This window comes from Shewanella atlantica, from assembly GCF_003966265.1.
GTDB classification, from domain to species: Bacteria; Pseudomonadota; Gammaproteobacteria; order Enterobacterales; family Shewanellaceae; genus Shewanella; species Shewanella atlantica.
On sequence record NZ_RXNV01000005.1, the window covers coordinates 1 to 57,671 of the forward strand.

Below are 57,671 nucleotides of genomic sequence, written 5' to 3' on the forward strand. Positions count from 1 at the left end.
TAGCCTCCATTTGCAATATTGTATGGTCACAAATACAGTATGGCTCTGGTGCACAATTTAATTATTTTGGACTAACCCACGAACTTGGAGGCTAGCACCTCGTGGGGAGTCATTATGTCTATCACATACCAAATTACCATACTTTTTCTAATCAAAACCTTATGAGCTAGAGGCAAATCTCTAGCTCGTTTATGTCCAAAATCGTATTACAGCCAGAAGATCCTAAATCGAAGAAATAAATAATAAGGTGTAAACGCGGCAGTGACCTTCGACAGCAGGGAAGCTGTCGCAGAGCCCACAGGGACAGTGCTTGCGGCGTGTCACAGAAGTGTTTACACATCCCTCGCCGGGCAAGCGTTAGATAACAATGCTGCTATGGTACTTAGCAAATTACCCCAATTCGCATTCAGCCCAATGAAACCAAATAGAAATACTTAAAGGGCTTGTTATTCGACAAGCCCTCCCCACTTCTATTCACCAGGGAACTTCTAGCCACCAGTCAGCTTCTGCCACCAGGAGAGCGGGTCACCGCAGTTCTTTGCCGGGTGGTAACTGGACTCCAGCGCCGGCAGTGCTATCGAGTTCTCGCAGCCTGCCTGCTTGGCAACCCCGGTGGTGCGCTCGAAATGACCGTTAACGACGCCATTAATCGGCGTCCTTCTCAGACTGATAGGCGGCCTGTCACCGAGGAAGTCCTGATACACGGCCATGGCGCCGCTGCTGCCATAGAGTTTCGTCTTACCGTTGTCATCACGGCCAACCCAGATGGCAGCGACATTACGCTCATCGAAACCGGCAAACCAGGAGTCGCGGGAGTCATTACTGGTTCCGGTTTTACCAGCAAGCGTGGCTCTCGGAAAGGCTTTGCCGAGTCTTGAGGCTGTGCCTGAATCCACCACTTGCGTCATCGCATACTGCACCAGATAGTTAGTCGCAGGATCCAGTGCCTGAACCGGTGTTATGGGCGATGCCGGCAATGGGTTATTATCCATATCCAGTACCGAGGTAATTGAGCTTAGCTTGCGGTAACGACCGTTGTCCGCAATCGTCTGAAATACCTGAGCTACCATCAAGGGAGAACCATTGACCGCACCAAGTAACATAGAGGGGTACTCTGGGATCTTATCCCGCCAACCCGCCTTATCTAATGTGGTGGCCACACTGCCAACGCCGATAGTCATGCCTAAATTGACCGTAGGCACATTGATCGATTTCTTAAAAGCGGTTAACAGAGGAACCTCTCCCCTGAACTGCTTATCCACATTCTTAGGCGACCAACTTTTTCCCTGACCATTTTTCAGCGTGATAGGCTGATCTTTTATCGGCGTCGCCAGATTATACTTGTCGCCATGACTCAACGCCGTGGCATAGACGAAAGGCTTTATCAGAGAGCCAATTGGACGACGAATTTCAACCGCGCGATTAAAGCCTTTATAACCAGGCACTTTATCACCCACCATAGCGGCGATACCGGCAGAGTATTTGTCGGTAACAACCATACCTACCTGCAGAGATTTATCATTCTTGCTTAGGCGTCCCATGGTCTTCTTAACCGCTTTCTCCGCGGCCTCCTGAGCCATTGGATCGAGGGTGGTATAGACCTTTATTCCGGACTGTTTAAGCAGGGAGTCACCGAAGCGCCTGGCCAGCTCATGTTGCACCACGGCAAAAAATGCCGGCAATTTCTGGTGTACCGGCTTATCCGCCCTGCGCAGCCCCAGCGGAGATTCAACCGCCGCGGTATACTGAGCCACATTGAGTTGATCTGCTTCCATCAAGAGCCTTAAGACCAGATCTCTTCGCTGCTGTGCTCTTTCCGGGTAGCGCCATGGATTGTAATAGGAGGGGCCCTTAATCACCGCCACCAGAAAAGCCTGCTGCGGCAGGGTCAGCTCGGCAATGGGGCGACCGAAATAGAACTGAGAAGCCAGCCCCATACCATGTACACCACGAGCCTTATCCTGGCCCATATACACTTCATTAAGATAGGCCTCTAAGATCTCATTTTTGTCATAACGAAAATCGATGATCAACGCCATCAGGGCTTCACGAATTTTTCGGACCAGTGAGCGCTGACTGGAGAGGAAGAAGTTTTTAGCCAGCTGCTGGGTCAGGGTCGAGCCCCCCTGTACAGTTCTTCCGGCGCTGATGTTCACCATCAAGGCTCTGGCTATGGCAAACGGGTTGACACCATGATGTTCATAGAAGCTACGATCTTCCACCAAGATAAGGGCATCGATAATGGGCTTAGGGATCTTTTGCGCCGGCACAAATAATCTGTCTTCGCCGTCACCGGTAATAATACGGTCGAGCAGCACAGGTTCGAGATGAAATACGGCTAACTGACGCCCATCTTGATTTCTGGCTACCGAACTGACGCCCTGAGAATCGAAGGTGATCATCACCCTCTGCTCAATCTGAGAACCTTGTGGATGAAGGAAGGGTCTACGCCACAGATCAACCTTAGTTTTCGAGGCTGAAAACTCACCGACCTGTCTGGGATTAGCGACCTTGCGGTAACCGAGTAATTTAAGTTCGGCGATAAGCTGGTTATGACTCACAGCAGCACCCGGATAGAGTGCCATGGAGCGGCTGAATACCTGTGCAGGCAGATGCCACTTCTGCCCCTCAAATTTACGGGCGATGATCTGATCCAGATAGATACCATAGATAAAAACAGCCGCTATGACGATAAGCGCACATTTCCAGCTTATCGACCAGATGCGACGTCCCCAGCCCGAAGAGGATGGTTTCTTCGATGCCCTTTTTCTTTTAGGCTTAGCTTTAGCCGCACTTTTTTTAGGGGCTGGCTTCTTAGCCGCTCTCTTTGTTGTCTCTTTCTGTGTCATCTTTCTTCCGGTAAAACAATTTCAACGGCCAGATCCCAACCGCTAAGTAATTTGTAATGAGTAATGAGTAATGAGTAATGGGCATGCCAACCCTTTTTAGCTCTTTGTGCTTAATGTCTTTTTCTTGGTAAAACGAGTCGGTAAGGTATTGGCCGGGTCATCGGGCCAAAGGTGTTTGGGATACCTTCCCTTCATCTCTTTTTTTACCTCGACATAGGGCCCCTGCCAAAAGCTGGCAAGATCGGCCGTTAACGCCAAGGGTCTTCTGGCCGGAGATAGCAGTTCCATCGTCACTATGAGTCTGCCATTGGCCAGAACCGGGCTCTGCGCCATTCCCAACGCCTCTTGCAGTCTGACACTGAGCAGGGCTCTGCCGTCATCGTCATAGGTTATTTTTGCCTTAGTGCCTGTCGCCATCGGCCATTGGCAAGGAAACAGCGAGTCCAGCCTGCGCTGTTTATCCCACCCGAGGCGATTGAGCAGCAGAGTATAACAGTCGAGAGCCTTCAATTGTGACAAGCTTCTGACATCACTTAGATAGGGAGCGAGCCAATCATCCAGACTGGCCAGCAGGCTGACATCAGTAAATTCCGGCCAGCCATGTTCGCCGTCGAGTTTGGCAGCTAACTTCACCCTGTTTTGTAGCTGCACCAGCTTATCGTCCATATTGAGCAGACCCAGCCCTTTGCTGAGAAGCTGCTCGATAATGGCGGCTTTTATCTGCTCAGGCTCAGGTTTCTTCACTGCCGCCTTGCTTAGTACGATTTGACCGATACGCTTCTGAGTCTCGGCAAAGAAGCGTCCTTTAGACTCATCCCAACCACAGTAATCTTCTGTCGACACCAAGAATGAGAGCCGCTCTTTAAATGCCGCCTCATCAATCTCGGCAGCAAGGTAGACCCGACCAGCCGTTCTGCCTTCGCTCTCCTGAAAATCTGCAACCACCAGCCAATCTACATGAGAGAGAGGGTCGTTATCGGGTAAGATAACCCCGGTACCATTGGCCAGCTGATAACCTGATACCCCCCGACTTTTCGCGATACGATCGGGAAACGCTAATGCGAGTAGGAAAGCAATATCAGCACTACTGGCACAGGTATAGATCTCAGACAGAGGCATATTAACCTTAAGCTTCTTCATCCATGTACGTACCTGCTGACCAGACTCTCCCTGACCGGCTTCTCTTAAGTAATTACCAATATCTGTACCATGACGGGAGCGGGAGCGAGACTCTAACACACCAGCCAACAAGCAGGCTAAGCCCGCAAGCTCATTTGATCCGGTCTCAACCGATAGAGACTTGGCCCTGAGTAACATATGCGCCAACCTGGGGTGACAGCCCAACTCATAGGCTTGCTGCCCGTGAGACGTAATTTTTCTCTGCTCATCGACCACTTCCAGCATCTGTAATAGTTGCCAGGCTACCGACTCATTCGCCTGTGATGGCTGAGTTAACAGGGGAAGTTCACTGAGTGATTTTACTCCCCAGCAGGCTCCATCGTGCACCATAGAAATAAGGTCTGTATGTAAGATTTCGGGCTCGTCGGCCTTTAATAGCCTGCCCTGCTCCTCCTGACTCCACAGACGCAGACAATGCCCCGGAGCCAAACGCCCCGCACGACCGCTACGTTGGGCAGCAGAGGCTTGACTGATACGTTTGAGTGACAACTTGGTCACACCCGTTCTGGGGTTAAAGCTGGCCTGTCGCTTATACCCGGAGTCGACCACCATAGTGATCCCTTCGATGGTCAGACTCGATTCGGCCACATTGGTTGAGAGCACGACTTTACGTTTACCATCGTCTGCAGCGGCGATCGCTCTGTCCTGTACCTTAGCTGGCAGGCTGCCATAGAGTGGGCATAGGGAAAATTGATTCAGATCCAGTCGGCTAGCTAAGAAGTCATGCAGGCGCATGATCTCACCCTGACCGGGCAGAAATGCCAGCAGTGAGCCTTTAGATGTGTCATCACTCAAGGCATTATCGTCCTTAAGTAGATCCACGATGCTTCGTCCCATATGTTCTATCCACTGTGAGTGGGACTGATGTTGGGATCTGTTTTTCGAAGCTGAAACGGCGTTATAGGCGATGTCGACAGGAAAGCTGCGCCCCTCGCTCTTCAGGGAGATGGCCTCGGGCATGACTCTGTGTAGTGGCAGACCCGAAAGCGTCGCCGACATGGCTAAGATCTTAAGATCTTCCCGAAACGATCCCTGGATCTCAAGGGCTAAAGCCAGCCCGAGATCTGTAGTCAGATGGCGTTCATGGATCTCATCGAAGATGATCAGCCCAATCCCCTCTAACTCGGGATCTTGCTGGATCATTCGGGTCAAAATCCCCTCGGTGACGATCTCAAGCTTAGTTGTCGCCCTGCTGCGAGACTCGCCTCTGACCCTGAAACCTATCTCTTCACCGATAGCACAGCCTCGCTGGCTCGCGATATAGTGAGCCACACTCCGCGCCGCCACCCGTCTGGGCTCCAGCATCAATATCTTACCGTTTATCTCCGCCCAATCTAGCATAGCCAAAGGCAGTGCAGTCGATTTACCTGCACCGGTAGGAGCTTCGAGAATAACTTGATTATGCTGGCTGAAGGCCCTTCGCAGAGGGGAGAGCAGACTATGTACGGGTAACTGTTCCAAGGAGATGACATCTGAATTACACACTGCGAACAGTGTACTAGGATTGGGGCTTATACCCAAGTGTCTGAACGCTTCAATGCCTTACTAAGTGGTTTTCTGGGTCAAGGTATCGGTTAACCAATGTAACCCCTTTCCAGAAACCAGAGTATTGAGCTTTTTAGGTTTAGCAATGGCGTAGCCTTGGGCAAAGTCGACACCTAACCTCTTCAGACGGCGGCCGATTTCGATAGATTCAACAAATTCGGCGATGATCTCAAACTCCATATCACGGCCAAGCTGACAGATGGCGGTCACAATCGCCTGATCCGAGCGGTTTTCACATAAATGCCTGACAAATTGTCCATCAATCTTCACGAAATCAACATCGAGTAACTTAAGGTAGGCGAAACTCGAAAATCCCGAACCAAAGTCATCCAGAGCCAGCTTACAACCTAAAGGCTTAATCACATCTATCAAGGCCGTAGCGAGATCCAGTTGACTCACGGCTGCGGTTTCGGTGATCTCAAAGCATAGTTTCGACACTAGCTCAGGCTCTCCCATCAACCGCATCTCAAGCCAATTCATAAACTCAACGTCGCCTAAGGAGGTGGCCGAAAGGTTCACCGACACCATAGATAACTCATTCCATACTTTCAGATGAGTGCCTCCCCAATAAAGCAGATGATCCACCACCCACCTATCGACTCTGGATGCTAAGCTGTATCGTTCGGCTGCGGGCAGAAATACAGCCGGAGAGACGATCTCCCCCTGTTCGGTCAACATGCGAAGTAAAATCTCCATATGCAAACCATTGTCATCTTCGAGAAGCGGTTCTATAGGTTGAAAATAGAGCTCAAACCTGTCCAGTGCTAATGCCCCCACGACATCGACAGATGCATTCATATCGCTATAGAGTCGATCCATATGTGGATCTGTAGGTGAGTACATATGCCAACTGTTCCGTCCCTTCTCCTTTACCACACGACAAGCCGCATCGGCTCTGCTGAGTACCGCGGAGATCTCCTCATCTTCGCCGTTAAACGCCGCGAGCCCCATACTGACACTCACACTGTGTTTACGATTATCCCAAACGAATTCATGGTGACTGAGTTGTTCGCATATACGCTCTGCAATTCTGGACGCAACGTCAGAATCAATAGCATGCATTAATATGCCGAACTCATCTCCTCCCAGGCGAGCTACGATATCCCCTTTACGAACCAATTGTTTCAACCTTAATGCAATCTGACAGAGCAAACGATCGCCGGCTTTATGGCCACTGATATTGTTGATCACCTGAAATTGATCCAGATTGAGAAATGCCACAAATGCCGGTGCACGCTCGTCAGAGTTTCTTCCACAAGAGTAATATGACTCGAAATAGGCGCGATTCGGTAACCCGGTTAAGTTATCGAAGTTAGTTTGAAAACTCAGTTCATCCGCCAATTTATGACGGTCAGAGACATCTTCGGCAACCAATAAAAGGGTATCGGCTCCATTGGGCACCAAACTAAAGCTCAACTTTAACCAATTAAAGCTATTATCGACGCACATCACAGGTAACTCACACCAGGCCTGTTCTAATAACCCATCACGCACCAACTGTATAGTATCGAGAAGGATAAACTTCTCATCATCATGAACCAGAGAGGTCAATGACAGCCATTCTCTGTTACCCAATAGCTTCTGCGCGGCATGATTGTACTGGTTCAGCTTATTGTTCCCATTCACCTGAACACAAGCCAAAGGTAGGCGATCCAAGAGCTCATGATTACAGCACTCGGCCCCCCTTGACTTAGCTATCATATAATCACGGCTCTTTCTCATCACGATAAACGAGCAGGCCATCGAAAGTAGCTCAGAAGCATCGGCGGCCCAATGGCCGTCGACTAAGCTATTAATCGCACCAAATATATAGCGATGACCAAGATAATTGATGGAAGGTAACAGGATTAAATTTCTAATGTAAAGCGAACTCATCATCGCTTTTTCAACATCGAAAGAGCCGGGCATCTGTTCGATATCCGACATGATGAATTTGATATTTTTACGAATGAAATAATTAAAATAACGTGAGTAGTTAAGCGTGGTTTCAATCTTAGTGGTGTCGAGTTCAGCCATACTAAAACATGCCCCGGAACCGGGACCTGAACTTAGAATTTCATCGTTTGTACAACCAACTCTCTCTTGCTTGTCTCTTTTTCCCTCAGGCTTACGCCCATCACAACGTCGCTCATCTAAGTTTGTGGTAAAGGCTCTCGAGGTGAAGGAGGAAGGAGTATCTATGTGGGAGACATGAGATAACCTGACTTGTTCGGCTCCCATAGGAATACAGAGAATAAAGATACTCTCACATTGTATAATTTGCGCCAATGGTTTTAGAACATCATCAAGTTCGCACTCCGCCTCAGAGAGCGATAGCTCATTAAACAGGGCCTCTAACCTACTGAGTGCTTGGTTCAATGGAATAGCTGACATTAAGGTCCCACTTCCTTAAGGCATTGAGCGAATGAGATTTATTATAGGAGTAATTATGGCATTCACCCGAAAAGCCATATTATTTTGCTAAAATTAACAACAAAATAGTAATTAAGTCTTATATAAACTGATTAAACTTACTATATCGAGTGCTTTCAAATGGAGCGGCCAATATGAAAAGATTATTTTTAGGCGTATCACCTAATAAGGTGCAGCTCGAACAACTGTTCAAGATCCAAGATGCACTTTTCAAAGCTGAAGATAGAGCGAGTTTTCTTGAGAATCAAAGCATCGATAAAAACTCTGATAGCCATAATTACACTAGTGTCGGACGCAGGGTCAACAAACAGAATTTTCATATGACGCTCGCCTTTTTGGGAGCCGTCAGCGATGAGGTGCGAGCCCAGCTGGAGTCGACACTTGACAGCTTCTACGCCATCAACGCCAGTCAATGGCCCTCCTTCGATGTGACATTAGATACACTGACGCTGTGGCGCAAACCTCAGGTGCTCTGCTTATCGGGTAAGCCCGATGACCCGAATCTGCAAATCGCAGTAGACAGATGCAGATATGCAGCAAGAGAGGCCGGACTATTCAGCGGCAAAGCAGATAAACCGAATAAAAGCAGTGAGCTCAGCTTTACCCCACATATCACCCTATTTAGAAAAGCAAAGAAGATACCTGAGAGTCATCTGCCACAAACCGGGTTATTACGGGCCCAGTTAATAGAACGCTCACTCATCCCGATGACACTCTCGCCTGAGCAGATGCACCTCTATGAATCGGTCAGCAGCGCCGAAGGCGTCGAATACCGTATCTTACGCTCCTGGACACTGAGCGAAACCTAATCCACTAAAAAACCAGATATCAATCAATTGACAATAAAAAAGCCGCTAGCTTTTCAGCTAACGGCTTTATGATGTCGTTAAAGATCACCGCTCACTCTAAAGCTTTAGTTAATCCTGCAGTAAAGCAGCAATCGTCAACACGCCGTGTGTCGTTCCACCGGCAGCCCATAGTGAATTGGAGGTATCGGCGAAAGCCGAAGCCAGATCCATATGCAGCCAGTTAGCCTCTGGTGTAACAAAATGCCAAAGGAAGCCCGCAGCATTAGAGGCACCACCGGCACCGCCCCCTTTCATAGGTCGGCTGTTAGCGGTATCGGCATATGCAGATGGACACATCTCACGGTGCCATGGGTCCAGTGGTAGCGGCCAAACTCGTTCACCCACTTCGGCTGCTTTGGCTTGAGCCATCGCCAACACCTCGCTCTTTGGTGAGAAGATAGCGTTATAGTTAGTTCCCACTGCCATCAAGGCCGCACCGGTTAAGGTGGCCGCATCGATAATTAAAGAGGCACCCGTTTCAGAAGCCGCTTGCAAGCCATCGGCTAATACCAGACGGCCTTCGGCGTCAGTATTGACCACTTCGACAGAGACGCCATTCTTGTAAGTTAAGATGTCACCCAACTTATAAGCATGACCACTAATCAGGTTTTCGGCACAACAAAGGAACAATTTAACCCGCTTGTTCAACCCTTGCTTCATCGCAAGACCCAATGCCGCTGTCACGGTAGACGCGCCACCCATGTCGCATTTCATGCCCAGCATACCTTCAGAGGCTTTGATGCTATAACCGCCGGAGTCAAAGGTGATCCCTTTACCTACCAAGGCGACAGATACCGGAGCATCATCTCCTAAAGGGTTATAATCAAGCTCTAGCATAGCCGGTGGTCGTTCACTTCCACGACCCACGGCATGGATCCCGACCCACTTTTCTTCGAGCAGTTCGGCACCTTCAATGATACGGTAAGTGACCTTCTCCCCGCCTATTTCAGATAACCAATGGGCAGCAAGTATGGCCAACTTCACAGGCGCAAGGTTTTCAGGCGTTTCATTGATCAATTGACGGGCAAAGCTGGCACTGTCGAGTCTGTTTTTAAGCTCGGCTTGCGTTGCTTCATCCCCGGTCCAACGGATATCAGAGTTAGACTTAGCCGTGGCAAATCCTTGTGCAAAAGCCCACTGAGAATGCAGATCCCACAACTCTCCCTCTAATGAAAGTGAAGTGATACCTTGGCTACGCAGTTTACGTGCTGCTTTCTGAATTTGTCTTAACTCATCTCCACCTTGCAGGTGAATAGCCGCCAGGTCATTTTGGAACGTCACATCGGCTTTACCCCAATGGGCAGCAGGAGCCTCTTTAGTAAGGCTCACTTTCATTAACTCTGTCATACCAAATCCTTCCTTTTATACATCTTTTATAATTAGATTTTTACCCGAGCGATCTAAACAATCTAAGCTAAAAAACCGGGAAAGTTAAATCGTCATAGATTTGCTTTGTCCGAAGTGTACTGCATAGAAGTAGATACCGAAAGCGGCCAAAATTGATTGTTAACGACTAAATTAGCTCAATGGATAGTGGCCCTGTCTGATGCAATTTTCTCCAGTTAGCTGCAAATAACTCATGTTCTCCCCGAGAAGCTGATAACCTAATCTCACCTGTTATTCTTAATAAGTCCGGAACCGGCTAATGCAGTTTACTCCCCCTTTCGAACAGGGCGTCTTACTGAGACGCTATAAGCGCTTCCTCACCGACATTCGACTTAACGATGGCAGTGAGGTCACCATACATTGCCCCAACACAGGTTCTATGAAAAATTGCCTCTTCCCGGGGGAAAAGGTGTGGTTCTCCACCTCCGATAACCCTAAACGTAAGTACTCGCGAACCTGGGAACAGGCAGAGTCTGATGCCGGACATATTATAGGTATCAATACCGGCAGAGCGAACCAACTGGCAGAGGATGCTATCAGAGCCGGCGTAATAACCGAACTGAGCGGTTATAGCTCTCTCAGACGTGAAGTAAAATACGGCAGCGAAAATAGCCGCATAGATATTCTTCTCAGCGACCCTGTATGCTCAACTGACACAGATTCCCCCGACTCACCTCCCGCCAATACAGAGTCAACCAACACAACAGCCAAGCCAAAATGCTATGTCGAAGTGAAGAGCTGTACTTTGCTCGAACAGGGCCAGGGTTATTTCCCCGATGCTGTCACCACCCGAGGTCAGAAACATCTGAGGGAGCTAATGGAGATGGTGGAATCTGGCCACCGAGGGGTACTGCTTTTTGTGGTGCAACACACAGGCATCGACTCCGTTCAGGCGGCGGCTCATATCGATCCGGAGTACGCTTCACTGCTGGCTAAAGCCCATAGTGCTGGGGTGGAAGTCATGGCATATAGCGCTGAAATGTCCCCAAATGGGGCCTCCTTGCTTAAATCCTGCCCTGTCAAACTCTAATTAGCAGCTAAAAGTTGAATTAATTAGGAATAGAGGACATAGTCAAGGAATAACGTCAAATGGACATAAAAAGTTTGCTTGGATTATCTGTTTCTGATATAGATATCGGCCTTAAATTATAAGCGCTCTACAAAGCAAACGATTAACAGGAGATGGGTTATGCCAGAAGGCACTAAAAAACTCGGCGTGCTCGCTATCGCAGGTGTAGAACCTTACCAGGAAAAGCCTGGTGAGGAGTATATGAACGCAGATCAGCTGGACCACTTCAGAACGATTCTGGACTCTTGGCGTAATCAATTGCGTGAAGAGGTCGACCGTACTCTTAACCATATGCAAGATGAAGCGGCTAACTTCCCGGATCCTGTAGATCGTGCAGCTCAGGAAGAGGAGTTCAGTCTTGAACTTCGTGCTCGTGACAGAGAGCGCAAACTGATTAAGAAGATCGAAAAGACACTTCAGAAGATTGAAGAAGATGATTTCGGATTCTGTGAATCTTGTGGCATCGAAATCGGTATCCGCCGCCTCGAAGCTCGCCCAACAGCCGATCAGTGTATCGACTGTAAGACACTTGCAGAGATCAAAGAAAAGCAGATGGCTGGCTAATCTGCCTCTTCACTGCATGAGTAAGCGGGGTTTTGGCCCCGCTTTACTGGTTTCCCTCAGCTGTTCACTTACCATCTTCCCTGACCTCTTTTATCCGGCTTACACCAAATAGACCAAGGGGCAAACATATTATGCTCGTCTCTCGCTCCCCTGACACACTGATCCAATCAGCCTATACCACTCGATAGCTCTGCCTGCACCTTGTTAAACCTAGCCTAAACGTATTATGATCGTTTCTCGTTCTATCCCATTAGTTACAGGTTTCGTCACTTTGAGTCATGCTCCTTACATCGGCCGCTTTGCCCCCTCTCCCTCGGGTCCGCTTCACTTCGGTTCTCTGGTCGCCGCAGTAGGCAGCTTTCTGCGCGCTCGAGCTATGGGTGGCCAATGGTTAGTGCGAATAGAAGATATCGATCCTCCTCGGGAGGTGCCGGGTAGCAGTGATGATATCTTACGCACTCTGGTCGCCTATGGTCTGGAGTGGGACGGCGAGGTCTTTTATCAAAGTCAGCGTCTCGATGCCTACCAAGCCAAGCTCGACAGCCTGATGGCCAACGACCTTGCTTACTACTGTCAATGTACGCGCAAACAGATCCACGCAATGGGCGGAACCTATGACGGTCGCTGCGGTGCACTGGAAACACCTCTGGAAAGTGGTGCGATCAGAGTACGTAATACGATCGGCATAGATAAATTTCAAGACACCCTGATGGGGGAGATACACTTAGATAAAGCCTTTGCCAATGAAGACTTTATCATTAAGCGTAGCGATGGCCTCTACGCCTATCAATTGGCCGTAGTGATGGATGATGCCTTTCAACAGATAACAGAAGTCGTTCGTGGCTGTGATCTGTTAGAGACCAGCTGCAGACAGGAGAGTCTGTTTAATCTGTTTGGTTTAACTCCGCCGACCTGGCTACATCTTCCCTTGGTCTGCACTACACCGGGGATGAAGCTTTCGAAACAGAACCATGCACCAGCTATCGACATCGCTCAGCCACAGGCAAGCCTGAATGCCGCACTTCAATTCTTAGGCCAGCCGCAGGTCGAGCCCAGACAGCAGATGCATCTGATGCTTGAGCAGGCTATTTCACAATTTGATATAGAGCTTATCCCCAGGCAGACTGAGATCATCCTCAGTTAAACACTAACTGTGACATTGGCGTCCATTTGAAACGCTTCCCTAATCCCATTAGATAGCTGAAGTCCCCTTCAAAAACCCTTATAACGAAACCAGATCCACGGTTCTTACTGTCGGTCATTGCTAGCGCTTCAGCGTTTTCAGTCGACTTTAGTGGAACGATTATTAAAGATCGCAAAACAAATTCAAAACGACATGAGTCAATGGTGATCAATCGTATACTCATTGAGCCATATTTGGGGTATCATAGCCGACTTATTTTAAATCGCAGTTCAGTTCCAAGTTCGAGGTGTCCCATTTTTCGCCGTATTAGCAAATTCTGTAAGCAGTTCTTTGATGACAATCAAACAGCTGAAGAAACCACACAAACAGGCCTAAGTTTGGAGGTTGTCCCGAGAAAAGATCACTCTATATCTCGCAGACAGATGAGCGAAAATGCCATTAAGGTACTTTATCGATTGCATAAGTCCGGATTTAAGGCTTATCTCGTCGGTGGAGGTGTGCGTGACATCTTGTTGGGCCTACAGCCTAAAGATTTCGATGTGGTGACCAATGCCACTCCGGAAGAGATCAAGAAACTGTTCCGTAACTGTCGACTCGTCGGTAGACGCTTCCGTTTGGCCCATATTGTATTTGGTCGGGATGTCATCGAGGTCGCGACTCTGCGTGGCCATCATGTTGAACATGTCGAACAGGTATCAAAAACCAATGCCGAAGGCCGACTGCTGCGCGATAACGTCTATGGCACCATAGATGAAGATGCCGAACGTCGTGACTTCACCGTCAATGCGCTCTATTACGATATCAGTGACTTCTCTATACATAGTTATGGCGGCGGCCTGGAAGATCTAAAGTCGAGAACCATTAGATTAATCGGCGATCCTAACACCCGCTACCGTGAAGACCCTGTACGTATGCTCAGAGCCGTTCGCTTTGCGACTAAGCTCGACATGACTATCGATAAAGGCGCGGCCGATCCTATCTATGAATTGGCCCCACTGCTGAAAGATATTCCTGCGGCGCGTATGTATGAAGAGATTCTCAAACTCTTCTTCAATGGCCAGGCAGCAAATAACTTTACCATGATGCGTGAATTTGGCCTGTTTGCACCACTGTTCCCTCTGGTCGATTCGCAACTTGTGGATGAACCAGACGGCTTTACGGCGAAAATGCTTCAGGCAGTAATGGAAAATACCGATATAAGAGTTCGTGCAGAGAAGACGGTGACGCCCGCATTCTTCTATGCCGCCATACTCTGGTATCCATTGAGTCAACGTGCCGATGATATCGCACTGGAAAGCGGACTAAGCCTCTATGATGCATATAATGCAGCCATGGGTGATGTCATGGAGCAGCAATGCCGTACAATCAGCATTCCGCGCCGTTTCAGTACTCCTGCAAAAGATATCTGGCAGTTGCAGCTAAGATTCGATCGTAACCAAGGTACACGCGCATTTAAATTTATCGAACATCCTAAATTCCGCGCGGCCTATGATCTACTCCTGTTGAGAGCGCTTGCCGAGGGTGGCTCAGTGGCAAAATCTGCCGCATGGTGGAAGAGCTTTGTCGAAGGTGGCGAAGAGCAGCGTAATGTCATCGCGCGCTCGGCAAACAAGGGTAGCCGTAACCGTAACTCGAACCAACGCAGACGTCGTAAACCTGCATCGAAAAAAACGACTAAGCCGGCAGAATAATGTCGTTAGTTTTTGTTGCACTAGGTGCAAACCTGACCGACCCGGTGACTCAGCTCGATAACGCCTGTAAAGCGATTAGCGAGCTGGCTTCATGCCCCTCAAATTCGACAAAAAACAGCTCACTCCAAGTATCCCCATACTACCGCTCCGCTCCTATGGGAGATGTGGTACAGCCCGATTATGTCAACGCAGTCGTTGGCTTTAATACGACACTCGAACCTATCGAGTTGTTAGATGCACTGCAGAAAATTGAAAATGAACAAGGCCGGGTGAGGCTCGAGCGCTGGGGTCCAAGAACCTTAGATCTCGATATTCTTCTGTATGATAATCAAACCATAGACTCTCCAAGACTCACGATTCCCCACTATGGAATGAAACAACGAAGCTTTGTATTAGTGCCATTAGCAGATATCGCTCCCCAGCTTTTGCTTCCTTGTGGCACGAAACTCGAACAACTTATAAATGCCGAATTGACCGCAGAATTAGAACAAATAGTCAGATAAGATTGAACTCGGCTCTGTGTTGGCATATAAAAGCACACTATCTAAGCACAAATAGCTAAATATTTAGCGCTAATATAATTAATCGATTTAAGATCATCACTATGTCTAAAATAACTAGCTCTACCCTGCTCAAATTTAAGCAGGAAGGTAAAAAGTTCACTGCACTCACCGCCTATGACGCAAGCTTTGCCAGCGCCTTCGATAGTGAAGGGATTGATGTACTGCTCGTTGGCGACTCGATGGGGATGGTGCTTCAAGGACATGATGATACGTTACCGGTAACGGTCGAAGATATTGCCTACCATACACGCTGTGTGCGTCGCGGTATCAAGCGCTCCCTGCTTATCGCCGACATGCCTTTTATGAGCTATGCCACAAGCGAACAGGCGATGACAAATGCCACTGCCTTGATGCAAGCCGGTGCTAACATGGTCAAACTTGAGGGCGGTCACTGGCTACTCGAAACCATCAGTAAACTTACCGAACGCGGCATCCCGGTCTGTGCTCACTTAGGCCTGACACCACAATCGGTTCACGTTTTCGGTGGCTTTAAAGTTCAGGGACGCGACTCAGATAATGCCCAACGCATTCTCGATGAGGCCAAGGCCATCGAAGCCGCTGGTGCTCAACTGCTGGTTGTCGAGTGTATTCCGGCGCCGCTGGCCAAGGCTATCAGCGAAGCGCTCACTATCCCGGTGATCGGCATCGGAGCCGGCGCCGACACAGATGGACAGATATTGGTGATGCACGACGTGCTGGGGATCTCCAGCGGCTACATCCCTCGTTTCTCTAAGAATTACCTTAAGCAGACTGGCGAGATCCGCGAGGCTATCCGCGCTTATATCGACGAAGTCGCGCAAGGTATCTTCCCTGGCAGCGATCACACTTTTAACTAAGCTCACGTATACTCAGCCGCGGGTGAACTCCAAGTTTCACTTGCGGTTTGGCTTGAGCACATGTGTGCTCCGATGAATCGCAAACGTTTTCAGCAAAACAAAATAGTGCAGAGTTACTATGATCACTACTCAAGAAATCAGTCAAATCCGTCAGCAAGTTCGTGCATGGCATGCAAAAGGCGAAACCGTCGCATTTGTTCCAACTATGGGCAATCTACACCAGGGTCACATCACACTCATTAAAGAAGCCGTCAAACGTGCCGATCACGTTGTCGCTTCAATCTTCGTCAACCCGATGCAGTTTGGCCAGAACGAAGATCTCGATGCTTACCCGAGAACATTAGCGGCCGATCAGCAAGCCTTAACCGATGCAGGGGCTGAGCTACTCTTCACTCCGACACCGGAGATTATCTATCCTAAAGGGATGGATCAGCAGAGTTTTGTCGAGGTGCCCAATATCAGCGAGCAGCTGTGCGGTGCCAGTCGTCCGGGACATTTTCGTGGCGTAGCCACTGTGGTCTGTAAGCTGTTTAATATCGTCCAGCCCGATATAGCCCTCTTCGGCCGTAAGGATTTCCAACAGCTTCTGGTGATCGAGACCATGGTGGCAGATCTCTCCATGCCTATTGAGATAATTGGTGTCGACACCATACGTGAAGCCTCAGGCTTAGCCATGAGCTCACGTAATGGCTACCTCAGCCAGGCTCAAAAGGATAAGGCGGCGACACTTAAACAAACCATGGACACTATGTCTGTAGCAATACAGCAAGGCGTATCGATTGCCAATGCGATTCAAACCGGCAATAGCCAACTGTGTGAGGCAGGCTTCAGACCTGATTACCTAGAGGTGCGTAGTACAACGGACCTGTCACAGGCAAGCGATGAAAACTCCTCACTGGTCATACTCGCAGCGGCCTACATGGGCGATACCCGTCTCATTGATAACCTCTGTTTTACTCGCTAAATAGGCAATTTACTATTGGGGTACCTCTACCTATTGCTATAAGGTACCCCGATTAGCTTATTTCAGCTTCATATCGCTATCCCTCGCTATATTTTCTTATTTATCAAACTCTATATCGTCAGTACTCCAGCTCAAAATACTGGTTTTATCGAGCAAGTTACGCCATAGTAGTAGCAACAAAAATTAATAATATAAGCTGTAATAGCTGGCTGAATGGATGTTCGAATATTACTCAGGTACTTTTCGATATACAGCCAGAAAACATGACGCTCACCCTATGGGTGAGACGAAAGCTGAACAGAGGATGTGTAGCCCGATGGCAAGAGTGATACTCATTATTTTTATCGGTCTGACTTTTTCAGGCCTGCTATTACTATTACCCGGCGCAGCACTAGCCGGTAGCATTTTTAAATGCATTAAGGATGACAAGATCGTCTTTAGCCAGACGACCTGCCCGAAAGAGTTCAGTCAACACCAGATCGAATACGATCTGGGGATCACCACAGAGATCGACTCGGATAAACCTCAGAACTTTATCGATCCTCTGTCTGCTTTACTCGATATGAAAACAATTTCAAAAGAGAAACTTCTGCAACTGATCAAGGGAGAGATGTACCGTTTAAAGCAGGAGAACAGTTATTTCGATATTTTAAGAGCCAGTGAGGTTCAGAAGATAGAGCGTAAGCGTTATTGGCAGAAGCATGAAAAAGATGATCCCGAGTACCTAAAAGAGTTACAGGAGATGCACCTCTATTTCGATGATCTTATCTCTAATAACCAGGCAAGCTTAGATCTCCTGCAAGAGCGAAAAAACCTGATAGAAACTGAGGCGGAGCCGGAATAAACATGATCGAAGCCGTAAGCCGTAAGCCGTAAGTTTTAAGTTTTAAGTTTTAAGTTTTAAGCATTCGCTTTAAACTTGCCGCTCCAGGAATACGAAAAAACACGTACTTAAAAAGACGATATGAACTGTGACAAGAACATGCATATCCGGTGGCCGGCATTACTCATTCAAAAAGACCAAGCCGAGCTTGTCTATCTGGCATCGGAGCATGACTGGCTTCTCGAAAGACTGACTCACATAGAGCAAACCGACCGCCTGCTGGACGCATCGGGCGTCACCTATGAACTCGCACTAGCACCGCATAGTCAATTTCAGCCAGACAAACAACTAAGCTGGCAGCTATCGGATGAACCGCTGCGCTTACCTCAGATATTGGACTTGGTCAGGCAGCATGCCAGCTTGTCGGGTCACTGCTGCACCGCCAAGTTAAGGGCCGAATCCATGGAGCAGGTTTTCGAGATAATGAAGTTTTTAGAGGAAAACTAGAAGCTTAAAAGCACTTTCTCTTATCCAAGAACTCTTATCCCAGGGCTTATTCCCTGGGATCCTAATCCGTCGCAGCTAGCTGCGTAAGCCTATTCCTCGACTGATCAGATAATAAGCCAGACTCCACAGTCCGACACAGAAACCCACCATAACGGCAATCGAGAACGGCACACTGATATCGGCGTAGCCTAAGAAACCGTAGCGGAACACATTTATCATGTAAACCACAGGGTTCAGTGCCGACACGCCTTGCCAGAAGTCAGGCAACAGAGACAGAGAGTAGAACACGCCACCGAGATAGGTGAGCGGCGTTAACACAAAGGTAGGCACTATGCTGATATCGTCATAACTCTTAGCAAATACGGCATTAATCAGGCCACCGAGAGCGAACAGAATCGATGTCAGCAGCACAGTTATCGCCACTAAGCCCGCGTGATGCAAAGAGATATCGACGAAGAACATTGCCACTCCGGTCACAATGCTTCCCACGCACAGTCCCCGCGCGACACCGCCACCCACATAACCGGCAATCATCACATAGTGAGGAACCGGGGCCACAATCAACTCTTCTAGGTTACGCTGAAACTTGGCACTGAAAAATGATGAGGCCACATTAGAGTACGAGGCCGTGATCACCGCCATCATGATAAGACCCGGCGCAATAAACTCCATATAAGTGACGCCACCCATCTCACCGATCCGTTTACCTACCAGATTACCGAAAATCAGGAAGTAGAGCGTCATACTGATGGCCGGTGGTACCAAGGTCTGTATCCAGATCCGGGTAAAACGATTGATCTCTTTGGTTAAAATACTCTTAAATGCCGTGGCATAGAGTGCTCTCATATTCATGATGCCACGTCCTTATTCTGAGTTTGCTGATGCTTACCTTTCTCTACCAGTTCGACAAACAACTCCTCTAAACGGTTGGCCTTATTTCGCATCGACAACACCTCGAGCCCCTGCTCGCTGAGTTGAGTAAACACCGTATTAAGACTCTGCTCCTTCTCGACATCGACCTCTAAGGTATGAGCATCACTTAAACGGCAGGTAAAACCTTCGAGAGTCGGAGCTAGGGTAAGGTCCCGACCTAAGTCGAGAACAAAAGTTTCAAGATTCAAGCGGCTCAATAACGACTTCATGCTGGTGCACTCGACCAGAACGCCTTTATCGATAATACCGATATTACGGCAAAGCATTTCAGCCTCTTCCAGATAGTGGGTGGTCAGAATAATTGTCACCCCTTCGGCATTCAGCTCCGTCAGGAAGGTCCACATCGAACGTCTGAGCTCAATGTCGACACCCGCCGTGGGTTCATCGAGAATAAGTAGCTTAGGCTCATGCATCAGTGCTCTGGCAATCATCAAGCGACGCTTCATACCACCGGACAGTGCCCGTGCGGGACTATTACGCTTTTCCCAAAGATCCAACTGGCTCAAATACTTCTCGGCGCGCTCGAGGGCAACCCCCTTGGTCACACCGTAATACCCTGCCTGATTGACGACGATCTGCAGAACGGTTTCAAACTGATTGAAGTTAAACTCCTGGGGTACTAAACCGATACAGAGCTTTGCCAGCTCCAGCTCAGTGTCGATATCGTGTTCAAACACAGACACCTTGCCCTCACTCTTCTGTACCAGTGAGCTAATCACGCCTATGGTCGTCGACTTGCCGGCACCGTTAGGGCCGAGCAGCGCAAAAAAATCGCCCTTCTTGACCTTAAGGCTGATTCCTTTTACCGCCTCGACGCCGCCTTTATAGGTTTTCTTCAGCGAGTCGATAACTAATGCATTCTCTGTCTTTTCCATTTTTCTTCCAATGCAGAAACCGATATCTATATAACGAAAAACTCCCGCCAATTGCGGGAGTTAATAATAAAGCTTGCTAGCTTACTCTTGTGGAATAACCTTAGCGATGTAAGGCAGATTTCGATACTGCTCGGCGTAATCGATACCATAACCTACGATAAACTCATCGGGGATCGTAAAACCGATGAAATCTACTGGCACTTCGATTTCACGACGCTCAGGTTTATCGAGTAGCGTACAGAGCGCCAGACTCTTAGGATCGCGGAGTAAAAGCATCTCACGGATCTTATTGAGGGTATTACCCGAGTCAATCAGGTCTTCAACGATAAGCACATCGCGTCCCTGAATATCCGATTGCACATCTTTAAGAATTTTAACTTCGCGCGTGCTGGTCATCGCATTACCGTAGCTCGATACCGACATAAAATCGATCTCCACATGGCCTTTAATACGACGACAAAGATCAGCCATAAACACAACTGAGCCTTTCAACAACCCCACCATTAACAGGCGCTCGCTGTTAGCGTAATGAGCATTGATCTGCTCGGCTAACAAATCCAGTTTCTCGTCTATCTCTTGGACAGAGATCATCTCTTCGATGGTGTGCTTCATAGTACTCTCAACATAGTCTTAATTGTCGCTGTCACTGGCATTATGCTTATCATAGCCCCAGCGATTCGTTAATTCGTGTTCAACGCCCAGGTGGTCAAGTATCCGGGCGACCATGAAGTTTATCAGATCTTGTATCGATTTGGGATCATGATAAAAGCCCGGAGCTGCGGGCATGATGGTCGTACCCAAGCGTGAGAGCGACAACATATGCTCTAAATGTATAGAACTAAAGGGGGTTTCTCTCGGAACCAAGATCAATTGACCACGCTCTTTTATTACCACATCGGCCGCACGTTCGAGTAAACTATTGCTCATTCCCGTTGCCACGGCCGCTAACGTTCCCGTGCTACAGGGACAGATCACCATCTGTTTAGGCGCAGCCGAGCCCGAGGCCGGAGGTGAAAACCATTCATCCTTGCCCAAAACATGCAGCATTCCTTTAATATCGGCCCCCTGCTCACTATATAGCTCAAGAAGCTGGGCTTTGGCTTTGTCGCTGTTAGCACTCAACTGCAAACCATGCTCAGTAGCCATCACGACTCTGGCGGCAGAGGAGATCATCAGAAACACCTGATAATCAGCAGCCAACAGACACTCCAGCAACTTAAGGCCATAAGGTGCCCCGGAGGCGCCGGTCCAGGCCAGACTGATGGACTTCGTTTTTCTTGGGTAACTCATAAAAATCTCAATTTACAAGCACCTAGATACTAGGTTCTAGGTGCTTAATTTAGCTAAAAGCTTCTGATGTAAACCACCGAAGCCGCCATTACTCATCACTATGATGGTGTCACCGCTTTGCGCATTACCGGCTACGGCATCGATTATCTCATCTATTTGGTATAGCACAGTGACGGGAAGTTCGGCTTTTTCCATCGCCGCCTCCACATCCCAATCTATGTTATCTGTCTGATAGAGATAGGCCTCATCGGCAAGCCTCATCGAACCGGCTAAGGTATCCTTATGTACACCACTTTTCATGGTGTTAGATCTAGGCTCTAAGATAATAGTGATTTTTTCCTCACCGACCTTAGCGCGAGTGCCTTGCAGAGTCGTCGCAATTGCTGTGGGGTGATGGGCAAAATCGTCATAGACTTCAATGCCGTTCACCGTGCCGATAAGCTCCATGCGGCGCTTAGGTGGTGAAAACCTGGTGAGCGCTTCGATAGCCGCTTCAGGCTGTACGCCCACATGACGCGCCGCCGCAATCGCCATGGTAGCGTTCTCAACGTTATGCTGACCTATCAGGCTCCAATCCAAGATTCCCTGAGAGTCGCCATTAAAGAAGAGTTCAAACTTATGGCCATCATCGGTCAACAAGTCAGCATGCCAACCACTCGCTGCTTCTGCATCAGTCTGTCGCCCTTTATTAAATGTCTCCTGCTCGCTCCAACACCCCATATCTATCACCTGCTGCACCGCCTCACTGTCCTTCGGCCAGATAATTTTCCCCTGGCCGGGTACGGTGCGTATCACGTGATTAAATTGGCGCTGAATAGCCTTTAGATCATCGAAGATGTCGGCATGATCGAACTCCAGGTTATTGATCACTAAGGTGCGTGGCTGATAGTGAACAAACTTGGAACGCTTATCGAAGAAGGCACTGTCATATTCATCGGCCTCCACCACAAAAAATGGCGAGTTACCCAGACGTGCAGATACGCCGAAATTTTGAGGAACCCCACCGATCAAGAAGCCCGGCTCATAGCCGCAATCTTCTAATATCCATGCCAGCATGCTCGAGGTCGACGTCTTACCATGGGTACCCGATACCGCCAACACCCAACGATTAGGTAGAATATGCTCGGCCAGAAACTGCGGACCAGAGGTGTATTTAATCCCGCGATTCAATACCGCTTCAACACACGGGTTACCACGGCTCATGGCATTACCGACCACCACCAGATCCGGCGCATCATCTTCATTTTTTCCAAGCTGTTCCGGGTCGAAGCCCTGAATAAGTTCGATACCTTGCTCTTCGAGCTGAGTGCTCATCGGCGGATAGACATTGGCATCGCTACCGGTAACCTTGTGGCCTTCGGCTCTGGCAAGCAGTGCGAGACCACCCATAAAGGTGCCGCAGATGCCTAAGATGTGTACATGCATGAGGTTGGCTCTGATGAGGAATAATCTGAGGAGTATTCTATCGCTTGGGGAGGTCATTGTCAGTTAACAATGGTTTAAATAACACTTGTTTTTGATTCTGACTTTTAGGTTTTTTTGAGGTGTATTAAGAACCATAGCTTCTATGGTGTTAATCGCCTGCTGCGGGCTTATGTGCAGGTATTCCTTCGGGACGCTGCAAGAGCATCCATGCCCGCTTAACGAAAACATCCCTGTTTTCGATACCCTCATTCATACCTACACCTGTTTCTTATCTCTTCGATTTAGCCAAATACGGTGACATTTCGTCAATATTACCCGCCCCCATTATTTGAAATGTTGTAAGGAACAGAATTGGATTCTACAGACCTATATATCATTAGAAATTACAGTCCGTCATACCTAGTCTTATCTTCAAATAAGCTATTTGCATAGTGCACCAGACCCTGAATCAAGAGCTATAAGCACCCAGTTATTTAGCCGGCACGAATATTTTTGTGGGTGATCTAGTGCACAGTTTGTTTTGTGAACTTACATGATAATCTCCAGTTATTGGCGTAGGCCAATAACTAATAACTTTTTGCTCATAACTTTTTACTGGCAACTTTTTACTAACAAGAAGGGAGGCGATTCATTATGCCAAGACCCAGAAAGTGTCGTCGTTTATCGGCTTGTGTGCCTTGCAGCATGTTTAAACCTAATGGGATCCCTTCGGTCGAGTTAACCAAGATCCAACTCGAAGCCGATGAGTTTGAGGCGCTGAATTTAGGCGACGTAGAGAAGATGAGTCAGATTGATGCCGCGGCCCGGATGGGTATATCCAGACAGACATTCGGCAACTTGCTGGCCAGCGCGCGCAAGAAAGTCGCTACCGCCATCACCTGCGGACATGCACTGCTGCTGCCTCAAAACAGCCAAGAGAGCTGAGTCGATACCAAACTAATATAAGCCCTTAATAGTTCTATCTATTGAGGGCTCACAAGGAATGATTATGATTATTGCAATGCCGATGAGTCGAGACCGACTCGCAAGTCACTTTACCAAGGCCCAACAGATCGGTTTCTTCAACGAACAGCATCAGTTAATCGGCAGCTTCACCAACCCCGCGCTGCAGGGCGAAGGGTGCAGCGCCAAGAAGGCGATGCTGGAGCTGATTATCAATAATAAGACCAACATCATCATAGTGCAGCACATAGGCGAGCGTATGCTCGGTAAGCTGCTCGATGCAGGGATCAGCGTCAGTAAGGGCGATAGCTCCCTATGCGTCGAAGAGCTGTTGCAAACTACACGAAATCTTAATCTGCGCCTTCTCGATGCCTCACAGGGCAGAGCCTCAATCAACCATGAAAAGAAAGGCGGCTGCTGTGGCGGCCATGCAGAAGATGGAAAGTCGGGAGGCTGTGGTTGCGGCGCTCATTCACATAGCGGTGAATCGGATACTCACGGCAGTACCGAAGCCTCTAAGGGAAAAAAATCCGGTGGATGCTGTGGTGGCAACGCTGGCCACGGGCTGTCGGGGAACAAAAATTCCGGAGGATGTGGCTGCAGCGGTAAAGCCAAGAGCAAGGATGAATCGGCCATGAGCCAGATGGGTCAAGGTCACCACACTAGCGCTTCACATGAAAATGTAAGCTACGCCGGTTTTAGAAAAGTGTAATATTGACAGATAACAGTTGAGATACCTTGTATTTCAGCTGTTCCCCTTCAGCTGTTAGGTAGTATTTATATCCCAGGCTCAGCTCCTATCTAATACCAATGGACATAAAAATGTGATCGCTCAGCGATCAAGTTAAACTGAAATCGAGTGAGACACTAAAGTGCCTTCTAAGGAAACGCAGCCTTTATCTCTAATATCTCAGGGAGATGTTCAATAAACAGATTAACGAGTTTTGGATCGAAGTGGCTTCCGGATTGCTCTTTCAGATATTGAACCGAAGCTTCGGTTGTCCATGCATCTTTATAAGGTCTCTGTGTGGTTAACGCATCGAATACATCAACGAGTCCGACTATTTGTCCTTCAATCGGAATCGAGTGACCTTTAAGACCCTTAGCATAACCAGACCCGTCCCATTTCTCGTGATGATATACCGCAATAGACTTAGCCATTTGAATCATCATAGATGGGTGTTCTTCAAACAGGTCATTCGCTTTTTCGACGTGCTGCCTCATGACTAAATGTTCTGACTCGCTAAGTTTACCCGGTTTAAATAAGATCTCATCGGGGATCATTATTTTCCCCATATCATGCATAGGTGCAGCTTTTTCTATCATATAAGACACCTGCTCTGTTAGCCCTAACTTTCGCGCCAGCAGTCCCGAATACTTTCCCACCCTAAGAATATGTTGACCGGTATTTTCATCATGCATTTCGGCAACCATAGCCAACTTATTAATCAGACATTCTGTTGCCTGTTCGAGCTCTAGGGTACGCAATTTCACACGTTTCTCAAGCTCATGGTTGAGCCTTGACTGCAACTTAAAAGCATTCATGATATTAAGTTGATTGATAACTCGAAGCTTGAGTTCATACTCATTAAATGGTTTACAGATAAAATCATTTGCACCCGATTTCAATGCCTTAATTTGAGACTTTTGATCGCTCAAACCGCTGACAACGATGACGGGTAATTTATCGGGACTGTAAAGTGCTCTGATTTTTTCAAGAATTTCAAAACCGGTAAAATGGGGCATTTCCAGATCTAAAATAAGCAAGGTTATTTGATTATCCAATTCACTCATCACCTTACGTGGATCGGTGACTTTCGTGACATTCAACTCCATATTAATAGATTTTAAGATTTCGGCTATTATCAAAACATTAGTAACCGAATCATCGCAGATAACGACGTTTATCCCTTCCGGATCCTGAGTATGTAAGTTCATCAAACATCCCTATCGCGGCTTGGTCATACTCTTCAGCACAGCCAAATATACATGTCCTATGATTAAAAATAGTTCTTTTTTGCGGCATCACAAATTTATAAGTGTATTAATTTATGTTCCTACAATGAGATAGAAACTATGTGACTTAAGAAAAATTGAGGACACAGAAAGAGTTAAATTGAATATCTTTTATAAACCGAATAAGTTTTTGAGAGGAAAGCTAACCCGAGATGAGCTTGAAAGCTCACCTCGGGCTGTTACGCATTTGTACTCTAGAGTGAGTTGAACTTAGCGGTAAAGTGCCTCAACACAGGTGGCTCGTAATCGAAGCTTAACCCCTTAAGCGACGCCGCCTGATCTTTGATGGCGATGAGCGCATCGGCGATATAATCCATATGATCATTGGTATAAACCCGACGCGGAATAGTGAGTCGCATCAACTCCATAGGCGACGCTTTCTGCTCTTGAGTTTCGGGATCACGTCCAAGCAGCAGCGAGCCTATCTCTACTGCACGAATGCCGGCCTCGAGATAGAGGGCATTACACAGAGATTGCGCCGGAAACTGATGGGCGGGAATATGGGGCAACATCTTAGCGGCATCGACAAACACCGCATGGCCTCCTGTAGGATACTGGATAGGGATCCCCGCCTCGCGAAGTCGTTCTCCCAGATAGGCAACCTGACTGACACGATAGTGAAGAAAGTCTTCATCGGCGCCTTCGTGCATCCCTCTGGCCAGCGCCTCCATATCACGACCAGCCATGCCGCCATAAGTGACAAATCCCTCCATCGGCACACATCGAGTCTGCACGGCTCTGAATAGCTCCTCATGATCGCGAACACAGCAGAGCCCCCCGATGTTGACCATAGGATCTTTCTTCGCCGACAGGGTGAGCATGTCGCCATATTGGAACATCTCACGGATGATCTCCAACATGGAGCTATCTTCATACCCCGCCTCTCGCTGCTTAATGAAATAGGCGTTTTCGCAGTATCTGGCGGAGTCGATGACTACGGGAATGTCATTTTGCTGAGCTATCTCATACACCGCGCGCATGTTGGCCATAGAGACAGGTTGCCCGCCTGAACTATTACAGGTCACGGTAGTGATGATGGCGGCGATATTATTGGCACCATAAGTAGCAATGGTGTCGCGAAGCTTGTCGAGATCGAAGTCCCCTTTCCAGTCATAGTAACTCTCGGTATCGAACGCCCTCTCGGTCACGACATTGAGCGCCTTACCACCGTTCATTTCGATATGCCCTGCAGTAGTATCGAAATGATAGTTAGAGATAAATACCGGATCGGTGCCACCGCGTACCTGCTTCATCCGCTCTATCAGACAGGGAAACAGTATCTGCTCGGCGCCTCGTCCCTGATGAACCGGCACGGTGAGTTTATAGCCGAAGAAGTGTTCAACAGATTCGCACAGGTTAAAATAGTTTCGGCTCCCCGCATAGGCTTCATCACCCATCATGAGTCCCGCCCACTGCACATCACTCATAGCGCCGGTGCCGGAGTCGGTGAGCAGATCGATATAGACATCCTCACTGCGAAGCAGGAAGGGGTTGAGCCCTGCTTGGGTCAGGGCTTGCTCTCTATCTTCAAGGTTGGTCATCCGAATTGACTCAACCATCTTGATACGAAAAGGTTCCGGAATACGTTTCATTGTTTAATCCTTTGTAGCTTTTTAGTACACCTACCGAGTCGATAAAATACCGCTACAATTTCAGCAACTGTTTCAGCAATTGTTTCAGCAGAAATGGCATGGCAGAGATCGGCTAAGTAGCGCGTTATGATTAACTTACTTAATTGAAAAGCTTAAGTTCTGACGGGTATGTAGTCAGATTCTAGCGGGATTAAACGCGGGGGAAATCGTAGGCGAGTTGAATATCGCAGTTATACCAATGGAACAACACAGGCGTGTTGTTAGCGAGCGGTTCCAGCATCGGCGTCATCCTCCTTTGGCGTGATAAATCTAAAGTTAACAAGCAACTAAACAGACAACTACAACTAAGTTTACTCAATTAAGACTAACCTTGAGTTGAGGATAAAACAAGCGCTCAGTTATTATACCAATTGGTATTACTCTTGATGCGGGGTGAAGTAGGTTCCCAGATAGCGTCTTCCATAAAGCAAGATAAGCCCGAAGACAGGAAGTACCATGGTATAATCCCCCCCGATAAACAGGACATCGATTAAAATCAGTGTCGACAGGAATATGACCTTTTCATCAAATTCTGACCCGGTATTCTCGCCGGTAAATACCAATGAAACTATGGTGACACCCAATAGAAAAACGGCAGCGTTAAGAATACCCGCGACTCTCGTTTTTTCTAACTCGACACTGTTTATCTGGGATTGTCGAGTGACACCGACGTTATCGGCTCTGCGATTTAAACTCTCATATTCATTACTTCGATAAGCATTATTACGGCTAATTCCCCTTTGACTATCTTTATCACTTCTCTCACGACTGGCATCGCCGGCAGAGTGCAGATGATTAATCTTGGCTCTGTTATAAATGGTAGCGGGTGACACCCTTATATCGCCAAACTCTGACGCGTTATAGGCCAAGTCGGTACCATACTGATGAGCTTGGGTTGCGAAAGAGACATCATCAAGTTTGGCACTATAAATACTGACGAAGATGTAGCAAAAGACGATAGCCAGGCCTAAAAGCAGATTTCTTTTTATAGAATACATACCCACCTCACCTTAGTTTTAGTTGTTTCAGGCACTCTTGTCTGAGGCCGATAGCCTGCCAGACGACCACTCAGGCTTAACCGCAAACACAAAAAAACAACCTATAGATAACACTTTGATATCTTACGGCGTAAAAGACAATCTATATTGACTATAGGTAACAATTTGATGCACTGGGAGGGGAGCGCCCAAAAAAAGAAAAAATAGAAAGAGAAAATAAACTGAAAAATAAGATAAAAAATAACCCTTTCTCAAGTTACCTGCGTTTATAACTTCAGAAATCGCTTTTATCTTTTGCTTTTGGAGTTTCAAATAATGAAAAAATCACTACTAGCAGCGCTTATATCCGGTGGACTTATCCTATCAGTACCGCAGGTGCAGGCCAGTGAACTCAGCTTCCCACACCTCGAAACCGTAGGTGTAAGCGAGTTGGCTGTCGAAGCCGACATGGCTGAGATAAATGTGGCCGTCGTAATCAGAGATAAAACCGCCAAAGGCGCAAAAGATGGCTCAGATAAGGCCGTCGCAAAATTTATCGCAAGGCTGAAGAAAGCGGGCATAGAGCGCTCACTCATCCAGAGTGCAAACCTGAACCTGCAGCCGCAATATCACTATGAGAAAGATAAGCCAGCCCAATTGACCGGTTACATGGCCAGTCGTCGTCTGACCGTCACAGTACAGGACCTAACCCGTCTCAATGCCATCTTAGACTCGGCATTAGAAGAGGGCATCAACCGGGTCAATAACATCGCGCTGAAATCCAGTAAAGAGGATGAGTATGTGGCTAAGGCCAGACTCGCGGCCATTAAAGATGCTCAGGAAAAAGCCCAGCTACTCGCCGAAGGGTTTGGTGAAAAAATTAAAGGAATTTGGAAGATCCGCTACTTCGAGCAACATCCGGTTCAACCCGTAATGCTACGTATGAATGCCAAAGGTGCGAATTACGACGTGGGTGAGAGTTATCAGCAGGGAGAAGTTACGATTCGAGACCGCATAGAAGTTGTCTATCGATTGAAATAGAAGTCGGCTATTTCGAGCCGACGATAAGTTGAAATAACGCTTTTAAAACGGCTCTCTGTAACTTTATCAACACCATTTATTAGCAGGTAAAAAAGCCAATACTATCTCGCACAGATAGTATTGGTTCATATGATTGGCTAATTGAGTTAACTTGACTGACTCTGCTTCTTACTTTGATGCATCTTAAATTCGACTTCCTCGATCAGTTTTTCTGCATCAACCTCGGAGATCATCCCCTCATGAGATAGATCTTGAATCATTTTCCGCTCTGTATTTAACAATATCCGTAGAGCCAGGTATGACTCAACCCGTTCAACCAGATGGGGAGATTTTTGCCTGAAATCATTCAAGGTGTTCTTCGCAAACAGATTCACCTGGCTTATCTGTTTCATGGCTTGCTCGAGCTGAGCAGGCTCCAGTGACAAACTCGGTGCGAGCGCTTTTATATACTGGCTCGCCTCGAATAACCCTCTGGCACTCTCGAAGATGATGATATGCTGCCTGTAGCTTACGCCGCGAGCATAAGATCCGATAAGAGGAACGGAACCACAACGCAGGGACCACTGCGGAATTTTCCAATGTTTCTCTATCGAACTTCTGGGCCATATTTTAGGCGTTCCATCGAGCGCCTTTTCTATGGCCTCGACCAGAATGTGGGTCGCATCCTGACTCAGTAAGCCCTTGGCAAATTGATTCCAGTAAAACTGTCGCTCAGATTCCAATAGTTTACGCAAAAATTCAATCTGAGAATCCTGGCTCTGTTCATCTTTAAAGGGCTCACTGACCGATACTATGTTGCTATCCACCAGCGGCCAGTTAACGGCTTTCAGGTGCTCATCGGCATGTAACCGCTCCCTCACAGTGATGATCTCATCGGAGATCTTATGCTGCACCTTGGCAAATGCCTGCTGCTTGGCCTTAGGTAACTTATCTAAGCCTAACTTTGCCATCACAAAGCGCATCGATGAGCCATTCACTATGATGGTTAATACCACTATGCCCGCAGTAAGGAACAGGATCTGATCCCGTAACTGAATATCCAGAGATTCGTTGGTGGCAACGATAAGAGCCAAGGCTAACGAGACGGCACCACGTAATCCGCCCCATATCAATACAATTGACTTCTCTTTCGTTAAGCCTATGCCTATTCTGGCCAGAATAGGCATCAGGCCGATAATCACCACGGCCCGGATCACTAAGATCCCGGCAAAAATAACCGCCAGATATTGCCAATTAGCGAGATCGGCGAGCCCCAAGCGAGTAGAGACTACTAATCCAACCAGAAGAAAAATCAAGGTATTAAAGAGAAAAGAAAGGGTATGCCAAAAATGGTGCAGGTGCTCCATCACCTCAGGAGAGAAGCGCGTTCGGCCCGGACCCGCATAGATTAACGCTAAGGTAACAACGCTCACTACACCTGAGGCGTGAAACAGGTGCTCCGACAGATAAAAAACCAGATAGGGCAGCACCAATGTCAGCGCGATCTCTATCAAGCTGTCATTGAAGATTGAGCCGATAAACTTCAGGCTTATCGCTGCGACGACAGCCCCGATGAGCACACCGATTGAAACGACACGAAAGAACTCAACAATGACTTCCAGCGTATTGAACTCGGGTTTGACCTGTGTCGCCAGGGAGAGGAAAAGGGTAAACATCACAATAGCCGTTCCATCATTGAGCAGAGACTCCCCCTCGATTAATGTCTGCAACCTGACCCGCGAACACATCTCCTTGAGCAGAGAAACCACGGCAACGGGATCGGTCGCACTGACTATAGCCCCAAACATCAAGGCAGTCCCCAGAGACCAATGCCAAGGCAGCACAGTCATACTCAAGATGGCCGTAAACAAGGTACAGATCACCAAACCGGGAATTGCCAGCACCGCAATTTGTGAAAACATACGTTTAAACAGATGCACCTCGAGAGAGAAAGCCGACTCAAACACCAGCGCAGGCAGGAAGATAAACATAATGAGGTTGGCATCTAACTGGCTGGCCAGAACGAACGCCGAATTCAGTTCATTCAAAACAGAGGGAGGCGAGTCAACATTCAGGCTGGTCCCGATTAACATGCCTAACAACAACAGGGCCACCGAGTATGGGATCGCAGTATTTTTCAGTAACCTGCGCAGTATTATTCCCAATAATATCGCTATCACAAAAAAGACCAACAGCAGCAAGGTCGTTTGCATATGCATGACGCCACCTATCAATTTGCCTGACAAAAAATGATCGAATCCCTCTCTATTAAAAGTAGCCGTAAAAACACAATTCCCCAAAGGTAAGATCAATCAACATATGATTGCCAACTGCATCACATCAGACATAACCCACTTGAGAACCCTCATCTGAAATTCATAGCTGTGGTTGCGCACTATCACAATTCAGAGGTCTGATCTGAGCACTAAAGCACAGTTTAAAATGACGAAGATGCCCATATGTTGTACGATTGCCAGATAACGTCTTAATTACATATTGATACAAGTCAGCCAAGATCCGTTAATTCAAACCGAATGGATTTCATAGCGAGCTAGCGAATTGTCTCGAGCTGATCCATATTTGATATGACTTATTGCACTGGCAATAAGCCAAAATCAAGAGCTAGAGAATGAATATATTTAAATTTTTGCTACTAATCCTATTTGCTATGCCATCTACATTTCTGTCCGCTGCCGAGGTAAGAGTAGCCTTCGGCGAAAAGATCCCCCCCTTCTGTTTTCCCGCCACCGATTCGGGCATTGAGGTCGAGGTGATAGGTGAAGCCCTGGCCTTTCGCGGTCACGTCTTGAAACCTGAATATTATCCCTTCGCCAGGATCCCGGTCGCCTTTTTAGCACACAATGTCGATGCCGCCATGACCGACTTAGGCCGGGACATGGAATCTGAGGGAGGGCTCTATAGCGATCCGGCGGTCTTTTATGACAATGTATTTATCACTCTCAAGGAACGTAACATCACCATCAATAAGCCCGAAGATCTACAGGGCTTGAGTGTGATAGCCTTTTCTGGCGCCGCGAAACGATATCCTAAGTGGCTCCAGCACGTTCAAGACTCCAACCTCTATTACGAACAGAATAATCAGGCACTGCAGGCGCTGACCCTCGACAGACAGCATTATGATGTGGTGCTCAGCGATCGTAATATTTTCAAGTACTTCACTTTGCACCTTCGAAGGGAAAAAGGGTTCGACCCTAAGCCCGTTGAGGAGCAGCATTTTGTAGAACTCAACCCAATGGATTATCGACCGGTATTTTGGGATGAACATATTCGAGATGATTTCAATGCCGGCCTAAAACATCTGAAAGAGACTGGGCGTTACCAAGAGATCTACGATAAATACCTGAAATAGAATGAAGACTACGGCTAGCAAAATTGTCCATACCCCCTCTCTTTAGCGTTAAGAGAATAAATATAACAATCTGCTAAATAGACATTTACTGATTTACTTCAATAAGGCTCAAACGAGTCTTGGTATAATGTCCCTTCAGGATTAACGCGAAAGGCTGTTCTAATGAGTTCAAACCCCGCTTGTGAGCTTCAATTAATCTATCTTTTTGTCCATCTGGTCAATACGGGCGGATTTTCACAGGTCGCGAAAGCGCTAAACATGCCAATCGCGACGGTGAGCCGTAAGGTACATAAACTTGAAGAGAGTCTGGACACCCAACTCATCATGCGCAGCACCAGAAAGCTGCGCTTGACCGAAGAGGGTCAGGCACTATTTAAGCGTTATCAGGATGCCATCTCTCAATTCGATAGTTGTTCGGACTCAGCGATCAATAAACCGGAAGGGACACTGAGAATTGCCGCCCCGATTTCGATAATCTCGATGATATTTATCGGTGCAATAAATGAATTTTCTAAGATGCACCCGGATATTCAACTGCATATAGCCCAAAATAATAACGCTATAGACTTAGTCGAAGAGGGAGTCGATATTGCCATCGTCGGAGGGGCACAACCCGACTCATCCTGGGTCTCCAGTTCACTGGGAGTGCTCAACTATGGTCTTTATGCCTCACCTCAATATTTAACACAAGCCACAGAGATAACTCATCCAAGCCAACTTAAGCAACACGCCTTAATCAAGGTATGGCCCCTGTTTAATTGGACCTTGAAACATCAGAGCGGGGAAGACTTTTACTATGATGGCCCGGCAAAACTCACCATGGGCGATCTATATGGTGCTGTGCATGCCGCCGTGGATGATGGTGGCATCTTGTATGGGCCTGCGTTATTTGTGAAGCAGCAGCTTAAATCCGATCAGTTGGTCGAGGTACTGCCTGAGTGGACAGGAGAGCAGCGACGGATCTCCATGTTGTACCATCAACGCAGCCAGCAGCCTCTTAAGGTCAAACTCTTTATTGAATTTATGCAGTCAAAAGCCGAGAGTTTATTTGCACAATAGAGGGGTTATAGCCACAAATGGCGACTCAAAGATTAGAGACGCCATTGTAATATCAAGTTCACTGCGGCTAGCAATCCCTGAAATTCAGGGCTGAACAATCAAATATCGAATAGACGAAGGCGAAGCCAATTGCAAAACAACCTGAACTTCGCCTCCCGAATTTAAACCAGATATACGTTTAAGCTACAGGCTCCGTGAGCACCAACAACCAACGCCTGTTCGATATCGGCGGTTTTTGACGGGCCCGCGATAAAGGTGCCGAACTCCCCCTTCTCAAGAGTAACCTTAGAGGCAGCTTCGTGCATATTGGCTACGATCGTATCGGCTTCAATAACCAAAAACAGGTTCTCACAGATAAATGGCGTGACTCTGTGCCCCAGGTTTTTGTTATTAACCCAGATAGCGCCATTCTCGGCCACACCCAGATCGCCGGGGATGACCGCGTAATCGATATCTCTAAGTTCGTGCGCAGTATCTGCGACCGCGCGATTTCCCTTAATACCATCAAGCATAGAGATAACTTGCAGACCCTGAGTGATAAGCTCATCGACTTTCAGCTGCAGCGCCACCAACCCGCCTTCTCTGTGTAATGTTCCCGCCACAGTATTAAGGTTGGTTTCGAACTGACCCACTAAGTCATCAATTCGCGGAACCACATTAAACACCGGCATAGCCTGAGGGGCGATGGCCGAGCTCTTAAGCGCATTCAAAATATAATCTTTACTCGACATCTTTTTAGCCTCTGTTTTTCTTAAACCAAGCTTCGAAACTTGAGTTTGGAGCGGTAGGAAGTTCACGATACTTGCCCCAGGCACCAGAAAAAGGCTTGAGGAGACTACCGGGAAGAACTTTAAGTGCGGTGCGAGCGACGCTCATCGAGCAGTTCAGCATAGTTTCGCTGGCCATAAAATTCCCCACCAGAGGCATATAACTACTCTTGCCATAGGGAAGTTTTCCGGCCTCGGCTTTCAGGCGACGATGATGGTGAATGATCTTATCTAACGGCACCTTAGTCGGGCAAACATAGGAGCAGCTACCACATAGAGTACAAGCCCACGGAATAGAGTTGGTATCATCATTCTGCGCCCCGACAGCAATTCCGATAGGACCGGGAATCGTGTAGTTATAACTATGACCACCCGAGCGGCGGTAAACCGGGCAGGTATTTAAACAGCCACCACAACGGATACATTTGAGAGATTCTGCCAATATCTTATCTTTAAGCATATCGGTGCGGCCATTATCTACGATAATGACATGCATCTCGCCACCCTCCTGAGGACCACGATAAAATGAGCTATAGGTGGTGACCGGCTGGCCCGTCGCATTACGTGCCAAGGTTCTAAGCAGAGCCGACGCACTTTCAAGATCGGGAACAATCTTATCGATACCCATGGAGTGCAACTGCAACTTAGGCAGGTTTGCTCCCATATCCGCGTTACCTTCATTGGTACACACAACCACGGCGCCTTTATCGGCAACGGCCATGTTAACACCGGTCATAGCGGCATCAGCCGACAGAAACTGCTCTCTGAGATGGGCTCTGGCGGCGCGGGTAAGATAGAATGGATCGGAAGCGCCAGCCTCTGTGCCTATTTTTTCATGGAAGAGATCGCCCACCTCCCCCCTCTTCATATGGATAGCGGGGAGAACGATGTGCGAAGGCGGCTGACCCGCAAGCTGAATAATTCGCTCACCTAAGTCGGTGTCGATCACCTCAATGCCATGTCCTTCAAGATAAGGGTTTAAGTGGCATTCCTCGGTTAGCATCGATTTTGACTTAACCAGTTTTTTCACTTTCTTATCGGCTAAAATTTTATGTACGATGCGGTTATGTTCGGCGCCGTCTTTAGCCCAGTGAACCTGAATACCATTTTCCAGACAGTTTTTCTCAAACTCTTCCAGGTACTGACCAAGATTCGTCAGAGTGTGTAGCTTCATCTCTGAACCTATCTGACGCAACTGTTCCCATTCGGGCAGGCTACCGGCTGCACGGTCACGCTTTTCCCGAACCGTCCACAGGGCTTTCGAGTGCCAATCGACTCTCGCTTCATCCCGACAAAATATCTCGGCCTTCTTGGCGTGTACCGCTGAATTCTTATTTGACATAGTGAGCTCTCTATAATGCGGCGTTAATCACCTGGGCGATGTGACGGATCTGTATCGGCAATTTCTGACGTTTAATCATGCCGTCAATATGTAGCAGACAAGAGGGATCGAAACCTACTGCGTAAGCCGCACCTGTTGCCGCATGAGCTTGCGCCTTATCTTTACCCATCTTCCCGGATACAGCCCCTTCATCCAGAGCAAATGTACCACCGAAGCCGCAACACTCATCACGTCTGTCCGGATAGACGATTTCAATCTGAGGGATCCGACTCAGCACCGCCTCAACCTTATTATTTCGAGGCCCCATCTGCTCACTCGGTGTTGCCAGATCCAACATACGGATCCCATGGCAACTCATCTGCAGGCTGATTTTATGGGAGAACGGCTTACTAAAGACCGGGATAGGAGAGACATCATGTAGAAACTCGGTCAGTTCATACAGCTTATCGATCACCTTCTGAGCTTCCGGACTGGTATCAAACTCATGAAAGTTCTCTTTCGCAGCAACTAAACAGGAGGCCGCCGGGCAAACAATCGCGTCACACTCGACACCTTTAAACGCATTCAATAACTTAAGGGTGGTTTTCTTAGCTTCATTAAAACAGCCGGAGTTAGTCATAGGTTGACCACAGCAGGTCTGCCCCTTGGGCAATATCACCTGATGACCCAGCTTTTCCAGCAATTCCAGCGTAGCAATGCCGACATCCGGCATCATCTGATTCACCAGACACGGAATGAAAAGTGCAACTCTCATATAGCGTTCTCTTATTGTTGGCTGCCGCGGGTATCTGACTCATCACTCATTGAAAACAGAGGTATCAGTCAGATACATCTCCCCGGTGGCAGGGTTATTAAATAGCCACAAGTCTAGGCATTAGCCAAATAATAAGTAGTGCTAATTTAGTAAATATGCCTCACAATATTTCCAAAAATGAAACAGAGCCCGCCAATATTCTCTACGTATTCACAACAAGCTGTAGAATGAACCTGGTACGCTGGTATTAATGTAATCCAAGGAGAGACAAGAGTGAGAGTCATCATGCTTCCCCTACTCTACATCGGCATAATGCTGGGTTTGACAGCTTGCAGCGATCCTTCCAAGGGGCAAACGTCACTATCGACAGATAGATTAACGAGTGAGCGCGTCGTTGCGGCTCAAATATCTGATGATGCAACTACCTCTGCTATCCTGACCCGCAACCATCATCTCTCTGTGTGGGACAACGAGTCGAAACGCTTGACTAACGAGTGGAACGAGTCTGACTTCACCGAAGAGCTCTATCATATTTCACTGTCGGGGAATAAGCGTCTGCTGGGCACGGCGGGCAAGCATAGGATCTCAATTTTTGACATCCAAACAGGAAAGCTCACTGTGACCTGGAAAGTTGAGGGATTCAATCCCGAAGCTACAATCACCAGCCTGCATCTTAGCCACACGGGTAATGAGGTACTGATTGGGTTAAACGAAGGTTCGGTATTCACCTTTGACTTGGTGAACGACCAGATGTCCATGTTTCTGATCCACGATGGTCCGGTGACTCGCGTGGAATATGCGGCGCAAAATCAGCGGGTTATGTCGGCCTCACACGATGGTCATGTGCTGTTCTGGGCTACCACCACAGGTAAAGTGATCCAGAAATATGCCAATCAGTTCCGGATAACCAGCGTCTCTTATGATGAAGCCAACCGAAAATTATTTGTCGCCGATGCCCTGGATAATCAATTCATCGCCGACTCAACAACGACACAAGCCCTTAGCCGACTCGAGTACTTGGAACGCTACCGCTATTTTCGTCAGGCGCTATTTGTCGAGCGTGGCAAGATATTGATCACCTCATCGTCTAAGCAGGAGTTGGCAAGTTGGGATGTTCAGACGGGAAAAGAGCTGGCAAAGTGGAACATTACCGCCTTCTCAGCCGGTACCACTGTGGTTTCCATGGCGGTAGATAGCTCAGGTACCCTGTGGAGTCTGAGCTCTGACGGCGCATTAGAGAGCTGGGACATTGAATCACATAATATCTCCCGCTCGGGGCTATAAAGTCGCTCAGCTTTCACTCAACGACTTTATACCAATCGGTATGAGAAAGTGATCTATTCAGAGCTTTTTGGGCAAACTAACTCAAGGCGAATAGACGAGGGAATTGTGCTCCCTTTTGAAGTCATTCAACGCAAAAATAGCAACCCAAAAGCCTCTTGAACTATACCAATCAGCATAAGAAAGTGATCTACTCAGAGTAATTTTTGACAAACTAATTCAAGGCGAATAGATGATGCAATGGTGATCCCTTGTGAAGCTATTCAACGAAGAAGTAGGCAGTCAAAAATACTCCTGAAAGGCGAGTTTTAGCGCTTCTGATGCAGTGTTAACGAGTTTAAACGTAGAACAACTATGCTCTTCACTCGCAGCCTTGCCTCAGAAGCGCTAAACTCTCGCTGAGCGATCACATCTTTATACTGATTGGTATTACTGCGCCGCCCTGTTCGATTTAAGGTAAGGCAAGATCAGCAGAGCAATACCAACCACAAGGAAGGGAATACTCAACATCTGACCGGCGCTCATTACCCAATCATCCGCGTAAACGGCCTGCTTCACTTTGACAAATTCGATAGCAAATCTGGCACCGAAGACGAGACAGAGGAAGAGACCGAATATCGCCCCCTCTTTCTGCTTCATTCGGGTGTATTTGAATATTGCAGATAATCCGATGAAGATAGCCAGATAAGCGAAGGCCTCATAAAGTTGCGCCGGGTGGCGAGGCAACATATCGACGCGTTCGAAGATGATAGCCCATGGTGCCGTCGTCGGCAGGCCCAAGATCTCAGAGTTCATGAAGTTTGCCATTCTGACAAAGAAGCCAAATATCGCGGTAGCTATGGCTAATCTGTCGAGCAGGTAGAGAAAAGGCATCTTCACTTTTTTATGATAATAGAAGAGCGCTAAGATCGCGCCTAAACCACCACCATGGCTGGCCAGCCCTCCTTCCCAGATAGCGAAGATCTTTAACGGGTGGCTGAAATAATAGGCCGGATCGTAGAAGAAACAGTGGGCTAAGCGGGCACCGACAATGATCCCCACCACACAATAGATCAGTAAGTTGTCTAACGACTCAACATCGTGTCCTTCCTTGATATAGATGCGTTTCATCACCTGAAAGCCACATGCGATGGCCGTCGCAAACAGGGCGCCGTACCAATGTACCTTAAGCCCCATAAACGAGATTAATACAGGATCGATATTCCAAATAAAGTGGTCCAAATTAAGCCTTCCGATTTAAAGCGAGAAAATTGTTTATCTGACAGGAGTTTTACGCTGATACTCTTGATTAGGCAAGCACTGTTTACCCTAAAAATGTGTCTGAATTTAACTGAGAAACAGGTTATCGTCAGCCACAAGAGTACCTCACCGGCAGCAGATGATGCCAATGACACTCACATGATGTCCGTTTAGTCGTTCACTGAACGTAAATAGCCGAGAAAATAAGTTAAAGCTCTTTGTAAAACAGGACTGTTGCCTCATATTCACCATCTGAGCTCAATGCGAAATTGGGGATCTCTCCGGCAAAATTATAACCAAGGTTAATATACAGGGTCGAAGCGACATCCCCCTTACGCGTATCCAGAACAATAAGGGTCCTATCTAACTCGATCGCCAACGCTTCAAGCTTAAGCATCAGCTTCTTAGCTATCCCCTTTCCTCTGGCGCTGGTTCGCACCATCAGCTTCTCAACCTCGCCTCGATGCAGGCCATTGCGCTTACCTGTCATAGATAGCTGCACACAACCTAAGATCTCATCACCATCATGGGCCAAAATAAGCTTACGCATGCCGGAGTTTATATCGGCTTCGACACCGACCCAATAGGCCATAGCGTCAGCATGAGAAAAGGGGGTAATAAAACCCACCGATGCGCCACTTTCTACACTGTCGATCAACAATGAACTCAACGCTTCCCTGACATTTTCACTCGAGGCTAACCCCGTCGCTTCGAACGACTCTACCACTGAGATATCCACATCCACTCCTTGAACAATGCTGTGCAATACATATAAAAAAGCAATGCTCTGCTTACCCTACTAAATGTTCTGCTTGCTCTAATATTAGTTTAGCCCCATATTTTCACATTTTAACGCTCAAATCTGCATCCGACCATTATTTGCCTACCGTAGCTCATCAAGTTGGATCCAGAAGCCTGTTCAGGATGACTGAATAGCTCACAAGCATAAAAGCCATGGATTCAGCTCTTTACAATGAATGAGTTCAGAATGACGGTACAAAGAAGCTTCAGGCATAAAAAAACACCCCGCCACAGAGGGACGAGGTGTTGACTTCAAACTTATAAGCTTACGCTCGAGATTCGCGGCTAAAGCCGCTCCTACAAGGAGAATGCCGTAGCTCGTAGCTCGTAGCTCGTAGCTCGTAGCTCGTAGCTCGTAGCTCAAGACTGGCTTCTTTGTTAACTTCCCGCAAGCTCGTTAAACAGATGAGTGAACTTATCTAAACCTTCATAGATTATCTCATCAGAGATCGTCAGCGCCGGCAGGAAACGAATAACATTGCCGTAGAAGCCGCAGGCCAGAAGAATTAATCCGTGCTCGGCAGCTTTACCGATAATGGCCTGAGTGAGCTCGGTATTGGGCTTGTCGGCATCTCCATCTTCGACCAACTCCAGGGCGATCATCGCCCCTTGATGTCGAACTTCACCAATCAGATCCGGATGTGCATGTTGAAGCGAGGTAAGCTGCTCATTGAATATGCTGCCGATAAGCGATGACCGCTGAACCAGGTTCTCCTCCTCCATCACTTCCAACACAGCTAGCGCTGAGACGCATCCCACAGGTGAGCCACCATAGGTGCCACCTAAGCCACCCGGCAGCGGCGCATCCATGATTTCACTCTTGCCCACGACGGCCGCAATAGGAAATCCACCGGCGATCCCTTTCGCCATGGTCATCAAGTCCGCTTCGACATTCGCATGTTCGAAACTGAACATCTTACCGGTACGGCCAAATCCGGTTTGGATCTCATCGGCGATCAAGACGATACCATGTTGATCGCATAGCCGACGCAGTGCCTGTAAAAACTCACTTGGCGCGGCATAGAAGCCGCCCTCGCCCTGCACAGGCTCTACGATTATAGCCGCGACATCGCTCGGAGCAATATCCACTTTAAATAGGTTTTCCAGCGCCTTAAGCGAGTCCTTTACTGATACGTCATGGAAGGCCATCGGAAAGGGTGCATGGTAAATATCACCGGCAAATGGGCCGAACAGGTGTTTATAGGGACTTATTTTTCCCGTCAACGCCATCGTTAAGTTAGTCCGGCCGTGGAAACCACCGTTAAAGGCAATAACCCCTCTGCGACCGGTATGGGCCCGGGCAATCTTGACGCAGTTCTCTACGGCTTCCGCCCCGGTAGTCACAAAGATGGCTTTCTTTTCACTGTCACCGGGTGCAATTGCGGTGAGCTTTTCAGCTAACTCAACCGCCGACTCATAGGGATTTATCATGACACAGGTGTGACTAAACTTATCTAACTGCGCCTTAACCGCTGCCACAATTTTTGGATGACTATGGCCGGTATTACACACCGCGATTCCGGTACCAAAATCGATGTAGCGCTTGCCTTCCACATCCCAGAGTTCGGCATTATGCGCCCGCTCGACATACACAGGATAGACATTCCCCTGACCGCGAGGCATCACTTTGGCTTTGCGCGCTTGTAAATTGCTGTTCGTCATTACTCTTGTCCTTTAATTTGATACAGGCTCTAGGCTCTAGGTTCTAAATGCCTAGTACCTAGCGATCTATTTATCTATCCAAACCACCCATGCACAGGTATTTAATTTCCAGATAATCACCGAGCCCGTACTTAGAACCTTCACGACCATTTCCCGATTGCTTGACTCCACCAAATGGCGCAGCGGCATTCGAGATAATGCCCTCATTCACACCAACCATGCCAAACTCCAGCCCCTCACCGACTCGCCAGATACGTCCAATATCACGGGAATAGAAATACGCCGCCAGTCCATACTCGGTATCGTTGGCCATAGCGATCGCCTCCTCTTCGTTATCGAAGCTGATGATGGGCGTCACGGGGCCAAATATTTCATTACGCGCCAATGGCATATCGTTGGTCACATCGGTGACAATAGTCGGTTCGAAGAAATTAGCCCCCTCTTGGCTTCGCTGACCACCAGCTAGCAAGTGGCCGCCCTGGGCGAGTGTTTCATCGACCAGCTTGCTGACATTATCCACCGCAGCCGATGAGATCATCGGACCGATAGTCACCCCTTCGGTGAGTCCATCTCCCAGGCTCAGAGCCGCAACCGCACTGGCAAACTTATCGGTAAACTCCTGGGCGACCCCTTCTTGAACATAGATACGGTTAGTGCAGACACATGTCTGACCGGCATTGCGATATTTAGAGACAAGCGCCCCCTGCACCGCAGCGTCGATATCCGCATCATCGAAGACGATAAATGGCGCATTGCCACCGAGCTCCATGGAGACCTTCTTCACCGTCGTCGCGCTCTGAGTCATCAAGATTTTGCCCACAGCCGTCGAGCCTGTGAAGGTAAACTTAGACACATCAGGATGTTGGGTCAGCACTTTACCCATGCCCACGGCATCTTCACCCACCACAACATTAAATACACCTGCGGGGATCCCCGCCCGCTCGGCCAACTCTGCCATAGCAAGCGCCGACAGGGGCGTCAGTGGTGAAGGACGAACCACAAAGGTACAACCTGCCGCTAATGCCGCCGCCGCTTTACGCGCGATCATCGCATTGGGAAAGTTCCAGGGAGTAATCGATGCCACAACCCCTACAGGCTGCTTAATGACGATGATGCGCTTATCACCCGATGGCGCCGGAATCGTATCGCCATAGACGCGCTTCCCCTCTTCGGCAAACCACTCGATGAAAGCGGCACCATAACCAATTTCACCTTTCGCTTCGGCGAGGGGCTTACCCTGTTCCAGGGTCAATATCCGTCCCAGGTCGTCTTGATTCGCCATCATGAGATTGAACCAGGTTCTGAGGATGGCTGCTCGCTCGTTAGCTGACTTTTTTGACCATGCAGGCAGGGCTTTCTTCGCGGCCAGTACAGCCGCCTCAGTTTCTTCGATACCGGCATTGATCACATTGGCAACGACGTTATCATTAGCAGGGTTGGTCACTTCGAAAGTGGCTGAGGAGCCAGTGTTAGCCTCGATCCATCGGCCGTCGATATAAGAGCTGAGTTTAACCAAACTAGTGTCTTTAAGATCTTGCATATTCACTCCTGCAGAAATAAATTTATCTCTAAAAATTTTTATAAAAAACTTTCTCAAAAACTCTTTCTAAAAACTTTCTCTAAAAACTCTTTCTAAAAACTTATAGTCCCTATTGAATAGCAAAATGAACTCATGTTAAATACAAAACATTAAACCTTATGTTTTATGGTGGTAAAACTATGGGCAAACATTCGATCATTCCAAAAGCCATTACCGAGTATGACCTGCGTCTACTGCGTATCTTTCGTACCGTTGTAGAGAACGGTGGCTTCTCGGCATCCGAAGCCGAGCTGGGGGTTACTCGCTCGACCATCAGCGTGCATATGTCTAATCTTGAGAGCCGCATGAAGCTCAAGCTATGCAGCCGCGGACGTGGCGGTTTTGCCTTAACCGAAGATGGGCAGGCTGTCTATCATGCCTGTATAGAACTTTTTGATTCACTCAACGACTTTTCGCTTCTTGTCAATGGCTTAGGTAAAGAGCTGAGTGGTGAATTGATTCTGCTATGTGCCGATCAGCTCGATAGCACCATGCAGCAGAAGCTTGCTCAGGTTATCCAGTATCTACACATCAAAGAGCCACAGTTGCATCTGATATTAGACGGTGAGGCCATTCACAATATCGAGCGAGCCTTATTGCAGGAGAAGGCCCATGTCGGCTTGCTACCCAGCTATCAGCAGATCGAAGGCCTGAGCTACAAGACTATCTTCAGTGAGCCTATCTATCTTTGTTGCAGTAGCAATCACCCCTATTTCAAGCTAAGCGATGAAGATATCACTCCCGAGATGTTAGCCCAGTCCCCGTCCATACATCCGGGGATAGATATCGACTCAGAGGGACGTGAACAATTGAAGAAACTTAATCTCTCGGCAAAGGCGTACAAGTTTGATACCAGAAAAACCCTGATACTCTCCGGCTGCTATATGGGTTACCTGCCACAGAGTTATATTCAGACAGAGCTTGAGTCAGAGCAGATGAGGATCATCCACTCAGATTCGGCCAGTTATCAATTTAACCTGTCGATGGTGTTTAAGAAGAGCCCGCGGGAAACCAGCAAGGTAGAACTTCTCAAAGCCGCATTCGAAGAGGTTTTCCATTTGAAATCAGCGGGTAACTCGAGATAAAACGACTGATACCAATCGGAATAGGCTCAGATGAGTATGGGGATCAGGTCTGCTCACCGAGTGCCAACTTGACACCGAAGCCGATAAACAGAGTTCCTGCAATTTTGTTCAACCAATGACTCAGGGATGAACTCTGTTTTACTTTACGGCTCAGAGAAGAGGAGCTCCATGCGAGAAAGTGACACCAAATCATGCCATTGAAGATAAATATCAAACCTAACACAATGAATGACACCGCTTTATTCGGGGAGTCATAGGCGATAAATTGTGGCACAAAGGCCAGAAAAAACAGGGCGATTTTTGGGTTCAACACATTGGTTAAAAAACCTTGAGAATAGACCCTGTAGAGTGAAGTTGGCACTTGCTCTTTAACGTCCTGCGTCGCAGTATCCCTGCGGCTCAATAACATAGACAAGCCAATATACATCAGATAACAACACCCGAGCACCTTAATCACGGTGAAAGCCAGCGCCGAAGTTGCGAGTATTGCCGATAAGCCAAACGCTGCGGCCAGAATATGCACTAAGGTGCCGGTAGCTATTCCCCAGGAAGCCATCGAGCCGCCTCTGAAGCCTTGTGTTGCACTGCGGCCGACAATATAAAGCGAGTCGGGCCCCGGCATGATATTCAGCGCAATTCCCGAGAGCACAAACAACCAAATATCGTTAATTCCCAACATACTCACCCTTAGCTTCCAACTGAACATACTCCGCCAGGCAACGACCCGTCAGGCTGAGATATAGCAAATAAATCCATGTCTGCATAGCTTTGAGTAGATTGTATGGTGACCGATGGACGCAGAGCTAACTCTCTTCACCGGGATCATATCATCCAAGAGCCTAGTGCCTAGTGCCTAGTGCCTAAGCTTATAAGCTACTCTCGCGCCACCAGGCTTCGATAATCTTCTCATAACTGCCATCTCGCTTCATCTCAGACAGAGCCTCATCAAAGCTATCCCTGACATGAGTAAGCTGATTCACCTTAGAGAAGGCCATATAAGCCGATGTCGTCTGAATAATTGGTGATAGCCTCTTAATATTTTTACATCGTTTAATGGAGGTGTTTTGCAACACCTTGATCCGGCTGGAGGCGTAATGAATGGTATCTTTTTCACCGATAAGGATATCGATATCGCCGGTACATAACTTCAGGAGTAAGGTATCGAATTCAACATCTATACTCAGGCGTTTAATGACCTTGTCGGCTATAGCTTTATCGAAAATAGTCCCATAACTGAAGTCTTGCCGACCGCCAAAATGGAATTGACTCAGCGCAGTCAGATCTCCATCGAAGGTGATTGGGGAGTCTTCGACAACAAAAAGAGTTATCCTCTCCTCCATTAATACTATCTGGCTAAAATCCATGTAGGCCAGGCGTTCCGGAACAACCAAGACTTCGATTAAGCCATCAATTCTCCCCTCTTTCATAAATTTTAACGCTCTGGACCAGGGCAAGACCTGCAACTTGATGGGCTGCTCGATACGTTGAAAAACGGCTTCAACCAGACGCACAGACACACCGTGAAATTCACCATTAACGGTATATTCGTAGGGGGGATATTCCAGTATCGCAATATCGAGTGCATCTTCAGCGAACGCCGGAAAATGTAAGCTGCCACACAAGAATAGAATTAACGCTATGATGGTTCTTTTCATGACTCACCCGGATAAGAGCATCAGCCAATCGAGTGCTGGCAACACATGCTCTCACCAAGTTTAGACCAAAATTCCCCCGTTCACCTTTCTCCGGATGATGAATGAAACCAGCTTTAAACTGCTATTTTCAGCTCTCAACTCTCAGGTCTATTAGCATAGATTCTTCAAACATATCGGGCGACACCGACAACCCCAACCTGGTTATGGTCTCTTCGAGCTCTGCGATATCCTGCTCCAATTTGGGCATGGTGAGCGTATTATTATCAAGCAGGTAGACCTGCTTCTGGCTGGTGTAATAAAAACTCAGGGTAATGAAGGCATCGATGCTATCTGCACCCGCTGCACTTTTGATGCTTTTAAGCTGGCGATAGATTCGGTTATGCAGCGCCTTGAGTCGCCAAACATAATAGACTTCACCGAGAAATGGATTGTCTTTGATTCGCCATAGGGCACCGCCACACGCCACGGCGGCTAAGATAACTCCGAGCAAATTGAGATGAAAGTTACCGGTCGACTCAACATCTCTGCCGGCAGACAGGCTGGTATCGGCTCCGAAGATGGCGATCAACCCGGTACCGAAGACCAGTGACAAAATGATCAAACCAGCGACTAACCCCACAGTGACGATATTGAGATTCTTTTTATATATATTCTTATCAATTTCGCGTAACTTCATATATTCATGTTCTCTAAGGTACAGGCACAATTCATATCTGCGCTCAACACTAGCCATAGTATCTCAGGAGAGGCTTAAGACTGAGTAAAATAATGATTGAGTGCACATTTTTGTCTGCAAACAATAAAAACGTACAATTAGAAGTAAAAACATCTAGACGTCTAAATTGACAGACGTCTACAAATCTCATATCCTCTCGACTATTGAGATGTACCATTCTGTCATTTTAGGCTCACAGTTAAGCATTAGTTAAACATTGACTAAACTTTGGTTAACATGAGTTAGATAAGAGATAAAAATGACGGTGTGTTCCAGCTAGGAGGGCTAAGAACCAATGGTTTGATGAACGATGAAAAGAGAGAACACTTTGACTATTTCGACTAATACCCAAGAAACAGCAGCCAATGGCATTGCCCCTCGCGCCTCATTTGTGGCACTACTTCCACTTTTTTTATTTCTGGCCCTATTTATTGGTGCCGGCGTCTATTTCCAAAGTCAGGGCGTTGATTTTGCGTTTTATCAACTTCCCAGCGTTATCGCTATTTTGCCAGCCATTGTTTTTGCCCTCATCATCTCGAAACAGAAGCTCAATCAAAGCATAGATACCTTTATCGAAGGTATCGGTCATTCAAACATCATCGCCATGTGCCTTATCTACCTGTTAGCCGGCGCATTTGCATCTGTTGCCAAAGCAACCGGTGGCGTGGATGCAACAGTAGCTCTGGGCTTGTCTCTGGTACCGTCAAACCTGCTGCTACCCGGCTTCTTCGTCATCGCCGCCTTTATTGCTACCGCCATGGGAACCTCTATGGGGACGATTGCCGCCGTGGCGCCGATAGCGTTAGGCGTGGCTAACGAAGCCCAGATAGAATTGGCCATAATGGCTGGTGCGGTAATATCAGGTGCTCTGTTTGGTGATAACCTCTCTATCATCTCCGATACCACTATTGCAGCGACGCGTACCCAAGGTTGTGAGATGAAAGATAAGTTCAGAGAGAACTTAATCTTCGCCATTCCAGCTTCTATCATCACCTTAATCGTCTTCACATTAGTCGGTCAGGGACAGGCTGATGTGGCACCTCAAGATATAGATTTCATCAAGGTCATCCCTTACCTCACAATTTTAATCTTGGCGGTATCTGGCTTAAACGTATTCGTGGTTCTCACCATAGGAATTTTACTCGCTGGCGCCACAGGCTTATTCACCATGGATTATGGTCTGATCCAATTTGGTCAGGATATCTATACCGGTTTCACCAACATGCAGGAGATCTTCATTCTCTCTATGCTTGTCGGCGGATTAGCGGCATTGATGCAACAACAGGGCGGTCTTACCTTTGTCAACGAACAGATTGAAAAGCTGATCACACGTTTCTCTAAGGCAAAAGGCGAAGCATCGACTCGCGCATCGGAGCTGGGTATGGCAGGTATTGTAGCCTTGACCAACACCTGTGTGGCCAACAACACAGTGTCTATTGTTGTCACGGGTGACATAGCTAAAGACCTCGCTCAAAAGCATGAGGTGACACCTAAGCGCGCCGCCAGCATCATGGATATCTTCTCGTGCATAGTGCAGGGGTTAATACCCTATGGTGCACAGGCACTGCTGGTCGCTTCAATCTTTAGCATCTCACCGCTACAGGCTGTAACTCACGCCTGGTACTGCATGATCTTAGCCGTTGTCGCTATCTCTATCGTCATTTTACGTAAGCGAGTTGCTTAATAGCAGCTTTGCTTACTGCAGTGAGCTAACCACACAAGAAAAGAGAAGGCTACGGCCTTCTCTTTTTTGTGCTCATAATCCTTCGCTACTAGTCCTTATCTTGACGCCCTTAGCTGGTAGTCCTTAAACATTCGTGGCTAAAGCCACTCCTACATAGAGAGCATCGTAGCTTATACCTATAGTGGTATTGAAGATGTGGCCAAAATAGGGCACCTTATGGGGATAATTCAGCTAGACTCTTTGTTGTATCCCAGTCTCTTGGACAAGAGTTTTACAAGAGTCTTTATACCAGAGTCTGGTCTATTAGGGTCGACTACCAGATCAATAGTGGGTCATCTCAGCTAACCCGTTATAGCTAAGTTGAAACAGATAAGCTGAAACAGATAAGCTGAAACAGATAAGGATATCGGGTCTCTATAAAGAGATTGAGTAAAGGAGTGCATCTCGCTGCACTCCTTTTTTATTATTCACCCGTTATAAGAAAATGAGTGCAAACTCAATGCAGACAGATCTGAACCTCCACTCTACCCACTATGATCTACACCGCTTAGTGATCTGGATGATTTTAGCCGGCGCACTGGTGACCTCTGCTGGCATCTCTATCTCTGTCTGGGCCGAATACCAAAGAATTGGTGTCGAAGTGTTTTTCAGACGTGCCGATCTGCTGGGAGACTATATTCATTCGCCTCTGGCTTACGTCTATAACATGTCCCTGATCAGCGCTGGCTCCTGCATTTTATTGGCCATGTATGGTCTGTATCAACTCAAACTCGGCGACTTTAGCCATTACCTCTCACTTTCAGGCTTCTGGGTGGGACTCTCAATTATCCTGATTGGTGTATTTCCTATCAACTACCTTTATGAGCACAGGCTGGTATCGACCAGCTTCTTAATAGGTACATTTGTGCTTCACCTGCTTACCATCAGTATGCGAATAAATCACAAAGAGCTATGCTCAAACCCACTTTTTATATTAGCTATTTTGGGATTTATCAGTGCCTCAGGGCTTATCTATCAGCTCGACTGGAGCCTGCTTGACTTTCAACCCTGCTCCCATGGAAAATCAGAGGTCTGCTGGGTTGCGCTCAATATGTGGTTTCAGACCAATGTCACTATGCTGTGGTGCGTCTTGCTAGCATTTAATGTTAAAAAGCTGGCCGAACAAAATGCAAAGATGCAGGCGTCTGATTAATCCCGGTCAACGGGTCATTTAAATGCTAGACTCATCGACAAACTATAATCCCCTCCCTTTTCGACAGGCTAGATGACTTCGTCTTCAATCATTTCAGTGGCAATCATTTCACCGACAAGCATTTCAGAGGCGAATACTTCTATGGAAACGACTATCTATGGAGGCGACTATCAGGCTCGCTAAATATCTGGCTCTAACAGGCCTGTGCTCACGCAGAACCGCGACACGCTACATTCGCGATGGCCTGATCACGATTGACGGGCGCTTAGCCAATCATATCGACACAGTCACACTCATCGAGACGCCCGATGGCGCATTCTGCAGAGAGTCACTTCTGTTCGAAGGCATTGCGGTTGCGGGCATAGAGCCGAAACAATATTGGATACTCAACAAGTCCGTCGGTACAGATTGCCGCCTATTGCCCTGCGATCCCGATTCACTCGTTCACCTTTTACCAGAAAGCCCCAGACTCTACCCGGTTGGCCGTTTAGATAAGGACTCCCGTGGTTTGCTGCTACTCACTAACGATGGCGAGCTGACTCAGAAACTGATGCATCCCGACTTTGGTCATACAAAAACCTATCGGGTGCGGGTCGACCGCCCCTATGAAGATGAGTTTCTACACCAGATGGCTCAGGGAGTCAGCTATAAAGATGTCACCACACTAGCCTGCAAGATGAGTAGGCTGAGTGCAGACAGATTTGAGATAGTACTTACCCAGGGGCTAAACCGACAGATACGTCGTATGAGTCAGGCACTGGGCTACAAGGTCATCGACCTCAAACGAATCAAGATCCAGAGTCTGGAACTGGGCACACTTAACGAGGGTGAGATGCGGCCACTGACTGAGGCTGAAATATCAACCCTTAGATCAGCCTTGGAATGAAGGCTGATTACATTTTCTCTGTAAACTGTTGGTGTTGAGTGGAGTGCTTGAAGGCCGTACCTTCATGGCTATCTAACGCCTGCCCGGCGAGGGAATGTGTGGACACTTCTTCGGGCCGCTGTGAAGCCATTCATGGCCGCTTAACGAAAACATCCTTGTTTTCGATACCCTCAGACGCATCCACACCTGGGTATTCAAGAAAAGTTCTCTCTTCGATTCGGCTTTACCCGCTAAATATCATCTCTTTGTGAAATCCAGTAAAGTCTTATGCAGACCTCATAAACACCCACACATCTTTTTACCGAACAGTTTCAAGTATTGTTTCTTCAAGAAATAAAAAATAATCCTTTGGAGCAAAGAGTTGCAGATGGTAGCTTTACCTAATAATAAAGCAGCCAAGAACGTTATCGAGCTGCTGTTGAATAAGCGTTATACGTTCAGGGAAGATATAATATGAGTTATCTTAGATTAGTCTTATTGAGTATGTGCTTAGCGACTTGTTATTACTCACTGACCATTACCGCTATAGGGATCGCAGCGGCTGATAAAATATTTTGGTGGTTTGAATGGAAAGATAATTTTCATTTTTATCATATAGCACAAAATTTTATTGGTATTGGCCTAGCAGCTTTAATTCCAGCCTACCTTGTACACAGTTATGAATCAGATAAAAGATGGGTAAGTATTGGAATAGTAATTTTTATATCAATGCTTTTACAAGGTAATATTAACTATGCACCTTGGGATCCACTTGGAATAGTTAGGTTTTTTAAAGGTACACTGTATTATGGTGATATTGGCTCGGTTGGTATATTTTTAGAAATATTGTTTATGCCCATCCTTTGGCTTTTGGTATTTGGCAAACGAACTAAGTACCAAACCAGCCCAGTGCACCCAGCTCAAAAAGATATTTGAAACTTGTTATCTGACAAGTAAAACCCTGAGGGGTAAAAAAACAAAACGGGCACAAAAGTGCCCGTTTATACTTGATCAAGCCCGAAACTCGAAACTCAAATCTCGAACCTAGCCACTGATGGCTAGTGCACGATCTCCATCTCGGCTAACAAGTTATCTGCATTGTCCAGATACTTCATTACCCAAAGCATGTAGCGGCTATCGATCTGAATAGAGCGGTTTGTCTCAGGATCGTAACCCCAATCACCGATGATACTTTCATATACACCATCGAACAGCAGACCAACTAACTCGGCGCGACCATTCAGCGTCGGCGAACCTGAGTTACCACCTGTGGTATCTAAGGTCGACAGGAAGTTAACCGGTACAGAGTCCAGAGATTTCACGTAGAAATCGCCATACTGCTTCTGCTTGATCAGCTCCAGTTGCTTAGATGGCGCATCGAAAGGACTTACGCCCGTATCTTTAGCCAGGATCCCCTCTAAACGTGTGAATGGCACAGCCTGCAGACCGTCCTGAGGCGAGTAACCTTTCACATGACCAACAGACACACGCAGGCTTGAGTTAGCATCGGCGTATACAGGCTTACCCAGCTCTGTGTTATACGCGATAATGGCATCCATATACTGAGGACGCACCTTCATCAGCTTACCCGCAAGCTCTTTATCTTTCTTCTCTTGCTTCATGTCCGTGTCATACATGGCAACGGCAAACTTGATGAAAGGATCATTAGACGCTTTAAAATCGGCAACCGACTTATCTAACCAAGCCAGACGGGTATCCATTTCACCGAGTTTAGTCTTGGCATACATCTTATCTAACGTCTTAGACAGTTTCTTTTCATCCAGTTTCTTACCTATACCGAACACTTTATCTAAGGCAGTGATACGCTCACCGGCTGGCAATACGGCATAACGCTTCAACAGATCGAACAATACTGCCTTATCGACACTGGCTGCATAACGACGATCGATACGCTCCATCGAAGACTTGAAGCGGATCATGTCACGTTCCTGATAACCCGGCTCACGCGCCATATCATCAAGCTGCTTCTCATTGGCAAGGCGATATAGCTTACGTGCAGTAGGCACCATAGTCGTGTAACGGATGTAGCCTAAGATGATATCGCGTGCCTGATGCTCCTGCCCCTCTGCAATCAGCTTATCCAGCTCAGCCAGCGTCTTACCGTATTGTTGCTGACGCTTACTGTCTTTGCTGATCCAGTTAGCCAACTCTGACTCACGACCCTTACGGTCGTCCAGCATAGTCGATTTACCGTAAAACTCGATCATTGAGGTGAAGTTCTTGGCATAGTTAGCCAGACCCGCGATCAGGCTCTCATACTTGATGCGCTCGTCACTGCCTTCTGGCGCAGTTTCTTTGATGATCTCGATAAAACGTTCGCGCAGCATCTTACCTTCAGGGTATGCCCACTCAAACTGATTCTCGACTTCATTGGCGGTGCGGTAGCGGTTAGTACGACCAGGATAACCGGCAACCATGACAAAATCGCCATCGCTGACGCCCTTAGCCGACACCTTCAGGAAGCTCTTTGGCTCGTAGGGTACGTTGTCTTTACTGAAATCGGCAGGCTTGCCCTGCTTAGATACGTAACCACGGTAGAAAGAGAAGTCACCGGTGTGACGAGGCCACATCCAGTTATCGATATCCCCGCCGTATTTACCCACGCTTGCCGCCGGGTTATAAACCAGACGCACATCGCGGATCTCAAGCTGCTTAACCAGGTAATACTCCAGGCCACCATGGAAACTATAGACCTGACAACGATAACCATCTTCGGCTTCACATTCGGCAACTAAAGATTTCTCCTTATGCTCTATGCCCTGATAAAAATCATTACCAACCTTGCTCTCTAACCCTTTCTTAACCTTGTCTGTCACATTGGTGACAGCTTCGGTGACATAGATACGGGAACCAGGAGTTGCCTGTAACTCTTCGCCATATGACTTAGCCAGGAAACCATCTTTAAGCAGGTTTTTCTCGGGAGTCGAGTTGTACTGAATCGAGCCATAGGCACAGTGATGGTTAGTCACAGCAAGGCCTTTAGGCGAGACAAATGAAGCGGTGCAACCACCCAGGCTGATCACGGCATTCATCGGGAATTCGGTTAATTTAGAGATCGATTTTGCATCTATCTCTAACCCTTTAGCCTTAAGCTCATCTGCTAAGGCAGGTAGTTGGTATGGTTGCCACATACCTTCATCGGCTTGAGCACCGAAAGAGGCGGCGACAGCTACAGTAAGAAGCCATTTTTTCATTATATTAAGTCCGTTTTGAATTATTATTCGATCAATTTGCTTGTGTTGCTTTTGTTGATTGCGTTGATTGTGTTGCGAATTATTGCCTTATACCGATTGGTATTACTAAAAACCGGGCAAAAAAAAGCCGAGTCCGATATTTTCATATTCGAACTCGACTTTATCATAAGCGGCCATAGTTACGACAGCCCTTGAATTATTCCCTTACAAAGCTACAAGCTTGTACGGGCCGATAGGGCGTCACCTATAGTGCGACCCAAAGCTGTGAGGCAATAATAACGGCACCTAACAAGCCTGCAATGGCTAACGCAGGGGTTCCACCCGCCACCTGATAACCACTATCATCTGCCTGCGGACGTTGCTTTAACGCCATCACGATCGGCAGGAAGATGATCATCACGACCAAAGGAATCGCCGCGAAACCCAGTACTGCCACAAATCCTTCCGGAATATAGAGTGCACACAAGACCGGAGGGATAAAGGTGATCAACCAGGTTTGAATACGACCGGCAATGGTAGGTCTGGCTCGGGTTAACTCTCCGATGAAATCATACAGGCTTAAGGTTACACCGAGGAAAGAGGTCACCAAGGCAAAGTCTGCAAATAGCGAGATACACTTACTTACCCATGGCTGAGCCGCGATCTCCTGCAGAGAACTCACCAGTGCCGGCAACGAACCGGCAAAGCCGTGAATGGCTTCACCGCCAACGGTACCCAATGTTACCAATAACCATAAAACATAACATAGCAGAGGCAGTGTCGAGCCTATCAGGAGTACCTTACGCAGTGTCATTGTATCGCCATCAAGATAACGCACTAAGGTTGCGATACAGACATGGAAACCAAATGAGGTAAATACCACAGGAATCGCTGCCATCCAGACATCGAAGTTACCCTCTTCCATCGCGGCTACGGCCATCTGAGAAGGGCTAACTTCAGGCATTAAGAATCCAACCGTGACGACGAGAAGCGCTATCATCAAAGAGAACAGAATACGGGAAACCTTATCGACCCAGGCCACACCGAAGGCGGCGAATAGTCCCAACGTCAGAGTAAACAGAACCACAGCCGCTTGGTTATCCAGCGCGACATCAAACATGGTTTCGGCTTTCAGAACCAATAGAGACGAGCCACCGGTAAGATAGGCCGCCGTCAGGGCAAACAACAAGCTCAGGAAGGAAGCTCCCTGAATAAGCTGACCTCTCTTGCCCAACACTTTACCGGTAATGGCATGAACATTATCACCCACTCCGGTACGAAGATTAATCTCCAGCATCAGTAGTGAGGTGTAAGCTGAGACTCCCCAAATGAGAACGAGTAAGAGTATGGCGGGAATGATCCCAAGAGCAGCGGTTGCCAGAGGCAGTGCTAACATTCCGGCACCGATGGCGGTACCTGCAACGATAGCGATAGAGCCGAGCATTTTTAAATTCACAAAATTGTCCTGTTAGATTTGTATCTTATTTTATTTTGGTGGGTCAAATTTAGAACGACTTTGAAGGAGAGATTTAGCAAGATATCAAATCAAGATTAACAGCCTCCAATCGAATCGGGTCTATCGACCACCATGATTTCAATTGGCCTCAATGGCTTAGTTAATCAATAAGTGAATTCACCCAATTAACTCAGCCACTGAGGCTGCATAAATCGAGAAGAAAATTGATAGAACTGCTGCATTACGACTCTATACTCTAAAAAATGATTGTAAACGACAGTAACAGCTCAGCCCCCGCTGGGCAAGCCACTTGTGTACAAAGTATGGCTAAAACCAAAGATGTAACAACTCCATATCGAGTCATTAAAACTAATTGGTAAACCGTCCAAAACAGCTGACCTTTGTATGATTCATATACGATGACGCTCAGAAACTCAGCTCCATAACTCAACATTATTTTAAGGAGTTGCGATCAAACTCTGCCTGAGTATAATTCCCGCACTACTTCAGGGGAGTAGCTAACTATTTAGTCTGATTCAGTGTGGCGTTCTATCGATATAGACGTCTGAGCAGGCTAAGCAGAGTGAACATCAACATACTTGGCCACATCGCCATGGTGTTCACGGCAACAGGACTCGATGAGTCATATTGCCAGGCAAGACCTGAGTGCAGTTACCGCTTATTATTTATAATGAATTGGGGGGCGGTGGAACTGCGCTCGGATTTTTTTGCCCCCCAAAGGAAAATACCAATCCCATGAAATATCGGAACAATTCAGAGCCACTCAGGCTTTTCAATTCACGACGCATTGATGAGGAAATGGCTATTCCCTTTTAAGTCAATGCAACACAGAAGTGGAATGCCTGAGAGGCTCCCGCAGGGCGGGGCTCAAAGCACTTTATGCTACGTTAGATGCTTTCGATATAGAAAAACTATTAGCTTCAAGCATCCGCCTTGCCTTAAGAACTTTGAGCTCCCGCTGAATGGTCACATATTTTATAGGATTGGTATCACTTGGAAGCTCTACTCGCATCAACTCTTACCGTTGCCGTTGCCGAAATCGGTGATAAGACTCAACTGCTCGCCCTTATTCTGGCCGCCAGATTCAGCCACCTCAGTGGAGGAAAAACGGCCATCATTCTCGGTATATTCCTGTCAACGTTACTGAACCACTTTGCCTCAGCCTGGTTAGGCCAATGGGCCATAGGTCTGATAAGCCCTGAATTAGCCAGATACCTGGTTGCGTGTTCATTTTTTGCCATCGCACTCTGGGTACTGGTTCCCGATAAGATGGATGAGGAACAGAGTCGTTTCTACAAGATGGGCCCGTTTATAGCGACCTTTATCCTGTTTTTTATTGCAGAGATGGGCGACAAGACGCAAATTGCCACTGTGGTACTCGCGGCAAAATATGATGCTTTGGCTATGGTCGTTATGGGTACGACATTAGGCATGTTAATCGCTAATGTCCCCGTGGTCATTGCCGGTCACTTCAGCGCAGAAAAGCTGCCTATGACCCTGATCCACAGAGGTTGTTCACTATTGTTTGCACTGCTGGGCGTATTGACACTGATATTTTAGAATCCAGAAGGCAAAAACGAGGCCCTAGTTCCTGGGTTCTAGGGCCTCGCTGTCTGCTACAAACCTAAAGCCTGTTTGATGCGCTGTCCGTAGTCGGTATCGGCCTTAGTGAAGTGCTCAACCATGGTCTGCTGCACATCGAGTGTGGCCTGACTTAGACTCCCGCTTATGGTTGCGATCAATCTGGCCCTCTCATCTTCGGGAAGAATGCGGTACAGGTTACCCGCCTGAGTAAAGTCATCCTGGTTATAGCGACTGTATCTGTCGGCTTCACCGTCGAGACGCAATGGCGGCTCGATAAACTGCGATGTGTCGCTCAACCCTTCCATGCGAGAGTTGGGTCCATAGTTTGCAGAAGCATCACCGCCGGTCTGGCTACCATGATATGGACACTGAGTTCCAGCCATCGCTCCGGCTCTTTGATGATGGTTTGCCTTAGTTCCATGAGGGCAATTTACAGGTAACTGGTTATAGTTGGCCCCGATACGATAACGCTGAGCATCGGCATAAGCGAATAGTCTGGCCTGCAACATCTTATCAGGTGAGGCGCCGACACCCGGTACAAGATTACTTGGCGCTAATGCCACCTGCTCGACTTCGGCAAAGTAATTTTCCGGCATGCGGTTAAGTTCTAACTCACCAATTTCGATCAATGGGTAATCCCCATGTGGCCATACCTTAGTCAAATCGAACGGGTTGATAGAATAGGTATTCGCATCACTTTCCGGCATTATCTGTACGTTCACGGCCCAACGCGGGAAGTTGCCATCAGCTATCGCCGCAACCATGTCTCGCTGTGAAGAGTCGGGATCGATTCCCTTTAAAATATCGGCCTGCTCAGGTGTCAGGTTAGCTATCCCCTGCTTAGTCTTAAAGTGGAACTTAACCCAGAAACGTTCCC

General features: G+C 47.6%; 48 protein-coding genes (1 of these 48 running past the window's edge). 22 read left to right on the plus strand and 26 right to left on the minus strand.

All coding sequences use genetic code 11. The annotated features are described in order from the left end of the window. Positions 1 to 488: 488 nt before the first annotated feature. The 3 genes from mrcB to EKG39_RS12610 all read right to left on the minus strand — a co-directional run bounded on the left by mrcB (position 489) and on the right by EKG39_RS12610 (position 7,946). On the minus strand, positions 489 to 2,849 hold the full coding sequence (mrcB, locus tag EKG39_RS12600; RefSeq protein ID WP_126506110.1) for a penicillin-binding protein 1B: 2,361 nt from the start codon (positions 2,847 to 2,849) through the stop codon (positions 489 to 491). A gap of 96 nt (positions 2,850 to 2,945) precedes the next feature. Next, on the minus strand, positions 2,946 to 5,513 hold the full coding sequence (gene hrpB, locus EKG39_RS12605) for an ATP-dependent helicase HrpB (protein ID WP_126506111.1): 2,568 nt from the start codon (positions 5,511 to 5,513) through the stop codon (positions 2,946 to 2,948). A gap of 60 nt (positions 5,514 to 5,573) precedes the next feature. After that, positions 5,574 to 7,946 (minus strand): putative bifunctional diguanylate cyclase/phosphodiesterase, encoded by a 2,373-nt coding sequence (locus tag EKG39_RS12610; RefSeq protein ID WP_246028489.1) that lies wholly within the window; start codon positions 7,944 to 7,946, stop codon positions 5,574 to 5,576. Between the two features lie 173 nt (positions 7,947 to 8,119). Here EKG39_RS12610 and EKG39_RS12615 point away from each other — a divergent pair, with 173 nt between their 5' ends. Then, on the plus strand, positions 8,120 to 8,794 hold the full coding sequence (locus EKG39_RS12615) for a 2'-5' RNA ligase family protein (RefSeq protein ID WP_126506112.1): 675 nt from the start codon (positions 8,120 to 8,122) through the stop codon (positions 8,792 to 8,794). 108 nt (positions 8,795 to 8,902) lie between these two features. On the opposite strand, the gene pepB is transcribed toward EKG39_RS12615, so the two are convergent. Beyond that, positions 8,903 to 10,180: an aminopeptidase PepB gene (gene pepB / locus EKG39_RS12620; protein ID WP_126506113.1), complete on the minus strand. Its 1,278-nt coding sequence runs from the start codon at positions 10,178 to 10,180 to the stop codon at positions 8,903 to 8,905. Positions 10,181 to 10,478: 298 nt separating this feature from the next. Between pepB and EKG39_RS12625 the strand changes: the two genes are divergently transcribed. The 9 genes from EKG39_RS12625 (at position 10,479) to EKG39_RS12665 (ending at position 18,380) form a co-directional block, all read left to right on the plus strand. Further along, positions 10,479 to 11,249 carry a DNA/RNA nuclease SfsA gene (locus tag EKG39_RS12625; RefSeq protein ID WP_126506114.1) on the plus strand — a complete coding sequence of 257 codons (771 nt, stop codon included), beginning with the start codon at positions 10,479 to 10,481 and terminating at the stop codon, positions 11,247 to 11,249. Positions 11,250 to 11,408: 159 nt separating this feature from the next. Continuing rightward, a complete protein-coding gene (gene dksA, locus EKG39_RS12630) occupies positions 11,409 to 11,852 on the plus strand; it encodes an RNA polymerase-binding protein DksA (RefSeq protein WP_012144233.1) in 444 nt (147 codons plus the stop codon). Positions 11,853 to 12,078: 226 nt separating this feature from the next. Beyond that, positions 12,079 to 12,996 carry a tRNA glutamyl-Q(34) synthetase GluQRS gene (gene gluQRS / locus EKG39_RS12635; protein WP_126506115.1) on the plus strand — a complete coding sequence of 306 codons (918 nt, stop codon included), beginning with the start codon at positions 12,079 to 12,081 and terminating at the stop codon, positions 12,994 to 12,996. A 233-nt stretch (positions 12,997 to 13,229) separates the two neighbouring features. Beyond that, positions 13,230 to 14,687 carry a polynucleotide adenylyltransferase PcnB gene (pcnB, locus tag EKG39_RS12640; protein WP_185817601.1) on the plus strand — a complete coding sequence of 486 codons (1,458 nt, stop codon included), beginning with the start codon at positions 13,230 to 13,232 and terminating at the stop codon, positions 14,685 to 14,687. Then, positions 14,687 to 15,190: a 2-amino-4-hydroxy-6-hydroxymethyldihydropteridine diphosphokinase gene (gene folK, locus EKG39_RS12645; protein ID WP_126506116.1), complete on the plus strand. Its 504-nt coding sequence runs from the start codon at positions 14,687 to 14,689 to the stop codon at positions 15,188 to 15,190. The genes pcnB and folK overlap by 1 nt, the downstream gene beginning before the upstream one ends. 101 nt (positions 15,191 to 15,291) lie before the next feature. Then, positions 15,292 to 16,086, plus strand: coding sequence for a 3-methyl-2-oxobutanoate hydroxymethyltransferase (panB, locus tag EKG39_RS12650; RefSeq protein ID WP_126506117.1), 795 nt, complete (start codon positions 15,292 to 15,294; stop codon positions 16,084 to 16,086). A gap of 118 nt (positions 16,087 to 16,204) precedes the next feature. Further along, a complete protein-coding gene (gene panC / locus EKG39_RS12655; RefSeq protein WP_126506118.1) occupies positions 16,205 to 17,050 on the plus strand; it encodes a pantoate--beta-alanine ligase in 846 nt (281 codons plus the stop codon). 316 nt (positions 17,051 to 17,366) lie between these two features. Next, positions 17,367 to 17,894 (plus strand): DUF4124 domain-containing protein, encoded by a 528-nt coding sequence (locus EKG39_RS12660; RefSeq protein WP_126506343.1) that lies wholly within the window; start codon positions 17,367 to 17,369, stop codon positions 17,892 to 17,894. Positions 17,895 to 18,032: 138 nt separating this feature from the next. Next, entirely contained in the window at positions 18,033 to 18,380 is a 348-nt protein-coding gene (locus EKG39_RS12665; protein WP_246028490.1) for a DUF4144 domain-containing protein, read from the plus strand. A 75-nt stretch (positions 18,381 to 18,455) separates the two neighbouring features. Here EKG39_RS12665 and EKG39_RS12670 read toward each other — a convergent pair whose 3' ends face one another. The 5 genes from EKG39_RS12670 to mpl form a co-directional block, all read right to left on the minus strand. Further along, positions 18,456 to 19,226 carry an ABC transporter permease gene (locus tag EKG39_RS12670; RefSeq protein WP_126506344.1) on the minus strand — a complete coding sequence of 257 codons (771 nt, stop codon included), beginning with the start codon at positions 19,224 to 19,226 and terminating at the stop codon, positions 18,456 to 18,458. A gap of 2 nt (positions 19,227 to 19,228) precedes the next feature. Next, on the minus strand, positions 19,229 to 20,188 hold the full coding sequence (locus EKG39_RS12675; RefSeq protein ID WP_126506120.1) for an ABC transporter ATP-binding protein: 960 nt from the start codon (positions 20,186 to 20,188) through the stop codon (positions 19,229 to 19,231). A gap of 81 nt (positions 20,189 to 20,269) precedes the next feature. Continuing rightward, positions 20,270 to 20,800: a hypoxanthine phosphoribosyltransferase gene (gene hpt / locus EKG39_RS12680; RefSeq protein WP_126506121.1), complete on the minus strand. Its 531-nt coding sequence runs from the start codon at positions 20,798 to 20,800 to the stop codon at positions 20,270 to 20,272. Between the two features lie 18 nt (positions 20,801 to 20,818). After that, complete coding sequence (locus tag EKG39_RS12685; RefSeq protein ID WP_126506122.1) at positions 20,819 to 21,478, minus strand: flavin prenyltransferase UbiX; 660 nt, start codon at positions 21,476 to 21,478, stop codon at positions 20,819 to 20,821. 36 nt (positions 21,479 to 21,514) lie between these two features. Beyond that, complete coding sequence (mpl, locus tag EKG39_RS12690) at positions 21,515 to 22,903, minus strand: UDP-N-acetylmuramate:L-alanyl-gamma-D-glutamyl-meso-diaminopimelate ligase (RefSeq protein ID WP_126506123.1); 1,389 nt, start codon at positions 22,901 to 22,903, stop codon at positions 21,515 to 21,517. Positions 22,904 to 23,536: 633 nt separating this feature from the next. Here mpl and EKG39_RS12695 point away from each other — a divergent pair. Then, a complete protein-coding gene (locus tag EKG39_RS12695; protein ID WP_126506124.1) occupies positions 23,537 to 23,827 on the plus strand; it encodes a DUF134 domain-containing protein in 291 nt (96 codons plus the stop codon). Between the two features lie 64 nt (positions 23,828 to 23,891). Continuing rightward, positions 23,892 to 24,557, plus strand: coding sequence for a NifB/NifX family molybdenum-iron cluster-binding protein (locus EKG39_RS23880; RefSeq protein WP_126506125.1), 666 nt, complete (start codon positions 23,892 to 23,894; stop codon positions 24,555 to 24,557). A 167-nt stretch (positions 24,558 to 24,724) separates the two neighbouring features. Here EKG39_RS23880 and EKG39_RS12705 read toward each other — a convergent pair whose 3' ends face one another. The 3 genes from EKG39_RS12705 to EKG39_RS12715 all read right to left on the minus strand — a co-directional run bounded on the left by EKG39_RS12705 (position 24,725) and on the right by EKG39_RS12715 (position 28,490). Beyond that, complete coding sequence (locus EKG39_RS12705) at positions 24,725 to 25,783, minus strand: HD domain-containing phosphohydrolase (protein WP_126506126.1); 1,059 nt, start codon at positions 25,781 to 25,783, stop codon at positions 24,725 to 24,727. A gap of 272 nt (positions 25,784 to 26,055) precedes the next feature. Next, positions 26,056 to 27,453, minus strand: coding sequence for a tryptophanase (locus EKG39_RS12710; RefSeq protein WP_126506127.1), 1,398 nt, complete (start codon positions 27,451 to 27,453; stop codon positions 26,056 to 26,058). Between the two features lie 416 nt (positions 27,454 to 27,869). Further along, positions 27,870 to 28,490, minus strand: coding sequence for a hypothetical protein (locus EKG39_RS12715; RefSeq protein ID WP_126506128.1), 621 nt, complete (start codon positions 28,488 to 28,490; stop codon positions 27,870 to 27,872). Between the two features lie 315 nt (positions 28,491 to 28,805). On the opposite strand from EKG39_RS12715, the gene EKG39_RS12720 reads away from it, so the two are divergent. Next, positions 28,806 to 29,510 (plus strand): oxidative stress defense protein, encoded by a 705-nt coding sequence (locus EKG39_RS12720; protein WP_126506129.1) that lies wholly within the window; start codon positions 28,806 to 28,808, stop codon positions 29,508 to 29,510. Positions 29,511 to 29,656: 146 nt separating this feature from the next. Here the strand turns inward: EKG39_RS12720 and EKG39_RS12725 are convergent, their stop codons facing one another. Next, entirely contained in the window at positions 29,657 to 31,708 is a 2,052-nt protein-coding gene (locus EKG39_RS12725; protein ID WP_126506130.1) for a cation:proton antiporter, read from the minus strand. Between the two features lie 410 nt (positions 31,709 to 32,118). On the opposite strand from EKG39_RS12725, the gene EKG39_RS12730 reads away from it, so the two are divergent. Both EKG39_RS12730 and EKG39_RS12735 read left to right on the plus strand, forming a co-directional pair. After that, positions 32,119 to 32,859 carry a substrate-binding periplasmic protein gene (locus EKG39_RS12730; protein ID WP_126506131.1) on the plus strand — a complete coding sequence of 247 codons (741 nt, stop codon included), beginning with the start codon at positions 32,119 to 32,121 and terminating at the stop codon, positions 32,857 to 32,859. A 162-nt stretch (positions 32,860 to 33,021) separates the two neighbouring features. Continuing rightward, a complete protein-coding gene (locus tag EKG39_RS12735; RefSeq protein WP_126506132.1) occupies positions 33,022 to 33,918 on the plus strand; it encodes a LysR family transcriptional regulator in 897 nt (298 codons plus the stop codon). A 161-nt stretch (positions 33,919 to 34,079) separates the two neighbouring features. Here the strand turns inward: EKG39_RS12735 and EKG39_RS12740 are convergent, their stop codons facing one another. The 3 genes from EKG39_RS12740 to EKG39_RS12750 are packed head-to-tail and all read right to left on the minus strand — an operon-like array spanning position 34,080 to position 36,781. Further along, positions 34,080 to 34,649 (minus strand): LutC/YkgG family protein, encoded by a 570-nt coding sequence (locus tag EKG39_RS12740; protein WP_126506133.1) that lies wholly within the window; start codon positions 34,647 to 34,649, stop codon positions 34,080 to 34,082. A gap of 4 nt (positions 34,650 to 34,653) precedes the next feature. Continuing rightward, positions 34,654 to 36,027 carry a lactate utilization protein B gene (locus EKG39_RS12745; protein WP_126506134.1) on the minus strand — a complete coding sequence of 458 codons (1,374 nt, stop codon included), beginning with the start codon at positions 36,025 to 36,027 and terminating at the stop codon, positions 34,654 to 34,656. Between the two features lie 10 nt (positions 36,028 to 36,037). Beyond that, positions 36,038 to 36,781, minus strand: a complete 744-nt coding sequence (locus EKG39_RS12750; protein ID WP_126506135.1) for a (Fe-S)-binding protein — start codon at positions 36,779 to 36,781, stop codon at positions 36,038 to 36,040. A 273-nt stretch (positions 36,782 to 37,054) separates the two neighbouring features. On the opposite strand from EKG39_RS12750, the gene EKG39_RS12755 reads away from it, so the two are divergent. Further along, entirely contained in the window at positions 37,055 to 38,065 is a 1,011-nt protein-coding gene (locus tag EKG39_RS12755; RefSeq protein WP_246028491.1) for a WD40 repeat domain-containing protein, read from the plus strand. Positions 38,066 to 38,491: 426 nt separating this feature from the next. On the opposite strand, the gene lgt is transcribed toward EKG39_RS12755, so the two are convergent. From lgt to EKG39_RS12780, 4 genes are all read right to left on the minus strand, one after another. Beyond that, positions 38,492 to 39,283, minus strand: coding sequence for a prolipoprotein diacylglyceryl transferase (lgt, locus tag EKG39_RS12765; protein ID WP_126506136.1), 792 nt, complete (start codon positions 39,281 to 39,283; stop codon positions 38,492 to 38,494). Positions 39,284 to 39,509: 226 nt separating this feature from the next. Beyond that, complete coding sequence (locus EKG39_RS12770; RefSeq protein ID WP_221767376.1) at positions 39,510 to 40,040, minus strand: GNAT family N-acetyltransferase; 531 nt, start codon at positions 40,038 to 40,040, stop codon at positions 39,510 to 39,512. Positions 40,041 to 40,480: 440 nt separating this feature from the next. Next, positions 40,481 to 41,764 (minus strand): 4-aminobutyrate--2-oxoglutarate transaminase, encoded by a 1,284-nt coding sequence (gabT, locus tag EKG39_RS12775; RefSeq protein ID WP_126506137.1) that lies wholly within the window; start codon positions 41,762 to 41,764, stop codon positions 40,481 to 40,483. A 70-nt stretch (positions 41,765 to 41,834) separates the two neighbouring features. Then, positions 41,835 to 43,304 carry an NAD-dependent succinate-semialdehyde dehydrogenase gene (locus EKG39_RS12780; protein WP_126506138.1) on the minus strand — a complete coding sequence of 490 codons (1,470 nt, stop codon included), beginning with the start codon at positions 43,302 to 43,304 and terminating at the stop codon, positions 41,835 to 41,837. Positions 43,305 to 43,483: 179 nt separating this feature from the next. On the opposite strand from EKG39_RS12780, the gene EKG39_RS12785 reads away from it, so the two are divergent. Beyond that, positions 43,484 to 44,428, plus strand: coding sequence for a LysR family transcriptional regulator (locus tag EKG39_RS12785; RefSeq protein ID WP_126506139.1), 945 nt, complete (start codon positions 43,484 to 43,486; stop codon positions 44,426 to 44,428). A gap of 43 nt (positions 44,429 to 44,471) precedes the next feature. Here the strand turns inward: EKG39_RS12785 and EKG39_RS12790 are convergent, their stop codons facing one another. The 3 genes from EKG39_RS12790 to EKG39_RS12800 form a co-directional block, all read right to left on the minus strand. Beyond that, positions 44,472 to 45,107 carry a LysE family translocator gene (locus EKG39_RS12790; protein WP_126506347.1) on the minus strand — a complete coding sequence of 212 codons (636 nt, stop codon included), beginning with the start codon at positions 45,105 to 45,107 and terminating at the stop codon, positions 44,472 to 44,474. Between the two features lie 187 nt (positions 45,108 to 45,294). Further along, on the minus strand, positions 45,295 to 46,083 hold the full coding sequence (locus EKG39_RS12795) for a substrate-binding periplasmic protein (RefSeq protein ID WP_126506140.1): 789 nt from the start codon (positions 46,081 to 46,083) through the stop codon (positions 45,295 to 45,297). A gap of 127 nt (positions 46,084 to 46,210) precedes the next feature. After that, positions 46,211 to 46,759 carry a DUF3087 domain-containing protein gene (locus EKG39_RS12800; protein ID WP_126506141.1) on the minus strand — a complete coding sequence of 183 codons (549 nt, stop codon included), beginning with the start codon at positions 46,757 to 46,759 and terminating at the stop codon, positions 46,211 to 46,213. 349 nt (positions 46,760 to 47,108) lie between these two features. Between EKG39_RS12800 and EKG39_RS12805 the strand changes: the two genes are divergently transcribed. The 4 genes from EKG39_RS12805 (at position 47,109) to EKG39_RS12820 (ending at position 51,475) form a co-directional block, all read left to right on the plus strand. Beyond that, positions 47,109 to 48,482: a Na+/H+ antiporter NhaC family protein gene (locus EKG39_RS12805; RefSeq protein ID WP_246028492.1), complete on the plus strand. Its 1,374-nt coding sequence runs from the start codon at positions 47,109 to 47,111 to the stop codon at positions 48,480 to 48,482. A gap of 499 nt (positions 48,483 to 48,981) precedes the next feature. Further along, the gene (locus EKG39_RS12810; RefSeq protein WP_126506142.1) at positions 48,982 to 49,674 is read left to right on the plus strand and encodes a DUF998 domain-containing protein; all 693 of its coding nucleotides are present in this window, start codon (positions 48,982 to 48,984) and stop codon (positions 49,672 to 49,674) included. A gap of 169 nt (positions 49,675 to 49,843) precedes the next feature. Then, positions 49,844 to 50,560 (plus strand): pseudouridine synthase, encoded by a 717-nt coding sequence (locus tag EKG39_RS12815; protein WP_185817602.1) that lies wholly within the window; start codon positions 49,844 to 49,846, stop codon positions 50,558 to 50,560. Between the two features lie 453 nt (positions 50,561 to 51,013). Beyond that, the gene (locus EKG39_RS12820; protein WP_126506144.1) at positions 51,014 to 51,475 is read left to right on the plus strand and encodes a hypothetical protein; all 462 of its coding nucleotides are present in this window, start codon (positions 51,014 to 51,016) and stop codon (positions 51,473 to 51,475) included. 122 nt (positions 51,476 to 51,597) lie between these two features. Here the strand turns inward: EKG39_RS12820 and EKG39_RS12825 are convergent, their stop codons facing one another. Together EKG39_RS12825 and EKG39_RS12830 are read right to left on the minus strand one after the other, a co-directional pair. Continuing rightward, positions 51,598 to 53,754 carry a S46 family peptidase gene (locus tag EKG39_RS12825; RefSeq protein ID WP_126506145.1) on the minus strand — a complete coding sequence of 719 codons (2,157 nt, stop codon included), beginning with the start codon at positions 53,752 to 53,754 and terminating at the stop codon, positions 51,598 to 51,600. Positions 53,755 to 53,998: 244 nt separating this feature from the next. Further along, positions 53,999 to 55,177: an aromatic amino acid transport family protein gene (locus tag EKG39_RS12830; protein WP_185817603.1), complete on the minus strand. Its 1,179-nt coding sequence runs from the start codon at positions 55,175 to 55,177 to the stop codon at positions 53,999 to 54,001. Positions 55,178 to 56,203: 1,026 nt separating this feature from the next. Here EKG39_RS12830 and EKG39_RS12835 point away from each other — a divergent pair. After that, on the plus strand, positions 56,204 to 56,770 hold the full coding sequence (locus EKG39_RS12835) for a TMEM165/GDT1 family protein (RefSeq protein ID WP_126506147.1): 567 nt from the start codon (positions 56,204 to 56,206) through the stop codon (positions 56,768 to 56,770). Between the two features lie 56 nt (positions 56,771 to 56,826). Here EKG39_RS12835 and katB read toward each other — a convergent pair whose 3' ends face one another. After that, positions 56,827 to 57,671, minus strand: the 3' portion of a protein-coding gene (katB, locus tag EKG39_RS12840) for a catalase KatB (protein ID WP_126506349.1). 622 nt of this gene lie beyond the right edge of the window; only the last 845 of its 1,467 coding nucleotides appear in the window; the start codon falls outside the window, past its right edge; it ends in the stop codon at positions 56,827 to 56,829.

Bases quoted from the DNA above. Each gene is read 5' to 3' on its own strand.
- mrcB (WP_126506110.1), bottom strand. From the start codon at position 2,849: ATGACACAGAAAGAGACAACAAAGAGAGCGGCTAAGAAGCCAGCCCCT.
- EKG39_RS12610 (WP_246028489.1), bottom strand. From the start codon at position 7,946: ATGTCAGCTATTCCATTGAACCAAGCACTCAGTAGGTTAGAGGCCCTG.
- EKG39_RS12615 (WP_126506112.1), top strand. From the start codon at position 8,120: ATGAAAAGATTATTTTTAGGCGTATCACCTAATAAGGTGCAGCTCGAA.
- pepB (WP_126506113.1), bottom strand. From the start codon at position 10,180: ATGACAGAGTTAATGAAAGTGAGCCTTACTAAAGAGGCTCCTGCTGCC.
- EKG39_RS12625 (WP_126506114.1), top strand. From the start codon at position 10,479: ATGCAGTTTACTCCCCCTTTCGAACAGGGCGTCTTACTGAGACGCTAT.
- dksA (WP_012144233.1), top strand. From the start codon at position 11,409: ATGCCAGAAGGCACTAAAAAACTCGGCGTGCTCGCTATCGCAGGTGTA.
- gluQRS (WP_126506115.1), top strand. From the start codon at position 12,079: ATGATCGTTTCTCGTTCTATCCCATTAGTTACAGGTTTCGTCACTTTG.
- folK (WP_126506116.1), top strand. From the start codon at position 14,687: ATGTCGTTAGTTTTTGTTGCACTAGGTGCAAACCTGACCGACCCGGTG.
- panB (WP_126506117.1), top strand. From the start codon at position 15,292: ATGTCTAAAATAACTAGCTCTACCCTGCTCAAATTTAAGCAGGAAGGT.
- panC (WP_126506118.1), top strand. From the start codon at position 16,205: ATGATCACTACTCAAGAAATCAGTCAAATCCGTCAGCAAGTTCGTGCA.
- EKG39_RS12660 (WP_126506343.1), top strand. From the start codon at position 17,367: ATGGCAAGAGTGATACTCATTATTTTTATCGGTCTGACTTTTTCAGGC.
- EKG39_RS12665 (WP_246028490.1), top strand. From the start codon at position 18,033: ATGCATATCCGGTGGCCGGCATTACTCATTCAAAAAGACCAAGCCGAG.
- EKG39_RS12670 (WP_126506344.1), bottom strand. From the start codon at position 19,226: ATGAGAGCACTCTATGCCACGGCATTTAAGAGTATTTTAACCAAAGAG.
- EKG39_RS12675 (WP_126506120.1), bottom strand. From the start codon at position 20,188: ATGGAAAAGACAGAGAATGCATTAGTTATCGACTCGCTGAAGAAAACC.
- hpt (WP_126506121.1), bottom strand. From the start codon at position 20,800: ATGAAGCACACCATCGAAGAGATGATCTCTGTCCAAGAGATAGACGAG.
- EKG39_RS12685 (WP_126506122.1), bottom strand. From the start codon at position 21,478: ATGAGTTACCCAAGAAAAACGAAGTCCATCAGTCTGGCCTGGACCGGC.
- mpl (WP_126506123.1), bottom strand. From the start codon at position 22,903: ATGCATGTACACATCTTAGGCATCTGCGGCACCTTTATGGGTGGTCTC.
- EKG39_RS12695 (WP_126506124.1), top strand. From the start codon at position 23,537: ATGCCAAGACCCAGAAAGTGTCGTCGTTTATCGGCTTGTGTGCCTTGC.
- EKG39_RS23880 (WP_126506125.1), top strand. From the start codon at position 23,892: ATGATTATTGCAATGCCGATGAGTCGAGACCGACTCGCAAGTCACTTT.
- EKG39_RS12705 (WP_126506126.1), bottom strand. From the start codon at position 25,783: ATGAACTTACATACTCAGGATCCGGAAGGGATAAACGTCGTTATCTGC.
- EKG39_RS12710 (WP_126506127.1), bottom strand. From the start codon at position 27,453: ATGAAACGTATTCCGGAACCTTTTCGTATCAAGATGGTTGAGTCAATT.
- EKG39_RS12715 (WP_126506128.1), bottom strand. From the start codon at position 28,490: ATGTATTCTATAAAAAGAAATCTGCTTTTAGGCCTGGCTATCGTCTTT.
- EKG39_RS12720 (WP_126506129.1), top strand. From the start codon at position 28,806: ATGAAAAAATCACTACTAGCAGCGCTTATATCCGGTGGACTTATCCTA.
- EKG39_RS12725 (WP_126506130.1), bottom strand. From the start codon at position 31,708: ATGCATATGCAAACGACCTTGCTGCTGTTGGTCTTTTTTGTGATAGCG.
- EKG39_RS12730 (WP_126506131.1), top strand. From the start codon at position 32,119: ATGAATATATTTAAATTTTTGCTACTAATCCTATTTGCTATGCCATCT.
- EKG39_RS12735 (WP_126506132.1), top strand. From the start codon at position 33,022: ATGAGTTCAAACCCCGCTTGTGAGCTTCAATTAATCTATCTTTTTGTC.
- EKG39_RS12740 (WP_126506133.1), bottom strand. From the start codon at position 34,649: ATGTCGAGTAAAGATTATATTTTGAATGCGCTTAAGAGCTCGGCCATC.
- EKG39_RS12745 (WP_126506134.1), bottom strand. From the start codon at position 36,027: ATGTCAAATAAGAATTCAGCGGTACACGCCAAGAAGGCCGAGATATTT.
- EKG39_RS12750 (WP_126506135.1), bottom strand. From the start codon at position 36,781: ATGAGAGTTGCACTTTTCATTCCGTGTCTGGTGAATCAGATGATGCCG.
- gabT (WP_126506137.1), bottom strand. From the start codon at position 41,764: ATGACGAACAGCAATTTACAAGCGCGCAAAGCCAAAGTGATGCCTCGC.
- EKG39_RS12780 (WP_126506138.1), bottom strand. From the start codon at position 43,304: ATGCAAGATCTTAAAGACACTAGTTTGGTTAAACTCAGCTCTTATATC.
- EKG39_RS12785 (WP_126506139.1), top strand. From the start codon at position 43,484: ATGGGCAAACATTCGATCATTCCAAAAGCCATTACCGAGTATGACCTG.
- EKG39_RS12790 (WP_126506347.1), bottom strand. From the start codon at position 45,107: ATGTTGGGAATTAACGATATTTGGTTGTTTGTGCTCTCGGGAATTGCG.
- EKG39_RS12795 (WP_126506140.1), bottom strand. From the start codon at position 46,083: ATGAAAAGAACCATCATAGCGTTAATTCTATTCTTGTGTGGCAGCTTA.
- EKG39_RS12800 (WP_126506141.1), bottom strand. From the start codon at position 46,759: ATGAAGTTACGCGAAATTGATAAGAATATATATAAAAAGAATCTCAAT.
- EKG39_RS12805 (WP_246028492.1), top strand. From the start codon at position 47,109: ATGAAAAGAGAGAACACTTTGACTATTTCGACTAATACCCAAGAAACA.
- EKG39_RS12810 (WP_126506142.1), top strand. From the start codon at position 48,982: ATGCAGACAGATCTGAACCTCCACTCTACCCACTATGATCTACACCGC.
- EKG39_RS12820 (WP_126506144.1), top strand. From the start codon at position 51,014: ATGAGTTATCTTAGATTAGTCTTATTGAGTATGTGCTTAGCGACTTGT.
- EKG39_RS12825 (WP_126506145.1), bottom strand. From the start codon at position 53,754: ATGAAAAAATGGCTTCTTACTGTAGCTGTCGCCGCCTCTTTCGGTGCT.
- EKG39_RS12830 (WP_185817603.1), bottom strand. From the start codon at position 55,177: ATGCTCGGCTCTATCGCTATCGTTGCAGGTACCGCCATCGGTGCCGGA.